The following is a 57671-nucleotide window of genomic DNA, read 5'->3' on the forward strand; positions in this document are numbered from 1 at the left end:
GGAGCAAATATCGCCGCCCCATCACCATCAAATTGCTCAATGAGAACCACGAGCCAATTTTGGTATGGAAATTGGAAAACGCATGGCCTAAAAAAATCCAGTCGACCGATTTGAAAGCTGATGCCAATGAGGTTGCCATCGAGACCATGGAAATCGCTCACGAAGGGCTCACGATCTCTGAGAAGTAAAGATTTCACGGCATCCCCGATCCATTTTCGTTACGGACTTCAATTATTGGTAAATGTCAGATACAACCAAAGTGGTACCCAGTTTCCACCAAATGGTCGGTTTCCATTTTTTGGTCACTTTTGAAAAGTTACCCAACGCTGGAAATCTTGATGTTAGCTTTCAATCAGTTAGTGGCTTGGACGTTCAGATGGACACAGAGACTTGGAAGGAAGGTGGGGAAAATCGCTTTGAGCATACCCTGCCTTCCAGAAGCAAGTTTTCTTCAACTCTAACTCTGAAGAGAGGGCTTTTGAAACCTGGGCAATCTGGACTAAGCAATTGGTGCATCAACAGTTTTGTGCACCTAAAAATCGTTCCACTCGAAACGGTAAACGTTCAACTTTTGGATGAAAATCACAACGCTTTGCTTGTCTGGAATCTTGCGCATGTCTGGCCCAAAAGCTGGAAAATTGCCGAGTTCAACGCAGAGCGGAGCGAAGTCTTGATCGAAACCCTTGAGTTGAATTTTAATCGATTTTCACTACAAAATGCTAATTCAAATGCCAATAGAAATTAGAGAACTTGTCATCAAAGCTACCGTTTCATCTTCCAATGGGAATGGGTCGACGGCCACTACCAACAACAATGGCAGTACTACTGATACAAAAGAAGCAGACGTTAACCTGATCGTCGAGAAAGTCTTGGCTATTTTAAAAGAAAAATCTGAAAGGTAACCTCATGCAAAATGGCTCCTTGGAGAAGGTTAATATTTATGCTTACACTGATAAGAAACTAAACAATAGAAGTCCTCTTAGTCCGAACCCGTTTATCCTGCCCTTAAATCCTGAAAATTATTCTAAAAACTTCAAGGTTGAAACGGATAACCGACGTGGGCATGGCAACCAAGGAACGGATCCGCGGTACATTTCAACACCTCCTGAAGAATTAAGACTTGATTTTATTTTTGACGGGACGGGTACCATCGAAAACTACAAATACCCAAACGAACAGGATAAATCTGTCAAAAAACAACTTGAGTTGTTTTTACAAACAGTTTATCAAATGAAAGGTGACATCCATCGACCAAATTTCCTCAGAGTACATTGGGGTAAATACTTGGTTTTTCCCTGTATTTTGTCCAATCTCGACATCAACTACCAGCTTTTTGAACCCAATGGAGATCCACTCCGAGTTAAACTAAGTGCTACTTTTTTGAACTACATGGCTCAAGAAGAACGTACTCGCCGCGAAGCTCAAAGCTCTCCAGACCTTACACATCTGAGACAAGCCAAAGCAGGCGACCGACTTGACTTAATGACCCACAACATTTACAACGATACAAAGTACATATTGCAAGTAGCCAAAGCAAATAAGTTAATTACGCTGAGGCGTTTAAAGTCTGGAACTGAACTGCGTTTCCCCCCAATCGATAAAACGGAAGGAGTATGAGTACCCGAACAGCGATTCCAAATTCCTCTACCCACGACGTGGTCACTTATGACCTAGTTGTAAACGGAAATGCATTGGACACGGCACTTCAGGTGCTCAGTATTTCGGTAACCAATGAAATCAACCGCATCCCAACTGCTCACATCAGCTTGCGCGATGGAGAAGCTGCGGAGCAAAGTTTTGCCATTAGCAATAGTGCCGACTTTGTTCCAGGTAATAGAATTCAAATTAAAATTGGTAGAGATAGTCAAAATGCTACAGTATTTAAAGGCATAATCATCAAGCATCACATAAAAATCAACGAAACCGGGGTAAGCGAATTGATGGTTGAATGCAAAGATGAAGCGGTAAAAATGACCGTGGGACGGCACAATCGTTACTACGAAAACAGTACAGACAGCCAAGTTATCGAAGAACTTATTGGCCGTTATTCCCAATTAAATTCGGATATTGAATCCACCAATTTGGTTCACAAAGAACTTGTTCAGCATCACTGTACCGACTGGGATTTCGTACTTTCTCGAGCCGAAGCCAATGGCAAACTAGTCATTGTTGAGGAAGGTACCATTAAAGTCAAAAGACCCAATACTTCTGTAAGCCCGACTTTACAAGTAGCATATGGTGCTAGTTTACTTGAATTTGAAGCCGAAATGGATGCCCGTACTCAATGGAAATCTGTGGAAGCCAAAGCTTGGGATTACACCAATCAAACGTTGTTTGAACACCGTTCTAGTACCGCTCCAGTTACGGAGCCTGGGAACCTTAGTGGAAGCACTTTAGCGAATGATGCCATCAACCTTGAAAAACTAGAACTCCGGCATACTGGGCAGCTACTTGAAGCGGAATTACAACAATGGACTGAAGCAGCCATGCTCAAAAGCCGCTTGGCCAAAATATGCGGAAGAGCAAAATTTTTGGGATTTTCGGGCATCATGCCAGGGCAAATGATTGATTTGCAAGGGGTAGGTAGCCGATTTAATGGCAAGGCTTTTGTCAGCGCTGTTCGTCACAACATTGGCAATGGAGCCTGGGATACCCATGTGCAATTTGGACTTACCCCAAAGTGGTTTCATCAGTCGGAAGACATTATAGACACACCTGCTGCAGGTTTATTACCTGCTGTACAAGGCTTACAAATTGGCAAAGTGGTTCAATTGCAAGATGATCCTGATGGTGAGCACCGAATTTTGGTACGACTTCCGATTGTTGACAACAACGCCAGAGGTATCTGGGCTAGAGTTGCAACGCTTGATGCCGGGAACAATCGGGGATCTTTTTTTCGTCCTGAAATTGACGATGAAGTCGTTGTCGGTTTTTTGAATGACGATCCTCGTGATTCCATCGTGCTCGGCATGCTGCACAGTAGCGCCAAACCGGCCCCAATTAATGCACAAGATGACAATCATGAAAAGGGATTCGTTACCCGCAGCGATATGCGTATCCATTTCAATGATGACACCAAAATCATTACCATTAGCACACCTGCTGGCAATAGCATAACCCTCAGTGAACAGGATACCTCAATTGTGGTTACAGATCAAAACAACAACACGGTCAAACTTGAGCCTGCCGGGATTACTTTAGATAGCCCTGCGGACATAAAAATCAATGCCGGGGGCAGAATCGAAATTTCCGCTACTGCCACATTAAGTATGAGCGCAGCTCAAATGGCTATTTCTGCCCAAAGTTCGATGGAATTGACCGGTGCGACAACAAAGCTTTCGGGTTCGGGCATAACCGAAATCACAGGGTCATTGGTAAAAATAAATTAGAATTTCTTACTTAACACGCCTTCATGCCATTCGCTGCCCGAATCACAGACATGCATACTTGCCCATTAACCCCTGTAGTACCACATGTTGGGGGGCCCATCATCAGTACCTCTGCACCAAATGTATTGATCGCGGGGTTACCGGCTGCGGTGGTAGGAGATATGTGTTTGTGTGTAGGGCCACCGGATGTTATCGTTAAAGGATCCGCTACTGTATTGATTGGAGGAAAACCCGCGGCACGCATGGGAGACATGACCGCTCACGGCGGTGTGATCATACAAGGAGCTCCAAATGTAATCATTGGAGGATAAAAGCACATTACTATGGAAAGAGAATCTTCATTTTTAGGCGTAGGCTGGGCGTTCCCACCTGCTTTTGATAAGTCTTTAGGAGCCGTAGAATTGGCATATGATGTTGATGATATTCACCAAAGTTTGCAAATTCTCCTTTCCACCAGCATCGGCGAACGAGTAATGCAACCAACCTTCGGTTGTAATTTGAGAGATTATCAATTCGAACCCTTGAGCAATACTTTCCTTGGTTTTTTAGAAGACATGGTTGAACGAGCCATCCTATTTTTTGAGCCAAGAATTGTTGTAGAAAACATCTTAATTACAGAACCGGAAGACTTTCAGTTATACGAAGGCAAAGTCCTGATTACTGTAGAATATATGATTGCAGGAACCAATACCCGCAATAACTTTGTCTACGATTTTTATCTACGCGAAGCAGATCGAACGATTTAGTGAACATAATTTAATCAGCAAGAAGACATGGCTTTGCCTACCCAATATTCACACCCCCTCTTGAGTCGACCTGGCACTAGTCAATATAAACGATTAGCAGACTTTTTTTCTGTTCAGCCCGACATGTCCCTAATTGATGGTCGTTCCTTGGCGGATATTCTAGACTACATCAACAAGTTTGCCCGGCAAGTCATCTATCATGAATATCAAGCAAATGATTTTGAAGGTGAATACATTGAGTTGGGCAACTGGTTGGCATTCTTTGAAAAAAGCCTTCCATTTCAATTGGTTCGGTACCACAAAACCAATTTCGACCAACTGGAAACAGATCTATTGAGGCTTTCCAAAAATCTTGAGCAAAACCCTACGATAGAAATTCTAAAATTACTACTCGATTTGTGCTTTTTCGAATTGATTTTACCAATCGAAAATTTGCAAAAACAGGCGAATCAATACGATTTCAGTTTTAGTTCCCATTTACAGGGACTTATTCGCAGCCAGCTTATGCCGTCAGTAGTGAGTTTTATTCAATTGAGCAATGCTGCCAATAAATATTTCTGCGTTGGAAAGCACGATTTTTCCAATTTCACCCAATCGCCCTGGATCATTGCCGAGGAGGACATCATCAAAATAGATGAACGATTTAAAAAGGTACCAGGTGGAACCCAGGGCGCAATACTTTGGCTTAAAGAAGAATTGAATAAAATCGCTTATCAAATATTGGGAAATGCCCGCCAAATTGCTCTGGAAATCCCTCCCTTTCTTGAAGCTGCTATCAATGTATTAAAGGGTAGGCACGAACCTCATCTGGGCCTGCTTTTCGCATTTATCCGTCTGTTTAAGTATTTTCAAGGTGATCTCAACGAGTTGACCCAAGTGCATCTTGAATTTTTTTATGAAAAAGTGCTAAAAATTAAACGAAAGGATTTTGCCGCAGATCATGCGCATTTGGTTCTTGAAGTATCTAAGCACCTCAAGGATCCCTATATAGTGGCCAAAAACACTGTTTTTAAAGACGGGAAAGATGCCAAGAATATAGATGTACTCTTTCAATTGGATGAAGAAATAACCATTGATAATGCAAAGGTCAAAGCCCTAAAGACCCTTCATCTTAATCAGATTGACTATTTGGAGGACAATGGGACTTCCAAATCTTACATAGAGGGTCTGTATATCGCTCCGGTAGCCAACTCTGCAGATGGAAAAGGGGAACAACCGTTCAAAGATGACCAATTAAAAAATTGGGCAACGTTGGGCAATAAGCCAAGTAAATACATTGCATTTGGGAAGAATTTGCCTGAAGATCATCCGCTGGGAAGGATTGGCTTTGTATTGGCTTCTCCGGTATTGTGGCTGAATGAAGGTCAACGCCAAATAACCATTTCCATCGATTGTCAATTTGACTCAGGCGAACCAATTCCCGAGAATTTATTCACAAAAATAGCAGCAATTGGCCAATGGTTTCACTTGCATTTTTCGGGAGAAGAAGGTTGGTTTGCTCCAAAAAAACTTTTCAAATTGGAATATCAATTTCCGGATGATCCTCCAGACCTCGGCAAACCATTTAAGCTGAAATTCAGCGGAACGTTGGATTCAGGAGAACCGAAAGTTGCCTTTTATGATAATGCAAAAATCCAGGAATCATTCAGCGTGGATCAGGCTTTGCCCATGGTAAAAATTGAGTTAGATACCACCAAGAAGATAGAACTGTCCTCAAAAAATACAAGTGGCACTGAACGTTGCAATTTGTTGTGGAAAGATGATTCAGATAAAAAATTAAATGCCGCACTCTATCATTATTTAAGGCATTTGAAAATAAACGATACGACCATCGATGTGACTGTTAGTGGCGTAAAAAATTTATTGGTGCAAAACGAAGAGAGTCTACAAGATGTGAATAGTCCAATCTTACCCTTTGGGACCAGGCCCAAAGTAGGTGCTGAATTTTATATTGGGAGTAAAGAAGTATTTTTAAAGAACTGGGAAGAAGCATACCTGAATGTTGATTGGAAAAACCGTCCGGAAAAATTAGAAGAACACTATGCTGATTATTATTCAAATGAGGTGTTTGAGGATGGAGAAGTTAGTATTAAGGATAATAGCTTTAAAGTCAGAACTGAAATCTTAGAGAATGGCGTTTGGGTTTATTATGAAAAAAAGGATAAATCTCAGCGAGCATTATTCCTGGAGCAGAAGTCCTCTATTGATAGTACGTTAAAAGTAAATGAGAATTATAGGAATACTTATGGTTTGTACCGCGAGCCGTTAGAGCAAAATAGCAATCTTGATGGTAAGCATTTAGCACCTTTAACTGTCAATTCAAGAGAAGCTTTTTTAAAGTTTACATTACAAGGGGTAAGTTTTCAACACGAACGGTATCCGCTGGTTTTGGCTAGAAAACTAATTGAATTATCCGGATTGGTTGATCCAGCAGAACCGGGTAAACTAATTGCGATTTTTGAACAATTTAAAAAATACATCACAAGTTTAAATTTTTCTGATATCACAGCCCCTCCCAAGACAGAGAAAAAAATCGGTTTGGAGGCTCTGCTAAAATTATTAAGAGAAAATATCATCACTTTGGGGGAAGGCGGTGAATCAATAGATAGCATCAGTAAATTGAATTCAAAAATTTCGGAGAATACTGGTAAAATAATAAGCAACATCAACTCGATGATGGATGATTTAGCTGGTATTACTCCAGATAAGTTGACCCAACTTCAAAAACTTCTCAAAGAAATTGCTGAAAATTCTTCAACCATAAAAAACACCATTAGCAATCGAGATGAATTTTCTATAGCTGCACGAAAACCTTTGCCAAATCAAATAAAAGAAATTGAGATTATATTAAATGATATTGAAATATTACACACGGCCATAAGGGATCAATTAGAAAAAGAAATAGGAAACCACGTGAACAAGAAATACGGACTTCCTAAGGAGCCATATACACCCACCATTAAGAACATTTGGATCGACTATAAAGCTACAGCAGGTCAGGATGACATTACCTTGATCCACCTCTACCCTTTTGCCAAAACTTCAAAAGTTGAAAAACTCCAACCGGAGCCGAACTTATTGCCTCACTTTACCGACGAAGGTTCCTTGTTCATTGGTCTGGAGAAACTACGTCCTGGATCAAATCTGCAACTGTTGTTTCAATTTGCTGAAGCAACTGCCGATTCAGAAAGCGCTCGCGCAGAACTTTCGTGGCATTATTTAAGTAAAAACACTTGGAAAGAATTGCGCAAAGGGTTTGAAATTTTGGAAGATGCTACCAAAAAAATGACCCGTTCAGGAATAGTCAAATTGGCCATTCCTGAGGATGTAACCAATCTGGGAAATACCATCATGCCACCTACCGAAGAAGGCGAACACCTATTTTGGATTAAGGTATCAACTCCTTCTTCAATAGAGACGGTGGCGGAAGTTGTTGGAATCCATACCCAAAGTGCAGTCGCAACCTACCTGCCGCAAGAAAACAGTGATACCAATAGGGTAGCTCAGCCGTTGGAACCAGAAAAAATTACTAAATCCCTTCAGCCAGATTTCAACATCAATAAGGTTCTCCAACCCTATGAGTCTTTTGGCGGTAATTTACCTGAATCAGGTGGACAGTTCTACACCCGAGTGAGCGAACACTTACGCCACAAAGGCCGTAGCATTGATGCTTTTGATGTAGAAAGACTCATCCTTGAAGCTTTCCCAATGATCTTTAAATGCAAGTGCATTAGCCATACTCTTGGTTTATCTGCCAATATTTATAAGCAAGATTTAGAAATCGCGCCAGGATTTGTTACCATAGCCGTTATCCCAGATTTGAATAAATTAAAAGCCGGAAATAGTTTTGAGCCCAAAGCTCCAGTAAGTATCCTAGAGGAAATAAAAGCATTTTTGCACCAGAGAATGTCTCCCTTTGCTCGCATTAAAGTAATGAATCCTCGCTTCGAAAAAGTAAATGTGGATTTAAAAGTACGTTTGATACCAGGTCGAGATCGAGCATTTTATCAAGCGCAATTAAAAACAGATCTTAGCCTTTTCCTAGCTCCATGGTACCTGGGGGGTTCTGACAAATTATCCTTCGGACAACCTGTCGTTTACTCGGATCTAGTCGGGTTTGTTGAAAATCTAGAATATATAGATATTATTTCAAACTTGACATTATATGATGCGCAAGGTGTTGAACAATCTCAAGAGATCAGCCCTGAAACCGCTCGTTCTATCCTTACTGGAGGAAAAATCAACATCAATTTGGACGATGATCTTTGTAAAGTGGAAACCGGCGATCTTGATGGCAACAATCCAAGTCCAGGAGACATCATCCGTAAACCATCCCAGATTCCAGCTGGGCAAGCCAGAGCATTTCATAAGAACCACCAACCCCATTGATTGATGTACAATGATAGATGCAACTGAAAATATCCTGAAAGTTATCCAGCAAGAAGATCCTTCTTTCAAAAAACGCCCACATCTGGACTTCCAGATGCTGCGTTCTGAAGGTCTTAAGCACATCGGCGAACTATCGGGCAAAATCTGGACGGATCACAACACCCATGATCCGGGTATTACTATTCTCGAAGTGTTATGCTACGCCCTGATCGATTTGGGTTACCGGACTCAACTGGATTTTGCAGATGTAATTGCAAACCCATCCTCCTCCGCAAATTTACAAGATGAATTTCTTGCGGACGATAACTTCTTTACTCCCCTTGAAATCCTCACTTGTAATCCAACTACCATTACCGATTACCGCAAATTGATTTTGGATGTAAAGGGAGTACGCAACGCCTGGTTGGAACCCGCAGAGAAGCAGGAAATCCCAATTCAACAAGGGGAAATTAATGTTAAACTCAATGGGTTGTACAGCATATTGATTGAAAAAGACCCCGATACCAATGAAGAAGTTTTGACCAATGAGCTTTGCAATGTATTATCTGCTCATCGCAATTTAGCAGAGGACTTCAAAGAGATTACCTTTTTGAAGCCATTTGAACTGGGTATTTGTGCAGATATCGAAATAGAAAAAAGTGCGGATGCCGCAACTGTTTATGGAAAAGTGCTCAATGCTATAAAATCTTACATCTCTCCAGGAATCCGTTATTACACCTTGGAAGAACTCTTGCTCAAGGGAAAACCCATTGAGGAGATTTTTGCCGGCAGGCCATTTGGACTTGAAAGCTACGGTTTTATCGATACCAAAGAGCTCGAAGAACTACCTTTTCGAACGGAACTCTTTGCCTCAAATTTGTACAAAGAGATCCTGCTCATCAATGGCGTAGTGGCCATTCGCAATTTGTCGTTCGAGTCTGATCAACCCGCAAAACTGAACTCAAACATTCAACGTTTGTGTATTCCCAAGGGGCATTTCGCACAGTTTGATTTGGATCGTTGCTCCATCGATTTCCGCAGCGGTCAAGGAATCATTCATTTCGATAAAACTTCAGTTAACAAAGGTTTGTTGCTGAGCAATAAATCAAAAATTACCCGAAACAACCTGGATCTTCCTATTCCCCAAGGTGATTTTCAACCCGAACTTGGATCTTACCTTTCCATCCAACATGAATTTCCGCTGGTGTATGGGATCGGCGAAGGGGGACTACCAGTAGATTCCTCCTTGCAAAGACAAGCACAAGCATTACAGCTAAAAGGCTATCTGTTGTTTTATGATCAACTTCTAGCCAATTATTTGGCGCAAATCTCCAACTTGCGCAACTTGTTTTCTCTCCAGCAGGAATCCAAGCGCGATAGCGCAGGACGTCGTACTTATTTCAACCAAGTACCCAAGGATGTACCAGGAATAGCACGATTGACACAAGTCTATGCCACCGAAGGGCTATCCAAAGGCTTGATTATGGCAACTCCAATTCCAGACAATGCCGCTTTAAATCAGAAATTACAGGAATTATCAGTCAAGCCTCAGTTCGAATTGCGCGTTGAGGGGCATTGTGGTCCCGAACCATGTGCTTTAGCTCATTTTTTTGATGATTCGGATGTGATGCGAGAAATCCGCATCCAACAATCGATTCGAGATGTTGCACAAGGGGATTACCTCATTGAAATTCATCAAGACAAAGCAGGTTATTTTTTCGTCATTCGATTTACTCAGTTTTCGCATCTGATTTTCCTTAGTTATGCCCGCTACCGGAATCAGGTAGAAGCTCGTGAAGCAGCCAATTTCGCCTCCTTTTTGGCAACCCAACAAGATTATTATCAAAAAAACGTAAGCGAAAACGAAAATGGCATAGCTTACCAATACGATCTCGTATTCAATCCAGAGGCATACCTACACTATCTTCAATATTTGTTGGAAGATGAACATACGTATTTTCAACGACGAGAAGCACTTTTGAACCATCTTTTAGCACGTTTCGCCAGCCAATTTACGGACTATAGCCTTTTGCGTTTTGGGACTCCTACTTTACAAAAAGTAGAACGCAAACAGGCCATTGAAGACAAATCCAGGTTTTTAAATCACTTTGATGATTCCAGTCGAAACCGCGGACGCGCATTTGATTATTTGCAACCCTCTTGGGGAACAGAAAATGTTTCTGGCTATGAAAAACGCATTGCGCTACTGACTGGTATGAATGATTGGACCAGAAGGAGTTTGTGCAAATTTGAGGTAGTACAAAGCAATCGAGTGGTTATGCCAAATCTTGAAGGCCAGCCTTGGATTAGCAGCATAGCCATATATCCTTCAGCAAAAGAGGCTGAAACTGCATCAGCCGCATTCATTGCAGCATTGCCTCATCCAGAAGAATACGATGACCTAAAGAACCAATTCTCCGGTTTTGATCCCACTACGGTTGGCCGCTTGTTTTCTGAAAAACCAACAGTTGAGAACATTGTTGAATTGGATCCACAATATGCCCTTCAGTTGAAACTAGCGCAAGGCAACACACTCCTGTTGAGCAAAAAGCAAAACTATCCCACTCCAGCGGAAGCGTGGAAGGCTTTGCCCCAGTTTTTACAGGAAATCTCCGAGACCCAAAATGGCCAAATTGAATTGGTAGAAGCATTGGAAAATACTGGACTTTACCTCAACAATAAAGAATTGCAGTATGAAGTAAAGGCGCAACACACCTATAAATGGGTTCATCACAATGCTGACGGCAGCATTCTGGCGGAGGCAGACACTTCATTCCCTGATGAAGCCTTTGCCTTAAAAGACTTTATAGAAAAAGGCGACCTTGCCCAATTAATTACGACTATTGAAACCGCTCTACAGTGGGCAGTCATTATTTCGAATGACATACCACTGGTCAGCACTACAGCCTACGCCAATGAAATCAGTGCGCAATTGGGCTGGTCTCTCTGCCGAGCTTATGGCCAAAACGAGCAAAACTACTTTTACGAAGCTGCTCCACTCGGCGCAATCAAGATAGGATTGCGCAATGAAAAAGGCATTGTAATCGCGGAGGCAAAAATCCCCGCAAATCAAAATATTGGACCCGAAACTTACATTCAAGCCTGCTGTGGCAGCTTTCGGGATGAAATCAAGGAACTAAAGTACCGCTATACGGACAAGGCATACGGGTGGAATCTGGCTAGTATTGACGGGGAATCTCTTTTGACCAGTTTTGAGTTGTATTTAGACGCAAGTCAGGCTTTTCAAAGCCTACAAGATGCCATTAATGCCGGGCAATCAAGTGAAAACTATTTACTACTAGGTGCTAAGTCGCCTGGATATAGCATTATCCTCGTCAACTCAGCAGGAAGATACTTAGCTACGCCCCCTCAACCTTACTTTTCTACCGTAAAAGAACGGAATAAAGCACTTGCAATCATTCAAAAAGGCATGAAAGAAGTGAGCATTCCTTTGAAAATCCAGGAGGTGCTTGCTTCATTCAGCTGGAAATTGAGTCTTCCCAACAGTGGAACCGCTGTATTAATATCCAACCAAAGTTTCGATTCAATAGGGAGCGCTTCTGCTGATTTTGTCAACCAGCTTCGCCTGGAGTTCGACAGAGAGCAATCTTTGGTTGCCCCACACTTGTATACCATTGACACATTGTCCCAAATGGTGGGTTTCCGCTACGTATACAACCTCACCACCCCTACCGGCGAAGCCTTGCCCTGGCTACTGAATGATCAGCAGTTTGAAAAGTTTGAAGATGCCAAAACGGCGTATACACTAATGAGGAAGGTGCTTCCACAGTTGCAATACAAGGAAGACGGAACATCTGCCTCCTTTACAGATGGACAGAACATTACGCTACGATTGGCTGAAGATTCCCCATCCAACCGTGAGAAAACCAAAAAATTACTAGAATACCTGCGCAAATGGTCGCAGACCTCCACTTACGAAACCACGAACGGAAAATGGATTTACCGTTTAGTAGACAAAGACTCCCCTATCGCCAAAACGAAAGCGATCTTCGGATCAAAGGCAGAAGCTAAAGGTAACTTAGATGTAGCCTGTCAATTTAAACCTGCGCTTTTGGATCGCAAAAAACAGGTGCTTCATGTTATGTGTCCTGACCTTGATCCAGACCGATTTCACTATGCCATTTCATTGTCAGATGATGCCGGGAATGATTATGTTTTTCTCGTTTCCTATTTAGGTTATGAGAACAAGGAGAAAGCGTTAGCTGCTGGAGAGGCCAACTGGCTTCGTCTTATTGATCTCGCCACTGTAAGGGATAATTTTGGGCCAAATAAATTCTTTTCACCAAAAGAAGAATACAGCACTGGAAACAATGATAGCTGTATTGACACCGAACCTTATTTGGCGGTGCTCCCCAGAAATTTTGTGCTGGGCATAGGGGAAGAAGAGCTCGCTATTGACAAAGCTGTTGCTTTGGCTCAACGCTATCCAATCAGAATCCGCTACAACGAAGCCGAAAGAGGCAGGCAAAATGCATCTATCCTTGGCTATACCTTTCAAGGTTACGATCTCAATGCCGGAACTTGTGTTTGGGTCAGTGCCAATACTTACCCCTCGCCTCAAGCATCCATTGAGGCTTACCACTTGTTTGTAGTGGTGCTCAACAATCCCAATAGCTGTCGAATCGTATGTTCGGAGGGCAAGTATAGGATTCACCTCGTTGAAATATTAGCAGAAAGCAAAGAGTTTACTTCCGAAAATGAAGCATGGGGCGAACGTCCAAATCCTGAAAATCAACAACGTTGTGAAAATCAGGGGGTACGTTTGTTCGCAGCTGCTGCCGGTGACGAAAATGCCTTCATCCATTTTTCTGAAGCGGACAGCTATCGTTTTATGGTTGTTGATAAGACATACCACGCTGCCAACCATAAATGTACTTATGCCAATCGCAATTCCCGTGATCAGGCGATGGATCAAATCATGGAATGGGCAAAAACATTAACCTGCGAGCCATACAGACTAGAAAAAAACGGTTCGCTGAAATTTTACATCGGGGATGGCTACTATTGGGAAGTAAATCTTAGCGGAACCAGGGCCATAGAGGCCGATATCGAGCAAATCATCATGGCATGCATGCATGCCGCCATCGATGAGCGCAACATCAAATCGACGGACGACTCCTGGGAAATCACCCATCCATTTGATCATACACAAACCTTAGCCTCAATCAAAAGAGAAAAAGCCGAAGATGCATTAGATAAAGCTGCTTTCGTATCTCTGGCGCGACAATATCCCGTGTTCAAAAGAGCGGATGCTTATTACTATCGTTTATACTTTCCAGAGAATCACTTCGTATTGGATCAGGAATTGGAATGGTGTGGTTGTGATAAAGAAAGCAATACCCCGGCGGAAATTCCAAGGTTTTGCAATCATGCTTATATTTTTGAAAGTGCGCTAAGTTACGCTACTCGGGTAGAGGCTGAAGCCGCATTCTTACATTTTTGCAACTTGTTAAAATCATCAGCATCCTATCAGCCTGATGCAGATACGGGATTAGGGCGGTATTCCTTTTCGATAATTGATCCAGCTAAAATACTGGCCCATCACCCCAACCGTCATCCGGATTTAAGCAGCGCCAAGCAAGCTGCTGATCGGGTTAGGGCTTGCATATTGGATGAGGGTTTACACTTGGTCGAACATATTCTACTTCGGCCAAAGGTTGAGGAAGAAAACAAATGCCTGTTGCCCATTTCTCCAGACCTGTCTTGTAAATTGGAATGGGAAGAAGACCTCGAGCACGACAATCCGAATACTCTAGACAAAAAAGAGAAGCTAACCTATTACCCTTGGGCTGATCCCTATTCTTTTTGGGTGACTGTGGTGCTGCCGAGCTGGTCAAAGCGATTCCAAAGCTCGGAAGTGCGGCTGTTCTTCAAAGAAATGCTCCACTGTGAAGCGCCAGCTATGGTCGGACTGAATATCCTTTGGCTAAGCCCAAAGCAAATGTGCAAATTCGAAGCGGCGTTTCACAATTGGTTGAATTGGCAGCGCAACGCTGATCTACTTTGTGAGGAAAAAGAGGATGCCTACTGCAACTTCATAACCTGCATCAAGGAATTGCAGGATGACCTACCTTGTAACTGAGCCTATGACCAATCAACACCTGATCGGTAAACAAACCTTTGATCTTCAATTTTCATCCAGAGAGGGCATTCATGAAATCCAACATGAGTTAAGCAGGCTATATTGGCAGCGCGTGACCATGGCCCTTGAGCGATTGTTTGACGAGCTGGCACCACCAACTGAAAAAATTCGCATCGACAAATTAGAAATAGATTTGGGGGTGCTGTCGCTTCAAGACTTGATCTCTGGTTCCTTCATCGAAAAGTTACTGATTGGCTTGGAGCAATCCATCTCCAATTCCTTAAGCCAAAATACGCCCACTGCCATCCGCCAGCCTCTTCATTTGGAGCAATTTGAGCTGTGGTTGTATTTTTTAGAAACGGGTGCATTCCCAACTTATGCCGCTACCCCTGCGTCACTTCCTGAATGGCACCGCCATATTTTTGACACTTTGGCTTTGGATGCAGTTGCTGTTGAACGCTTGCGCAAACTTTTGAACTCTCGTCCTCTCGCTTTTGAACGCTTGATTTTGCAATTCGATACTACTTTTCAGCAGCAAATCATCAGACTCCATACAGGACACAAGCACGACGAGTTGCCCCTACTGATCCGAACTTTGGCCGAGCGCATTGCCCTGCTCTTGCATGCCTTATTTCATGCCATCAAAAGTACCCAGCATAAAATCGGGAGCATGAATAAGGAAGAGATATTCGACCTGGTCATAAAGCGTTTGCATCGCCGCATTCCAGCCTTAAAAAGCAGGCTACAATGGGCTATCGAACTAAAGAAATGGTTGCTGCAACATTACGTAAAAATTGACGAAAAAACCCCGCAACAACTGCAACGGCAATTTGAAACCGAAGCTTGGCGCATAGCACTTTCTGAGGTGATTTTACACCAAAAAAAGGTAGACTCAATTGCCCTCATTGCTCGAATCATCGAGCATCCTGCCATGGCCCATTGGCAGCCAATCTTGTTGCGAGAGCTAAACCGGGGAAAATGGAATCCTGCCATTACCAAGGAATTGATTAAGGACATAAAAGCCAGCTTGGCCAATTCAGTCGAGCCTAGTAAGTCTAATGCCTCGGCTAAAACCGATGGTTCAACGCTTCATCCTAGCCCTGAGCTACCCTTGGATAGTGAGTTCACCACTGCCATGAATACAAGCGAAAAGCATCCCGATTCTGCCATAGGACAATCAGGAAACCAAATTCCAGGCGATGTTGCGGCAGCCACTTTTGGTGCTGCCTCAGCCCAATCACTTAACCCAAGCATTGATTATACCGCAGCCTTTGTCCCTGATTCTACCCGCATTGCGGAACATTACCTTAAGAATGCCGGGCTTGTTTTATTGCACACCTTTCTTCCTCAGTTTTTCAGAAAATCGGAACTGCTTGATGGGCAATTATTTAAAAGTACCTGGCACCAACAAAAGGCGATATATCTTTTGCATTATCTGAGCACCGGAACAGTGGAAGTTCCCGAGTTTCAACTCATCTTGCCCAAGCTGCTCTGCGGCCTACCCTTGAATATGCCCTTGGATCACCAAATTTTCCTTAGTGACGAGGAACGGAATGAAGCCGAAAACCTGCTAGAAGCGGTCATCGAGCATTGGGGTGTTTTGGGAAGTACCTCTCCGGATGGATTACGAGAGGGCTTTTTGCAACGGGATGGTCGACTAGAGAAACGCGCTTCGGGTTGGTTTTTAAAAGTGGAAAACCAAACCTTGGATATCCTCCTCGACCGTTTGCCCTGGAACCTCAGCCTCATTAAGTTGCCTTGGATGGAAGAGCTGCTCAAAGTAGAATGGAGGTAATTTTCACCAGCTTAAAATTTGTTAAACGTATGGAAATCAAATGCAAAGAAGAACTCAAAAAATTATTCCAGCAGACCCAAAATATTGGAACCGAAAAATTATTGTGCGGATTGACCATTTTGGTAAAAGACGCTGCTGATTTCATCAATGCTACTGCTTTGCAAAACGACGCTACCGAAGTGTTCCGGTACGCCTACCTCGACATGATGAATCACGACCGCTATTATTGGTCTTTATTCGGTCCAGACCTGTATAGGGAATTGTCGGATGCTCAAATGCCTTCGGGAATGGCCAGGAATGCAGCAATTTGCAAGTTTAACCTGGATGAACTGCGGGAGGCTAAAATCATCCAGGAATGGACGCGCGCCCCTGGCTGGCATTTTTTTAAGCTACATACCCAACAGATCAAAAACAACATCCTTGGAAAGCTCACCTTGGAAAAGCTCAAAGCCAGTATTTGTGAAGTAGAAGACCCCACCGAAGCCTACCTGGAGCTGGTGGAAAGGTTGGCCAATCCTGGCCAGCTCGGTTCCTGCTTTTGGTACCCCCTGATGCTTTATATCGTGATCTTGCTCAAAGAAACGGACTTTATCACCCTCCAAGAGAACAACTAATCTAGCCCTCATACCTGCTTTTCAGGCCATGAAAACCGCCGAATCCAAAACAACCGCTACCGCTCAACACCTGCAAACCAAAGGTGAAGAGCAACAACCTTTCTTCCAGCAAGAAAGAAGCAATAGCTATTTGGGTGGCGGTAGTTCGGCATTTTTTTCTCCCAACCACAATCCTCAACCCTTTTTCTCAAAACCCGTCATTCAAACCAAACTTACCATCGGACAGCCTGGGGATAAATACGAACAGGAGGCGGATCAAATGGCCGATCAGGTGGTACAGCGCCTGGCGGAAAACAATTCCCAGTCGCAAGACCCGCTAGCTGCTCAAGGGCAGACTGGGTTGAAAATTCAGCGCAAACCGATTTTCGAAAGCAACGCTGAGCCCAATCTGCAGGCTAAATTCATCTCCTCTCCTACTAAATCGATTAACCATATCCAAACCAAATGTGCAGATTGCGAGCAAGAAGAGAAATTGCAGAAGAAGGAACAACCAGGGGAAGAGGAGCAATTGCAAAAAAAGCCGATTTTTGAAAGCAATGGCGAACCAACAGAAACGCCCATCCAGCCCAAGCCGGAAAATGTACCTACCCTCCAAAAGCAATGCGCCGCATGCGCTGCCAAAGAAGAACCACCTAAAGTACAACGGCAATCTGATTCCGCGACTACTCCCAACGCTACCTCAAGCCTTGAAAGCCGTCTGAGTAGCTCCCGCGGCGGTGGCAGCCCCTTGCCTAAGAAAACCCGTACACAAATGGAAGGGTCTTTCGGCTCAGATTTTTCTGGAGTGCGGGTACATACGGATAGCTCGGCGGTGCAGATGAATAAGGAGTTGGGGGCGCAGGCCTTTACGCATGGGAGTGATGTGTATTTTAATGCGGGGAAGTATGATGCGGGGAGTAGAGAGGGGCAGAGATTGCTGGGGCATGAGTTGACGCATGTTGTGCAGCAGGAGGGGGAGGTAAAAATTCAGAAAAGAGAGTATGGCCCTGCTGAATCTACTGCAAATATGACACCAAGCGACTGGACTCATTATGATAGACTAAATAAAACCACTGTTTGGAGTTATGCTAATGAATATAACCTTGCAAGAGGGCGAAATACTGAATACATGCAAATTGATCAGCGGAGAGATTTTTACTTATGGTTCTATGAACTGATGGCGTCTCGTGGCCACGATGTTCGTTGGCCACTTGCTGCTTATATTGTTGCCAATGGTGCAAACGAACTTGCCAATCGTGATAGATTTAATTATGTGAGAAGTAATAGTTTAGAGGCTATCATGAGGCGTGGTAACCAAGTGATTTTTGATGATGTATTCCCAAAACTCAGGAATCTTTATCTTCAAAGAGACACACTCGTTGGTGTTGATGCACTCAATTGGGACATGGATGTGCTAATTCAAGAACAAAACCTAATTCAGCCTTTGTACGCAGATATGGATGATTCTGCTTTGAATGCATTAAGAGAAGTAACCCGGCAAAGTGGATTAGCTGTAAGCATTGGAAGTTATTTCTTTGGAGATGTTAGCCCGGGTAGTTATAACTCTGGCGGAAGTGTTCCTCCCTTTCCGTCTACTTATGATCTGACTAACCCAAATGATAGGTTCAGATATGGTATGCTGCTTGCTTATTACTTTGCCCCAGCAGCTTCGGTAAGCGAAATTATCAGTCGACGTTTAGGCGCAATAGACTATGCGAATGGACTACCCATACCTTATGTGCCTCAAATTTATCAAAATGGAGATATGTTGAATCAGGTTGATTCCATGCAAAGCGTTCACGTTTTTAGTTCATATCTTACTGATATGGGTATCGATATAAATTTGTTGCGAAGAATTATCCATGGTATGAATAGTAGAGAAAGGTATACAATAATGACCGATCCTTGGTATCGGGCAATGTTAATGCACTACCACCGAATGCCCAACGAACAAGCTGAAGCTTTTTTGACGAGTGAAGATATTCAAGGATGTGGACCAATATACAAAATTGTGGGACCTATTGAAGGCACAGGGTATGCGCACGTTGAGGACAATATTCTCGCTTCAGAAATCAACAGAAGAGACCATTTTGCTATGGGCGCAGGAGGAACAAGAGTTAAAGTTCGCGCTGCTAATGACAATGCCAGAAGGCTTTTTGTAAGAGTCCCCGAAAGATGGATATGGTCTGATTCCCTTCATTGTCAAGATTATAGCCCTGTTCCTCCTGACCCTATTCCCGCGCCCTTCGTTTTAAATTACGAGTTGTTTTTTGAAACAGGTAGCTCGGATATATACAATCGAAGCTATGGAATGCGGAACTCATCATCGCTGAACACGGTTCTTGATGATATTAGGTATTATACAAATCAGTTCACATCTGCTACTTTTTCTTTGAGCTTGATTGGACATGCATCTCCTAGATATAGAAGTGCTCGTAGCCTGAGTGAGTCCATTATTGAAAATGAAGAATTATCATGGCAAAGAGTTGAGGCTGTAAGAAATCAGATTATGTATTTCTATCAAGAAAATATACCCGTAGGTGCAACAGGAAGTATTCCTTTCCGAATGACACTAGCAAATACATTGCCTTTTGCTAATATTTCTACACATGGAATCGGAGCTACAGAAGGATTCGCTATGACTGCTGATCCAACTAATAATGAAGAAAGATTTAGACGTGTTGGAATTTCACTATCTTTTGTCTTCTAAAAAATCAAGTATCCAATGGCGCAGTGCAAGGCAGCGGGCAAAAATCCCTTTGGCTAAATTAGCTGGTATCATGAAAGATATGAACGCCGTTTTTGGCGAAGCTGGTAAGATGTATGATTTTTTGATCAACGCTTCGATTTTGGCGGGAGCAATGACTACAGCATCGATTGGTCGGGAGGAGGCTGGGAGCTGGGCTAAAAATGATGACCAATTTGCACTTTTTTCTTCAGACTGAAATTGCAACAACCATTTATAGCTTCTAACAGGGTTCGTTGAACAATATCTTTATAAATTATCATGCAAACCACTGAATCCAAAACCACTACTCCCTCCCTCCAACTCAAAACTGCCCAAAGTCCTTTCTTCCAGCAAGAGCGGAGTAGCCAACCCATGGAACGCAGCAGCGCCCCTTTCTTTTCCACAGGTGGAACCCAGCAGTCTTTTTTCACCAAACCAACCATTCAAACAAAATTAACAGTTGGCCAGCCTGGCGATAAATACGAGCAAGAGGCCGATCAGGTGGCCGATCAGGTGGTGCAGCGCTTGGCGGAACACAATACCACTCCTAACCCCCATATAATCCAACCTAAATGCGCCACTTGCCAGGAAGAGGAAAAACTGCAGCAAAAAGAAAAACCTGGAGAGGAGGAAAAGCTGCAAAGGAAACCGATCTTCGAAAGCAATACAGAACGGCCTGAATTGCCAGTCCAGGCTAAGTTTGAAGCGCCCTCCTTTCTACAAAAAAAATGCACCGAATGTGCCGCGGAAGATGAAACACCCAGCGTGCAACGAGCCGTGGAGTCCACGGGTACTCCAAGCGCCGCCTCTAGCCTGGAAAGCCGCCTGAGCAGCTCACGCGGTGGCGGCAGTCCTCTGCCTGTAAATACCCGCACCCAAATGGAAGGGGCTTTCGGCAGCGATTTCTCAGGGGTGCGTGTACATACAGGTATCTCTGCTATACAGATGAACCAGGAACTGAGTGCTCAGGCTTTTACGCATGGGAGTGATGTGTATTTTAATGCGGGGAAGTATGATGGAGGGAGTACGGAAGGGCAGCGGTTATTGGGGCATGAGTTGACGCATGTGGTGCAGCAGGGGGAGATGACACAACTTGTACAAAGAACCCCAAATGACGAAGGAGCAGCCAGTCAGAGATTGATCCTTTTGGATGGCTCAGTGCTCAATGAAATTATGCGTGGCAATACACAGGTCGCTACAGCCCTACGAACAGCACTAGGTAATGCACAAGTTATGATAAGCCTTCAAGCGTATAATGAACTTTTGGCCACCCCTGTTATCCAAACAAGAGTAGCTTATCAAAGACTCCTAACCGACCTAAACATTCAGGTAGCACATTCAGGCGGGAGTATAGATGAAAGGCTGGCCGTTTATACGGCAGATGCGTCCCGAGTTGTTGGCGGACAGCCCAGGCCTCTGATGTCGGAAACAGACATATTGGTCGCTGCTCAAGCAAGGGGCCTTCAAGCAGAAGTATGGGGCACAGATCGCGTTTTTAGAAGAAACTGGCGGGAAGTAGAGCAAGTATCGGGTGTCAGGGTAGCACCCGAATCATATACGATAAACCTCGTCCATGGGGCGCCATTAAATTATATCCAGGCACGGCAATTATTAGGATTGGACGAAATCGAAATTGCCGCCGATGGTACCGTGAGACCAATGCCACATGTTACAGGAATAGATAGCGTCTCAATGTCATTATTTGGTATCCCGAGGGATAATGATTCGAGTTTATCGCCTCATTCATCCGTTCCAACATTGGATGCGGCTCAAGTTGGTAGCGAGACTGAAAACGAACGACTTTTTCAATATATTCAAGCAAATCCCGAAATACTCAATGAACTGCCCAACCAAGGATTTCTGGAAAGGCCTTTGATACGCATTTCTCCTGAACAAACAAGTTATATCGTTCGGACTGGCGGGCCGCATGGGCAATACGCCTATCATATTTTTAATTCTGTGGAGGAAGCCAGAAGTTATGCAGTATGGGTAGCAGCCCATGGTGCCCATTGGATGGCCGAAACCACGGCCTTACCTAGAAGATGGCCTGGGTCAGACAGAGATAACCCTGTAATTAGCAGGTTAACAATCTATGAAATTCCTCCCAATACGATTTATCTCCAAGGGGTCATTGCAAGTCAGCCCGAAAGCCATCCGGACATCGCCCATACTTATCCTGGTGGTGGGCCTCAGATAGAATTCCCCAGACAAACCTCAGGCCTAGTACCTGTCGAGGACATTCCTGTACACGCAAATGGTAGTACGCCGCCATCTGCTTCATTAGGTGCTGGAAGCCCCCCAGTTCCCCCTGTCGTATCGCCAACATCTTCCACGTTACCGCCCGAAGCCGAAGACCCCTTCACACGAACCAGTTCCCTACGCCCAACAGGAGACTTGAGCAGCGAAGGCAGACTCTCGGTAGGTGCTCATCATAGCCAAGAAACAATTTTTAGTGGAGCAGAAGCAGGAGACAGCCCTATTTACAACGCAACACAGACAAATGGCGGAGGCCTGACGTATCAGCAGGATGAACATGGACATAATATCGGAGCAGAAGTTTCTCATCGGAGGCGTGAGCAAATTGGAGATTCACCGGCCTCCTCCAGTAGTATATCTGCCAGTGGACACCTGCACATCAACGATGAAGGTCATGTGGATGGTGGGGGCGGAAATCTCAGCATTGGAGCGAACCAAACCACTGTCACAGTTGGTGGAAGCGTTCGAATTACTGCTCAAAGACCTATTTTGGTAAACGGAGCTTATGTAGTCAGTTGGGAAAACAGTGCAAGGGGCAGCGCAGGATTAGGATATGAGCGCGGCGCTGTAGGAGGATCTTTATCCTATACACGATCTAGTGGAATCACTGGCCAGCGCGTTTTTTTAACCCAAGAAGAAGCAATGGCGTTTTATGAAAGCAGAGCTTGGGCCCAGATTTCGCTGGACGATACTACCCAGCTTGCCGAAGGCGAAACTGTGGCGCAAAGTTCAGGAAATCAACTTGATCTTGGCGGTACGATCAACCTGGAAGGAGTGACAGTTGGCGCCAATATTAGTATAGGAGGGAATCATTCAATTGAAGTGACTGGTTTGGCGCAGCATCGAATCAGTGTGCGGATAACGGATGATTTCGTTTTGGGTGGCAGCGCAAGCATTGGAGCACCCGGGGTTGGTATGAGCGGCGGTTTGCAGCGGACAACAACGACAGGCCAAATCGTCAATTTTGATTTGGGAACAGCAGAAGGAAGAGACGCATTTAATTATCTTCGTATATTTGGCAGACTACCGGCCACAGGTTTCACTTTAACCGCCAATATCTTGGGTCAATCGGATACGGAGTCGACCGGGATAACGCTAGGCGTTGCCTCTGCGACCGAGACCAATACCACTTCCGAGACAACTTTAACTGATAACGAAGGAAACCCTATTGAAGAACAGCGATCGGGAACCGAAGCAATCAACATAAGAATACCGCTAGTGGGTAATTTTTCTGAAGCCCATCAGATTGCTTCAAGAGAAGACGTCCGAACCGGTGAACGAACATATAGTGCCAGCACCACAATTTCTTCATCTAGTACAGAAAGCGTCAATCATGCCTTGGCCGAATCTACCGGGCATCATTGGGGTACCGGTAGTCAACTAGAAAATCAATCTTCCCGCAGATGGGAAGTGACTTCCACCTTTACTGAGCCTCAAATACGCTTGCTGATGCAAGCTATGCGTCAAGGAGATTTTAATTATCATTCATTAATTTACCAAGCTGGTCATGGAGAAGATTTTATGCATGCTGTAAGAAGAGCCGGTGCCAATCTGGACGAGGTAGAAAGGGCACTGAGCGAATTCATCTCGGAAACTGGTTCACGAGGTCTCTTATTGATACGGCAGACCATCCATGCACAGCCCGCTTATGATTTGAGACTTATTGGAGATGAATACATGACTGGTGCAGAGGGCCACGCCAGGCTGGCGGAAAGGATAGCCGCTTTTGGAACACGCTTCGCATCGGGTAGCAATCTTCATGCTTTGGGCAGTGAAATTAGTATTGAATTAAGTACCCAACAAAGTCGACTAACTGCTATTTTGAATCCAGAACGATATCCCGATTTGCCGCATGAGTTGCGACAAAGGGAAGTAGAGCGATCTAGGGCTGAAATAGGCGAACTTTCCGGGTTGCGTGACCGGGCACTTGCTGCCGTAAGAGGCTCATCACATGAGGCTGCTACCGAAAGCCCGCAAAGCTCGCAGACTATCACAACAAGTGCATGGAGTTCCATCATGGAGCAAGAATCACAAGTTCAAGCAAGCCGACAAGGGACTGTTGAAAGAGGCAATGAGGCTCGGAGACATCATTGGATTCAGGTAGAAGGAGCTTATGCATTTAGCAGACGAGCTATTGAAACATATGGGGCAGAAGCGGGTTGGTTCAGTGATGCTAGAGAACACCATATTGACTATATCGTCGCCCAAAGATTTTTGAATACCGCAAATCGAACTTGGGAACAGGCTGAAACAGCTTGGACAAACTACTCTCGCCAAAAAGGCCAATTAGAATTTGGAACAAATTTGCGTCCAGAAGCGATTCAAAACCTCCGCTCACGTCTTGAAAACTGTTTGCAATTTTTTAATTCTGCTCGCCAACAATTTCATGCTGCTTCTATAATTTATCAAGATATCCTTACCCGACATTTATCAGAAGGGCGTCATAACGAATTCCAGGCTTATACCCAAGAAAGACAGCTCCCTTCCGATAGAAGATTAATTTAACAGCATTTCCATTGAATGTAAACTTATTTTAGGGCAATCCTTTTACGATTAAGGTAACACATTATCGATAGCTACCGCTGGTACGGCGTCTCTGACCCGTACCATTATCCCCGCATCTTCGGACGCACAAGCTTGCACACTGGCCCAAAAAGTGCACAAATCAAATTAGCAAATAGCTTTATCCGTTTTTTGGCAAACAAATCATTTCTAGTTTTGAAGGATTAAAGCTGATTGAATAAAACAATCTACCTCTGACCAACAAATAACTAATTTTTTCTTCACCTATAAAACCTATCACAATGGCATTTAAAATCAAAGGATTGATCTTTGAAAAGGAATCGGGTTTACCAGTGGCCGGATTACGGGTACGCGCCTACGACAAAGATCTGCTCTACGATGACTTACTGGGAAATGCGATAACAGACCAAAATGGGCAGTTTGAAATCGAATATACCGAACGTGATTTCCAGGAATTACTTGAGGGGAATCCAGAGTTGTACCTCAACATCCTCACTGGCCCAAGAGACCTGATACACAAGGAAGTTGTAAGCAGCAAGATTGCCGACATGAGCGACATCAATCTACGCATTGAGTTGGATCGAAAGAAGCTTGGAGCTTTTACACCTGTAACACCAGAAGGTTTTCCACAGCTTTCTCAACAAGTAATTGAACGCAAAGAACGACCAGCTAAATCGGATCTACCTAAAGGTGTGGCGATAGAACTAGATCGAATTTGGACTGCACAGCAGGATGAAATCGAAATCAAAAAACTTGAAAACGGCCAGATAGCAATCCAGAAGCCTTTTAATTTAAAACCAATTGAGCGCCCTAGGCTTGCCATCGAACGTTTGGATCGAGGATTGATAAAACCAGGTTCTCAACTTGAAATTCCGGGTTTTTTACCCGACCATCTGGGATTGAAATTCAATCCTCAAAGGATCAAAATGTTAGACCCTTTCCTGAAAGAAGGCGAAGACCGTCCAATCAATGTTTTTGCTCCAGATACCCGCTATGTTTTTCGAGATACTTCCTTTCCCTGGTGTACTACTGGCAGAGTTGAAACGGAAGGTGGAGTATGTACAGGCACGATGATTGGACGCAGGCTTTTGCTTACCGCTTCTCATTGTATAAACTGGGGTGATGATTCGGTGGGTTGGATCAAGTTTACCCCTTCCTACTACAACGGGGACGCTCCTTTCGGCATTGCTTGGGGCTCCCGTGTGATATACTGGAATCGTGCAGAGGGAGGATTGTCGAATTTTGAGACCGCCTTTGATTATGTTGTGGTTGTTCTAGACAGATTTATGGGAGATCTAACAGGTTATGCTGGCTACCGCCCATATGCCTCCTCCTGGAACAATGGCAGTTATTGGCAGAATATTGGCTATCCTGGTGATATGACTGGCACGGAACGTCCGGTATTTTTAGACGGAGGAGCCATTACTTCTACTGAATCACACAACACTAGTGGGCAAGAAGGGCTAGTTTTGGGACATTTCATGGATAGCACGGGTGGGCATTCTGGCGGTCCGGTTTGGGGCTGGTGGGACGATGAGCCATGGCCAAGAGTAATAGGTGTTCAAAGTGCAGAAGCAAGTACTCCTTCTTCAAATACTTCTGGCGACAATGAGGCAGGCGGAGGCAATGCACTGTCGGCTTTGATTACTTTTGCCAGAGAAAATTATGCATAATATATTGGATGCTGGGGCAGAGGGGAGTCCATCCCTTACTAAAGCACGGTATCGCAATAAAAGATTTCGGCCTAATTTACGGTAAAACTTTGTCGATGAATTCGGATTAGCGTGCCCTTTAGGAATGCATTATTCCAATAATTGTGCATGGACAAACGATGCCTGGATTGCTACGACATCCCCAACACCTACGAGTGCCCCATCCTAAATGAAGCGGATTCTTTAGATAGAATCCACCAGCAAAAAGTTATTTACACCATAATTATCAATCATTTTGAGCAAGCCTACAAAACGCTTTGTTGCAATGGAGATTTATGGGAGGGATGGCAAATTTACATAGACAGCTATCTAAAAAGGAACGCATTCCGATTAATCTGGTACGATGGCGATGAAACATGGAGCAAGCATTTTCAGTCTTTCATGAAAAATAGGATTGATAGTTTAATCAAGGTCAAGACCATCAAAAATCCAATCCGGGAAGATTCTATTTATCTAGGATTGATAAAACTAGATAAGTCAAACTGAATGATTACAAATGTCTCATCTGTAAAAAACAAAGAAATAAACCAACCATAATTTATTCAAAAAACTAAAACCACTTCCATGCCATCAACCGTAACTGCCCAAAAAAATGGCCTCTTCGTTAAAGCTTATCGCGGAGACGCCATGACCCTCCTGGCCATGAATATGGCCGAGGCGGATATTCGACCCAATTTTGTTGGGTTCACTATTGGATTTTCTACCCCGGAAAGCCAAGAAATTAAATACATATTCAACCGCATCAATTTTGGAGTGGGTGATTTGCCTGATCCCGATCTACCTGAAGCTGAACAGCCATATACGTCTACCATCGATGCTCCCATTCAGTACTTTCGGTGGATCCACGTACCTGGTACTCGCTTTATTGACGAACAAGGTAATTTCCCATTCGGTACGTATACCTACTACATCACGCCAAGATTTATGGCAGCTCAAGGAGTATTGAAACCACTGGACGAAAATCTAACTTGTAAGTTTAAAATCGAAGTCGCCCCTTTTATTGATGGCCAGATCGAGGTCAGTTTCACCCGCGGCTTTGTCACTTCTCAAGCCTTTGCCAGTCGATTTGGGCTGGATGTATCCTTAAGGCCTGATGATATAGATAATTTCGACATCAACATGGTAGCAGGAAGAAAAGATGGGCGCTCATTTACCTACAGTGAAATGTATGAATGGTGTGGTTTTCAAGCAAGGGTGAAAATATTGGCCATTTTGGACGAAGTAATTGCCGATCCGACCATCCAAATCGATGTATTGGCCTATGATTTCAACGACCCTAGCATTAGAGAAAAACTGCTCGAAATTGCGCGTAGCAATCGTATGCGGATGGTGCTAGATGATTCTACCGCTAAAAATAAGAATGGAGAAATCAAAGGACACGGTATTCCGAATTCTGAGGAATCAAAATTTGCTGCAAATGCCAACCAAATTAGTCCAGGATGTGTAAAGAGAACACATTTTTGGCGCTTCGCTCATTGTAAGGTTTTTATCCTCAAAAAAAACGGACAGGCTTTTAAAGTTTTGACAGGGTCTACCAATTTTTCCATCAATGGACTTTACATCAATGCCAATCACGTAGTGGTCATAAAAGATAAAAGTGCGGCAAACTTGTACGCAGAGGCATTTGAAGAAAGTTGGAATCGTCCAAAAAAATTTAGAACAACCAGTTTAGTCAATGATTTCCTTCCTGAAGCTGTGCCCGGAGCAGACAAAATTTCTTTTGCATTCGCACCACATACCGAAACCCAGGCTGAAAAAATTATAGGGGATATAGCAGGATGGGTTCGAAGCGCTCAACACTCTGTTCTGTTTGCAGTAATGAATATGACTACATCCACCGGCGAATTGATTGATGTCCTTAAGAACGTAGAAACCGAAGTTGGTCCCCAAATATTTAAATATGGGGTAAGTGAGGGAGTAAAGGAGGTGAAATTTTACAAGCCCGGACGAAAAAATGCCATCATCCTGAGTGCACAATCCATCAATAATGATCTTCCACCAAATTTTCTCAAAGAGCGGAATCCAGCTGGCATGAAAATCCACCACAAGTTCATTGTTTTGGATTTTGACACGCCCAATGCACGCGTCATTTGTGGCTCATCAAACCTGGCCTTGGGTGGTGAAAAAGACAATGGCGACAATATGGTGATCATTCAAGATCGTGAATTGGCTACGGTTTTTGCCATTGAAGCCATTCGATTGGTGGATCATTATCATTTCCGGGCCAAAAAAACGAAAACCAATGCTAACGTACCAGCGGTGCAGCCGCGGCAACCACCACGAAGAATGGTACTCAGGCAAACCGCTCAAGAATGGACACCAAGATTTTACGATCCGAATGATTTGAAGTTCGTTGATCGAAATCTTTTTTGCCCAATGAACTAATTTAAAATGTTCTCAAACCTACCAAAAAACTAAACAACTCAATTCCATAACCACACCAAAATTTCATAAACGATGAGTACCCATTCACCCTTGGCACTCCGCTGGAATCGTCTGGCATGTGATGCCATTTATTACACCAAAACACCACCTACCATTGCAGCCCGTGCGCTGGCCATGGTACATACTGCCATGTACGATGCTTGGACGGCCTACTCTGGCGGTAGTGAAATCAGTACCACCACTGGATCCCGCCTCAAGCGCCCCGATTCCGAATGCACCAAACAAAACCGCGAGATCGCTTTCAGTTTTGCGGCTTATCGGGTGCTGGAAGCCTTATTCAGCCAGCAGTTGCCCGCCGAGCACAAAATGGTATTTTCTTCCTTAATGAAAGAGATCGGTTGTAAGCCGACCGACGAGTCGAGAGATTTGAATAAGCCTCAGGGCATTGGCAACATTTGTGCCAAAATGGTCATCGATAGCCGCCTTGGCGATGGGGCCAATCAAGAAGAAGATTATGCCGATTACACCGGTTTTAAGCCAGCCAATGATCCGCCTCCCAAAAGACCGCTGAAAGATGTAGCCAAGTGGCAACCCCAACTCAATGCCCAACGCAAGCCTCAGAAATGCTTGACTCCACAATGGGGTTGGGTAAGACCTTTTGCTTTGTGCTGGGGCGGAGAATTCCGGCCACCTGTACCCGTAGCCTGTGGCACCTCTGAATTTGACCAGCAAATCGATGACACCATCCAAATCAGTGCTTGCCTCGATGACGAACAAAAAATAATCGCAGAATACTGGGCTGGTATGCACGAGGATAAATTCGAAGATACTTCCCTTATTCCCAATTATGGTTATTGGACGGTGCCACCGGTACAGAGTTGCCGCATCGCCCACTACATCGTTGAAAAAAATGGCTTTAAGAACGCGAACGTAATTAAGTTATTTTTTGCGTTGACCAATGCCCTGCTCGATGCCTCAATCGCCGCCTGGGATGCCAAATTGTATTACAATACTACCCGTCCAGATTCGGTTATCCATGAGTTGCGTGACGAATTTTGCTTTGATGCCTGGGGCGGCCCTTGTGTAGGTACCGTAAACATGGAAGGGGAAGGCTGGTGCCCCTATTTGTTGAATACCCCACCATTCCCTGAATATGTATCTGGACACAGTACCTTCACTCGTGCAATGGCCGACATCATTACTTGCTTCTGTGATTCAAGCGAGTATGGGGAATGTGTAGTCTTCCCTGCTTGTAGTTCGGTCATTGAACCCGATTGTACCCCGGCGGAGGAAATTACTTTAAACTGGCCCACCCTATACGATGCAGCCGACCAAGCCGGATGGTCAAGACGTTACGGCGGTATCCACTTCGAAGAAGGTGACCTGAGGGGCCGCGAATTGGGCGAAAAAGTAGCCCTCTGTGTGTGGAACAAAGTTTGTAAGTACTTCGAAGGTATACCCTGTTAAGGGGCAATAAAAAAATAAGTGTTTCATTTTGCCAACTACAAAGGCCTTACCTCATGTTAAAGTGCTTGTTAAAGTTTTCAATTTAGGAGACTTAAACAAGCGCTTTAACTTCCTAATCTTTACAACATAAAAGCTAAAGGCAGCTTTTGTGCGTTCATTTTAGCCAAAAAAGCTGAATCATGAAAAGTGGATTTCTTTCTCGTCGCCACCGCAATCCGCCTCAGCAAACTGAGCAGGAAAAAGAGCAGCCTTTTTTTCCCAAATCAAATGATGCGGAGCAGCAACCCTTTTTTACCGCTGGATCAAATGCTGAAGCGAATAGCCCAGCCATCCAGGCCAAACTCAGCATTGGCCAACCCGGCGACAAATATGAGCAAGAAGCAGACGCCGTGGCCAATCAGGTAGTCAGCGGCCAAAATAACACACCGGTACTGCAACGTCAGGAAATCAGCACCCTCCAACGCACGACCTTAGCCACTCCACAAGAGGATGAAAAACTCAGCACCGCTGAAAGCCGGATGGAAAAAGACAAGCTCATTCAGGAAAAACCGGAAGTACAGCTAGAGAAAAAACCAGAAGAGGAGCCCATCCAAAAAATGACCGAACCAAAAGAAGAGGAAGAACCTGTCCAAAAAAAGGAAGAGCCAAAAGAAGAAGAACCCCTACAGAAAAAGGAAGGACCAAAAGAAGAAGAAGAGCCCTTACAGAAAAAGGATGCTCCCGAAGAAGAAAAAGAGCCCTTGCAAATGGCCAAAGAGGAGGAGGAGCCCTTGCAAAAAAAGACTGAAACTGCAAGTAACTCCACCGCGAGTACACAATTGAGCAGCCGCATCAAAGAGGCATCGGGGAAGGGCACTCCTCTGCCTGATCAAACTCGTACCGAAATGGAAGGCGCCATTGGTGCAGACTTCAGTGGAGTCAATATTCACACCGACACAGATGCAGTCCAGATGAACAGAGAATTAGGTGCACAAGCGTTTACCCATGGGCAGGATGTGTACTTTAATTCGGGGAAATACAATCCGGAGGCTAGCAGTGGGAAGCATTTGTTGGCGCATGAGTTGACACATGTGGTGCAGCAGGGAAAAAGCCAAAAAGTACAAAAAGTACAACTTCAGGCTGCTCCCACAGCCTCCTTAACTGCCGCAAGATTCCAAAATAATCCTAAACTGGAAGCAGCTTTCCAAAATAAATTGCATATCAAAAAAAATGCAAAGGGAGATCATGTTAGAATTCTTCAAAAAGCACTTTTAGACGATGGAATTGCCTTGCCAAAATTCGGCGTAGATGGAGAGTTTGGCGAAGAAACCCAGAAAGCAATTATAGCCTATCAGACAAAATACAAACTAAGCCCTGACGGAATTGTCGGTCCAGTTACCCTGGAACATTTAGACAAAAATTTTGCAACCGTTGTGCTTACAGAGAGGTATGATAAGTGGTATCAGGAACAAACTAAGTTGTTTAAAGCAGAGAAAAACTTCCCTTACCACGTTGCCGTGATGAATGTATTTTACAAGTCCCGCAATTTCCACGTTATTCAGATGTTGAATGATGTCAAATATGATGTATATACTTTTTCTGGTGCAATTGATTATTGGAAACATAAGGATGGCAAAATAGAAGAAGTTGATCTATCCGCAAGCTTGAGAGGAAATACTGAAAAAGGGGGCAAGTTCATTCGACTCAATGAAAAGTTGAAACCTTTGGAAGCTGCCATGACTCTTTATCACGAATTGAACCACGTTTTTAGTAAAGAACCCGATTACTTAAAGCAAGAAATTGAATCTCGAGTAGTCTCAGAGCAATTTGCAATTGACAACAACCTTCCTCCAACGAAAAAGGAGTACAGAACTAAAGATGGAAAAGTAGACAAAGCCTTTATTGAAAATGAAATAAGAAATTCACAACACTACAATCCAAAAGATAAAACCAGAATAGGAAGAACGTACAAAGGAGAGACAAAAATAGGTCCATGGATCGTTCCAATTTAATATTTTTAGAATTTCTTTATCTAAAAAAGAAACATGACTTACAAAACATGTCTATTTTTAACTGTTTGCATTTCTTTACTATATTGCAATAATTCGAAAACCAACAATGACATGACCAAAATAGAAGGGACTATTGGCGAATACATTGTCAATGCATCACATGATAACTTTGAAAACGGTTCGTTTGCAATTTATGATGCTGTAACAATAGTCATTGCCAAACCTTATGAACAGAAAGACAAAGAGTTAACAATTCTTTTGGCAAAAGAAGAAGGGAATTACTCTATCTGGAAACAAAAAGGAAAAATTGTATCTTTTGAAATAAATCCTATTTTCTTAGAAAAAAGAAGTACCATTTTTGAAGGAGCACTTGACGACATACAAATAAAATAAAATTTTCATTATTTCATTATGCCTAATTCAAAGATTGTCAGATTATTATCAAACATTACTGCTTATATCGAAGCTATTGTTCGTACCAGAACCGCTTCAGTCTTCAATAAAGATGAGGGAGAAATCCTGGTTCACGATTTTAAAATAAGTGATGAAAAAACTCCGTTAGACGAGTTTATTCAAGATAATAACCTTGGTCAAACAGAAATTACTCTTTTGTTTATTGCGATAATGCCCCATATTCACCCTCTTTTATTTGACCAAATTATTCAAGCAGCTCTTCCATCTGCCGGCGACTTCCCCCAACTCGGCGGCACCCGTGGCAAAAACTTCCGCGGCTTTCTGCCCACCGGGGAGACCGCCCTCTTTCTGCTTGCAGGCGACGACATGGAAAAGCGCATGGATGTAAATGAACTTTTCAGCGAAGACCATCTCTTTGCCAAAAAACATATCCTTTGCCTGGAAGAAGTACCCGAAGGAGAACCCCGCATGAGCGGTCGCATCATCCTATCTCAGGAATATGTGGATCTATTTACAACTGGGAAAGTAGCACGCCCGCGGTTCAGTATGAATTTTCCGGCACAGTTGCTGCAAACCGAATTGGAATGGGACGACCTGGTACTACACCACGACACCTTAGCGCAAATCAACGAACTCGAAATCTGGGTCAAACATGGAGATACCCTAATGAAAGAGTGGGAAATGCACCGCAAAATAAAACCTGGTTACCGTGCTTTATTTTATGGACCTCCTGGTACTGGAAAAACCCTAACTGCATCACTATTGGGCAAATATACAGGTAAAGAAGTGTACCGCATCGACCTATCAATGGTGGTTTCCAAGTTTATCGGCGAAACTGAGAAAAATCTTTCCAATCTATTTGCCAAAGCCGAAAACAAGGATTGGATACTTTTTTTTGATGAAGCAGATGCACTCTTTGGCAAGCGAACCAATGTACGCGACGCTCATGATAAATATGCCAACCAGGAAGTTTCTTATCTGCTCCAACGTGTAGAGCATTATAATGGACTGGTCATTCTTGCCACCAATTTTAAAAGCAATATCGACGACGCCTTTACCCGACGTTTCCAGTCTATCATTTATTTTCCAATGCCTGGAGTAGAAGAGCGGACTCGGCTTTGGAAAAAAGCTTTCCCTCCCAGAATCAAACTTGCTCAAGACATTCAGCTTCCTACCTTGGCGCAAAAATACGAACTCTCCGGCGCCGAAATCATCAATATTGTTCAATTTGCCTGCCTTCGCATGCTCGATCGTGGCGATGCTCACCTACAAGCCAAAGATCTTTATGAAGGAATTAAGAAGGAATTCCAGAAAGAGGGACGGATTATGCGGTGATACATTCTTACCCTGAAATGGGGATTGTTCAAAAAAGTGCATCCCTGGTTTCACGACTAATCAATTGCCTTTAATGTCCACACTAAATGGTTAAACATCGCGTTACAGTTTTAACTTTTCACTCCCATACTTTACCACATGCAAACCTACACCTACCGGAACGGCCAAAAACTCTTCCTCAACAAATCCGCAGACGAATTTGTGACCCGTGAAAACCCGGAAGCCCTCAATGCCCGCGGCCTTGAGCTCGTTGAAAAGACCTCTTCTTCCTCTTCCAAAGTTAAAACCACCGCTGAAAGCCTGGAGGCCGACATGGCCAAAAGTCGGGAAACGGCCCCTACCCACCACGCGTATTACATGGAAGGCTTAGGAACTGAATTCCTGATCACCGACCGTGTGACGGTATGTTTCAAAACTGACATTGATTCCGCTGATTTGGCCGATTTTATGGGCAAGTATAGCTTGATTCTGTTGGAAGAATATTCCCCCAAAGATTTCTTGTTTCAGCTTACCGCGCATACTGGGATGAATCCGGTGAAGCTGGTGGTAAAACTCACCGAAGAAGAACCTCTGGTGGAATCCGCCGAAAACGATACCAATTTCCGCTTCATGCGTACTGCCCTTGCCATCCCTACCGATCCGGTGTACGCGCGGCAATGGCATTTGCATACCCATTATACCAATGCGGATTTTGATCCCAGGTCTTCCGCCAATTGTGAAGAAGCCTGGAAGTTGTTGGGCAATTTTGGCAGCAAAGACGTGGTGATTGGCATTTCGGATGATGGCTGTAAGATTGACCATCCAGATTTTTCTGGGGATAAATTCAGGGCTTGGGGCTACCTCAGGGGACGCCGTTTGGTCAACAACAACGACATTGATGCCAAGGCCAGCGAAATGTACATCGATGGCTCCGATCACGGTACTGCATGTGCAGGCGTAACAGCGGGCAGTGCCAATGGGGTGTTGGTGGTAGGCGCAGCTCCCAGTTGTAAGTTGCTGCCCGTACAATGGGAAAGCGATGGGCCTTATTTGCTGATCAGCGATTCCAAATTGTTGACCGTGCTCAACTTTATGGCCGACAAAGTGGATGTGATGTCCAACTCCTGGGGGGGCACTCCGGTGAGCATGTGGCAAACCCTGGTGGTCAATCGCTTGCGGGATTTGGCCAAAACCGGAGGTCGCCGTGGTAAAGGGATTGTATTTTTATGGGCTGCGGGCAACGAAAACTGTCCCATCAACTTCGAAGTCACGGTGGACGTACCCTATACCGATGGTTGGGATTACCAAAACAACCAGTGGAAATGGATCGGCGTAGAGAAAGCCAGAAGCTTCCAAAACAACCTCGTCGGTATTCCCGGCGTGTTGCACGTTGCGGCCTTGACCAGTGTGGCCCAACGCAGCCACTACTCCAATTACGGTGCGGGCATCGACATTACCGCTTCTTCCAACAACGTTCATTCATACCAACGGATTCGTTTGCGCGGACTTGGCATCTCCACCTCTTCGGGTGAAGGCACGGGCGTAACCAATTCCTTTGGAGGCACCTCTAGCGCGACCCCACTTACTGCCGGAATTGTGGCACTGATCATTTCAGCCAATCCAAATTTGAGTGCCGCAGAAGTGATTTCGATTTTGAAAAAGTCTGCGGGAAAAAACCTCAATTTTACTGCTTATCCGCGCACTCCTGCTGCATCCTATGACCCTAATCCAAGCTGGGATGTATCGCCAGTAGCCCCTTTTGACAAGGGAGAATTCAAAGACATCAACAGTCCGGACGGTACCTGGAGCCCATGGTTTGGACACGGAAAAGCGGATGCTAAAGCTGCAGTTGCACTGGTACTGGGTGACCAACCTGCGCCTACTCCAGTAGAGGAAAAAATCAAGATCGTATCTGCTCTGGTCAATCCAGTTGGGCCAGACTGGGGGCTTGAAAAATTGACCCTGCTGAATGCCACAACAAGTACAGTAGACCTCAGCGGCTGGTTTTTGGACATCAATACCCGCAAGGAAATGCTGACCCTGAAATTAACCGCAGGGGAAGCCCAAACCTTGACTTTAAATCCTCAAAAAGTGGTGCTTTCCAATACAGGCGCAACCATAAAATTGATCAATACCCAAGCCAAAACAGTGGCGGAGGTGAAATATGTCAAGAGCCAGGTAAAAGAAGGCGTGGTGATACAGTTCTAAAAAAGGGGACGAATTGCGGTAAGTAACTGTAATTCGTCCTTTTATTCGGTATCAAAAATTGATAAATAATCAGTAAAAATTTCATCACCCCTCCCCTTCCCTCAATAAATCGGGACACTGAACTATAAAAGTTACAATTTTCAACCTACCTTTGCGCGGTTATGATGAAACTAACGTAATCGTTTAGCCCATTCAGGCAGCTAAGTGCTTACAAATTAACTCGCAAAAGTATCGCACACTTCTATGGAATCCTTAGTGTACTTACTACCAGGTTTTGGTGTTTTGGCTCTGCTATACATGGCCTTTTTATCCTCATGGGTGACCAAGCAGGATGCAGGTGGAGAAAAAATGCAAGAAATTGCTTCAGCCATCGCGGATGGAGCCATGGCTTTTTTGAAAGCGGAGTACAGTCGCTTGGCTATCTTTGCAGTGATCGCCAGTGCATTGTTGATCCTGCAATCCCAAATGGTTGAAAATTCAAGTTGGTTGATCTTTGTCGCCTTTATATTCGGGGCAAGTTTCTCAGCTTTGGCTGGCTTTTTTGGGATGCGCATTGCAACCAAAGCAAACGTTCGCACCACTCAGGCCGCAAAAACGAGCTTGGCCCAAGCCTTAAAAGTCTCTTTCGCCGGAGGTACCGTCATGGGTATGGGCGTTGCAGGTTTGGCAGTGTTGGGTTTGAGTGCCTTTTTCATTTTCTTCTACAACCTGTTCATGGGTGGTCAAATGACCAGCGTAGAGGAAATGGAGCGCGTTTTGGAAGTATTGGCAGGTTTCTCTTTGGGCGCTGAGTCAATCGCTTTGTTTGCACGCGTAGGCGGCGGTATTTACACCAAAGCTGCAGACGTAGGTGCCGACCTCGTAGGTAAAGTTGAAGCAGGTATCCCTGAAGATGATCCCCGCAACCCTGCCACCATCGCCGACAACGTGGGCGACAATGTGGGTGACGTAGCCGGGATGGGTGCCGACCTTTTTGGGTCTTATGTTGCCACCGTTTTGGCAGCGATGGTACTTGGAAACTACCTCATTAAAGACAATCCTGCGGTAGCAAGCGATGCATTCGGAGGCATTGGCCCCATTTTATTGCCGATGCTGATTGCTGGTTTGGGCATTGTGCTCTCCATGATCGGTAGCTTGTTGGTACGGGTTGGAGAAGGCAATGCAACTTCTCAAACGGTGCAAAATGCGCTCAACCGTGGCAACTGGGGTTCCATCATCCTGACTGGTGTGGTGGCTTATCCGGTGATTACCTGGATGCTTCCTGCTGAAATCAACATTAACTTTTTTGGTGAAGGAATCAGAACGATCTCCTCCATCAATGTATTTTATGCCGTGTTGGTTGGTCTGGTTGTAGGTGGATTGATCTCGATCATCACCGAATACTATACTGCCATGGGCAAAAAGCCAGTGAACGACATCATTCAGCGTTCTTCTACTGGTCCCGCTACCAACATCATCGAAGGTTTGGCACAGGGTATGCTTTCTACTGCATTGCCAGTGATTTTGTTTGCCATTGCAATCTTCGTTACCTATTCTTTGGCTGGCTTCTACGGTGTAGCCCTTGCTGCTTCCGGTATGATGGCCACTACAGCAATGCAATTGGCCATCGACGCATTTGGCCCGATTGCCGACAACGCTGGTGGTATCGCTGAAATGAGCGAACTGCCCAAAGAAGTACGCGAACGTACCGATATCCTGGATGCGGTAGGCAACACAACTGCTGCGATTGGCAAAGGTTTTGCCATTGCTTCAGCGGCTTTGACCGCGTTGGGTTTGTTTGCGGCATACGTCAACTTCACAAAAATTGATGGCATCAACATCTTCAAGGCAGATGTACTTTCTGCGTTGTTTGTAGGTGGTATGATTCCAGTGGTTTTCTCTGCGTTTGCGATGCGTGCCGTAGGCCGCGCTGCGATGGCGATGGTACAGGAAGTACGCCGCCAGTTCCGCGAAATCCCTGGCATCATGGAAGGAACGGGCAAGCCTGATTACGGACGTTGCGTAGACATCTCGACCAAAGCGGCCATCCGTGAAATGACCATTCCTGGTTTGATCACCATCGTTACCCCTATCGTAATTGGTTTCTTGTTGGGACCAGAAGCACTGGGTGGTTACATGGCTGGTGTTACCGTTTCAGGTGTAATGTGGGCCATTTTCCAATCCAATGCCGGTGGTGCATGGGACAATGCCAAGAAATCTTTCGAAAAAGGTGTTGAAATCGACGGTCAGATGTACTACAAAGGATCTGAGCCACACAAAGCCGCTGTAATCGGCGACACAGTGGGCGACCCTTTCAAAGATACGTCTGGTCCTTCTATGAACATCCTGATCAAACTGACTTGTCTGGTTGGTTTGTCAATTGCTCCAATCCTTGGTGCGCGTTTTGCCAAAACGGAAGGAATTGGTCAAAAAGACGAGAAAAAAGAAATGCTCCAGGAATCTAAACTGGAGAAAGATACCCCAGCGAAAGTGTTCTAGTCATTGAGGTTTACCTTTCGCGCAAGCACAGTTTTTAGTGCAAAAAACTCCTGTCCATGATTTGGGCAGGAGTTTTTTTGTGAAAAGTGTTGTTCAATTGACCAAACCCATGCTGCAACTTTTATCCAAATCGGGTAGTTTTACATTTCGATTGAGAATTAACTCAGCAGGTTAAAGAAGTACTATGAAAATTTTGGTTTTAAGTTTGTTTCTGATTGTAGCATCTTTTGCGGTTTTTGCTCAAACCCTTGACTTCAACCCCAATACCATCAACGAGATTGCTGAAGCAGAAGCCAAGTCTTATACTGCGGGGTTGCTCAGCCCGGAGGTTGCGCCAAGTGGGAATTACAATGTAACGTACCACCGCATGGCACTGACCATCGACCCAGCCATTCGCTACATCAAAGGCAACATCACCACATACTTCAAGACCTTGGAGGCCAATTTTGCGGCCATTTATTTCGACCTCAATCAACCCCTGCGCGTAGATTCGGTGCTGTACCACGGCAAAAAAACCACCTTTACCCACACCGATATGGTGTTGAAGATCAACCTTCCCAAAGCTTTGGGTAAGGCAGTACTGGATTCGTTGACCATCTTTTGGCAAGGCGCCCCTGCTGATAATGGCTTTGGCTCTTTTGAGCAAACCACCCACAATGGCGTTCCGGTCATCTGGACACTATCTGAACCTTATGGCGCCCGCGATTGGTGGCCTTGCAAACAAACCCTAACCGACAAAATCGATTCTCTTGATACTTATGTCACCTGCTCCAAAGCCTATGTTGCCGCTGGCAACGGGCTTTTGGTGGAAGAAAAAACCATCGGCGACAACAAAATTTTTCATTGGAAACACCGCTACCCTATCGCCAATTACCTCGTTGCATTTGCGGTAACCAACTACGATCGGTATACCGATTTTGCCGATTTACAAAAGCGCCGCATGCCCATTGAAAACTACGTCTACCCCGAAAGCAAAGCCAATGCCCAAATCGGCACCAAAAACCTGATCCCGGTTATAGAGTTGTATGATTCCCTTTTTGTAGACTACCCTTTTTACAAAGAAAAATACGGTCACGCCCAATTCGGTTGGGGCGGCGGAATGGAACACCAAACCATGACTTTTGTAGTCAGTTATGGTTATGAATTATTGGCGCACGAATTGGCGCATCAATGGTTTGGCGACCATACAACTTGTGGCTCTTGGTCTGATATTTGGCTCAACGAAGGTTTTGCCACTTATCTCTCTGGCCTGGCTTATGAATTTTTGCAACCCAGCAATTGGTACGGCTTTAAAAGTGGCCGCATCAACAGCGTGCTGAGTAGCCCGGGGGGCAGTGTTTTCGTGACCGATACCAGCAGTGTAAACAGCATTTTTAGCAGTCGCCTGTCTTACAACAAAGGAGCCATGGTGCTGCACATGCTCCGCTGGAAATTGGGCGATCAAGCCTTTTTTCAAGGCGTACGCAATTACCTGAAAGCGCCCGAACATGAATATGGTTTTGCCAAAACGCCCCAGTTCAAAGCACATTTGGAAGCGGCAGGCAAGCAGGATCTGACCGAGTTTTTTAAGGATTGGTATTATGGTCAGGGCTACCCGACTTACCAGATCAGCGCACGGCAAGATGCTGACCAAAAAGTGGTCATCAAAATCAATCAGACTACTTCCAATGCATCGGTGAATTTCTTTGAAATGCCCGTTCCCATTCAATTAACCAGCGCAGATGGCAAAACGTACCTGGCACGATTGGAGCACACGTTTTCAGGTCAAGAATTCACGGTTTACCCCGGTTTCAAAATCAATAAGGTGCAATTTGATCCACAATTGTGGCTGATCGCCAAAACCAACGGCTTAACGGTAAGTACCCAAGAGGTTGTAAAGGGTGGATTCACGCTGTATCCCAACCCTACCACCGATCAGGCCAGATTGGTGGTAGAAACGCGAGCCGGAAGCATCCGGCGCATTCAGTTGAGTAATGCCAGTGGAGCGCTCATTCAAAATGCTGACATTCAAATCCTCAACAATCGCGAAGCGACCTTGGACTTGAGTAGACTTCCGGCGGGGATGTATTTTGCTCGGGTGGAAACAGATAAAGGGGTTTGGATGCAGAATGTGGTGAAGATGTGAGGATGAAGGGAGTTGCAATAAGATTTTGTCTCGTAGAGAATGCCAAAATTCTTTTTGACCATGTCATGATTATGGTTTGGCTAACTTCTCTGCTTTATACATACTTTCGAGCAATCCACTTACTACCAAGTTAATCTGATCTCCATTTTTTGCTAACCACTGCTTCATGTCAGCACTTTTTATCTGCAATTTCACAACCAACTCCGCTGATTCCGTCAATTGACTGCCTGTTTCCAATGTTTGTTTCAATTTCTTGAAAGGAACAGGTCGCCCCCAAATCACGTCGTCAAAATCCGGGTCATACTGAATTTGGTCATCGTCATAAACAATATTGCCGTCAGGAACAACACAACCGTTTCTAGCAAGCAGCAACGCATCAATCATTCGGACCTTTGATGTAGCCAGGTCAGAAATAATAATGTGTTCCAAGTTGCCGCCAGATTTTAGCAGATCAATGGCAGAATCAACATTAATTTCCTGATTCATCGTCCAGATTTTGAAATTTGTTTGCAATGTAATCTCGCACCTCTTCTTTTCGCGCTTGTCTTGCAGAAATTATCCTGTAAATTTGTTTCCTCATGGTAAACACAACCGCAATGATAAATCTGCCAAGCGTCTTTCCAACCAACAAAATTCTGTTTTCACCGTCTTTATCGTGTCCAGGATAAGCGACAGCGTTATCGTCATCAAAAACGTCTTTGGCCTCTTCAAAAGGGATGCCATGTTTTTGCTGATTCGACCTATTTTTATTCTCGTCCCACTCGAAATTAGACATGATTCTGAATCAAATTTAAGCATTTTTGATGAAAAGTAATGATTTTTTGATATCAGCTAGGCTGTATTGTCTTGTTGGTAACGGGGGGGATGGACGCTGTGCTACCTTTTGTTGGCTTAGAGCAGCAAGCTGTTCCATGCATTGTTCTCGTTTTTTTATTCATTCATCTTCACTATTCTTTTCAAATTTACAAGAAAAAATATCAAACGCAAAATTCTAGTCCAATTTTGTTTTATTTCGAGTTGGAGTTCGTATATTTGTCGTCCTAAAAAAGTCATAAGTCTGACGCAAAAAATTACTTCCCGATTTTTTGGGAGGCTTTTGAATAGGAAGCTCACTTGAAATGAACCGTTCGACTTCCTATTCAAAAGCCAAAATCGGAAAGTTAATTTTTCTGCGTTGCTAAGCCAGAAATCGATGAGTAGCAACAAACACCTCGAATTGATCGCCCAATCTACGGGTATTGCCCTGGGTAAAATCAAAAACACCATTCAGCTTTTGGATGAGGGATCCACAATTCCGTTTATCTCCCGCTACCGCAAAGAAGCTACTGGTGAATTGGACGAGGTGCAAATTGCTGAAATTCAACGGGAACACAAGAAATACGATGAACTGGAGAAACGCAAAGAAAGCGTGCTCAGTTCCATTGCCGAGCAGGGCAAACTCACCGACGAACTGCGTCAGCGCATCCAAAGTTGCTACAACCCCACCGAACTGGAAGACATCTACTTGCCCTACAAGCGCAAGAAAAAGACCCGCGCTTCAGTAGCCCGTGAAAAAGGACTGGAGCCTCTGGCTTTGCGCCTGTTTGAACAACGCCACACCGACGATCCCGAAATTCTGGCTGGTAATTACCTCAGCGATGAAGTACCCAGCTCCGAAGAAGCGCTGGCGGGTGCCCGCGACATCATTGCCGAAATGGTCAGTGAAAGTGAAGAAGGCCGCAACTTGCTGCGCCGCGTTTTTTCCAAAACCGCCATTGTGCAATCCAAAGTAGCCCGTGGCAAAGAAAAGGAAGGCGACAAATACAAAGACTATTTTGACTTTTCAGAGTCTCTGAACAAGTGCCCTTCCCACCGCTTGTTGGCCATGCGCCGTGGGGAAGAAGAAGGCTTTCTTCGCGTATTGATCGTGCCTGAAGACGAAGAGGATGCCGTATTTCAACTGGACAAACGTTTTCTGAAAGGGAATGGCGCCAGCGCCGAGCAAGTCAAAGCCGCCATTCACGACAGTTACGAGCGCCTTTTGGTACCATCTATCGAAACCGAGTTTCGCAATATTTCCAAAGAAAAGGCCGATAAAGAAGCCATCGATGTGTTTACCCAAAACCTGCGCCAACTGCTTTTGGCTGCGCCACTGGGACAAAAACACGTGATGGGACTTGACCCCGGTTTTCGCACCGGCTGCAAATTGGTGATCCTGGACGACAATGGCAATTTGCAGGAAAACCTGGCCATTTACCCCCACCCGCCCCAATCAGACGAAGCGGGTGCCCGCAAAACCATTGGTCATTTGGTAGACAAATACGGCATCGATGCCATCGCCGTAGGCAATGGTACCGCTGGCCGCGAAACCATGGATCTTTGCCGAAGTATCCCTTTCAACCATTCCGTAGAGGTATTTATGGTCAACGAAGCGGGGGCTTCTATTTATTCGGCCTCGGATGTGGCGCGAGAAGAATTCCCGGATCATGATGTCACTGTACGGGGAGCCGTTTCGATTGGTCGCCGCTTGATGGATCCATTGGCTGAATTGGTGAAAATCGACCCCAAGTCCATCGGGGTTGGACAATACCAACACGATGTTAACCAAAACCAACTCAAAGAGAGCCTGGATCTGGTGGTAGAAAGTTGTGTGAACAGTGTTGGAGTCAACCTCAATACGGCCAGCAAACACCTGCTGACCTACGTTTCTGGACTTGGCCCGGCCATTGCCAAAAACATTGTAGAGTACCGTGCCGAAAATGGCGCGTTCAATACCCGCAGCCAGTTGAAAAAAGTGGCGCGCTTGGGCGATAAAGCATTCGAACAATGTGCAGGATTTTTGCGCATTCGGGGTGCAAAAAATCCATTGGACAATACCGCAGTACACCCGGAAAGCTACCACATCGTGGAGCAAATGGCCAAAGACCTGGCTTGTACCGTACAAGACCTGATCAGCAATGCGCAATTGCGCAAACGGGTAGAACTTAAACGCTACGTTTCTGATAAGGTAGGCTTACCTACCCTGCAAGACATCCTGAAGGAATTGGAAAAACCGGGTCTCGACCCTCGGGGTACCGCAAAGTCTTTTGATTTTGGCAACGTACGCAGCATCGAAGACCTGCGGGAAGGCATGGTTTTGCCAGGTATTGTAGAAAACATCACCAATTTTGGCGCGTTTATCGACATTGGCATTAAAGAAAAAGGCCTGGTGCACGTGTCCCAAATGGCCAATCGTTTTGTGAAAAATCCGATGGATGTGGTAACGTTGCGACAGGAAGTAAATGTTCGAATTGTGGAAGTCGACATTGCCCGGAAGCGCGTCCAATTGTCCATGAAAGACCTGTAGGTGACGGCCCTATGTGGCCGTCCAATTTTCCATTTCAGGCCCTTGCGGCCGTCCAACGACCATTTTTTTCATGTATGGCCGCCTAAATCTAAGCCCTACCTCTCAATCTTCCCCAATTGCTTGTGCACCATAATGCTCAAGCCACTGGAATAAATTTTCACATTGCCATTTCCAACCCCTTGGAAAGGTTTTTGACCAAACCAGCTGAGTTGCAGACTGAGGCCAGGGCGAATGGTATGTTCAACCCCAACTCCAAATTGAGACAAGGCAAGCCAATAGTTCTTGTCTTGGGTACTTTCCCAATCATTGACTTGACCGTGCGTATAGGACTTGTATTTAAAATCATACTGTTCCTTCAAGATCGTCCAGGAAGAAGAACCCAGTGAGACGAAGGAATTCCATTTGGGCGTTGCGATCAAATTGTAGCGAACATCGAAGCTCCATTGAAGCATGTCACAAGTGCCATCGGTATAGATAGGATATGCTTTAGCCTGCCAAAATCCTTTAGGTGCAACGTATTCCCGCTGATCGGCGATGTAGTTTTTGATCAGGTACTGCCCTGATGCCTGAAAAACCAATCTTCGGCCCAATCGAAAATCCACTGCGATGCCCCCATTGTAGCCATAAGCAGTGCTGCCATTGGCATTTACTGCGGCCAGATCTGAACCCGCCATCAGGCCTACCCCCCAACTGTTGGCTTTTACAGGCTTAATTGGGGATGGATCAGAAAAAGGGTATTCAACAATTGGCAATACCTTTTCAGCAACAAAAGAATTGGATCGAAGTGGTGTTTCTGGCCAAACTTGTGCCAAAGGATTGAATACTGGAAATTCTTCATAAATAGGAGAATCTGTTCCAGCTGAATTCATTTTAATCAATTCATTTTCAGGAGAATTCAAAAAAACAGCAAGGTTCTCGGAAGGAATAACAGTATCCTTTTTATTGAACGCATCAATAATGGATACAGTGATTGAGCTTTGCTTAGGTAGTTGTTTAGAATCCTGCTGTCGGAAACTATTCACTGATAAAGGGGTTTTAACAATATGATCTGTAGCAATAGAATGCTGCTTTTTGCTATTTTTTTTATTGTTTTCGGTAGATTTGGAGCTAACCAAGTCAATTTTTGAAGATGTTACCTTCTCTTCCACCATTTTTTCCTTGTTTGCCTGTTTCCCTTTTGGATTTTCAAAAGTAAGCGTATTGGACGGCACCTCTATTGGTGATTTCTTGGCAATCGGGGCATGATTTTCGATTAATTGGGGTTCCTGATTTCGGGAGATAATTTGAGTACCCCAAATCAGTCCAATACCCAATACGAAAAGCAACGAAAAGAGAAACCATAGGAATACCAGCCGGCGCTTGCGCTCCGCAAATGCCAATTTTTGCTCCATACGTTCCCAAGCCAACTCATTGAAAGGAATGTCTGGATCTTCTGAAGCCCGCCTGTACAAATCATCTACAAAATCCTTCATGGCAACCAGTGTAATTTATTCCTGCATCTGCTGCAAAATCATTTGACGCAAACGTTCACGTGCTTTGGACAGATTCGATTTGGAGGTACCTACTGAGATGCCCAGTTCCTGGGATATTTCCTCGTGGCTAAATCCATCCAAAACGTATAAATTGAATACGGTACGATAAGCTGTGGACAGCGACCGTACCAACGCCATCAACTCCTGAAAACCCAGCCTGGCGAGGATTTCTTCGGTATCCGGAATATTATATTCAGTGTCCATCAGTGTGCTTATTTTTAGTTTCTGTTTTTTCTTGATGTGGTTGAGCGCGGTATTAATCAGAATCCTTCGAAACCAGGGCTTAAACGGCTTATTGGGATCGTAGCGCTGAATATTGAGAAATACTTTTAGAAAAGCATCATTGGCTACTTCAATCGCTTCATCTTCAAAATCACAATACCTCAAACATACCGACATGGCATAGCCATAGAACTGCCTATACAGCTCCTTTTGGGCTGCACGATCTTTACGTCGGCATCCTTCCAGAATGTTGGCCAATTCAGGGTTATCCATATGAGCTCAAGAATGTTTTATGACCAATACAATCAATATGTAGAAAGCGTTGCTAAACTATCCATTTTTTTTTAGAAAATTCGGGGCATTTGTGCCATAAATTATTTGTTTTCACTATTTTTCCACACTGAATCATCACATCGATCATCACACGTCCCATTAACACCACAACCATGAAAAAACTCTATTCCCTGTTTATTGCCATTGACGCCTACCATCCCGATTCAAAAGTCCCACCATTGGAGGGTTGTCGCAACGATATCAACACCATTAAAGAATACATCAAAACGACTTATTCCAGAAGTTTTGATCTTTCCCCAGAAGTAACCTTGTTCAATGCCGACGCAACTTACCAAAGCATTTGCAAATACATGGGGCCAGAGCATCTGGCCAAAGCAGGCAAAGACGATGTGGTGCTGATTTATTACAGCGGTCATGGTACCCAGGAAAAAGCTGCGCCTGAATTTGATTCCCTTGATCCTTCGGGCTTGCAAGAATCAATGGTTTGTTACGACAGCGGCTTGCCTGGAAAATATTGCCTTTCTGACAAGGAATTGCGCATTTTATTGAGCAAGATCCAAATGCAGGGAGCCCACCTTACCGTCATTTTTGATTGTTGCCATTCGGGTACCATTACCCGTGGCCTGGACGACATTACCCATGGGAAAGTACGTCAGTTTTTTTTCCCAGAAGGCACTCCTGCCCGCCCATATACCTCTTATTTGGATGGGTATTTTGCCAAAACATTCCCCAAGGGACCCACCAGCGATCAATTGCCGCTGGCCAATCATATTTTGCTGACGGCTTGTGACCGTCAGGAAAAAGCGTTTGAATTAAAAAACCAACGGGGCATGTTTTCTTTCAATTTGTTGAAAGTACTAAGCAATGACCCCAATGTAAGCTATGCGGATTTGTACACCCGTTGTCAGGCATCCATGTTTCGGGGTGTTGAAAAACAACATCCTCAATTTGAAGCCATTGGTGGATTTGATCCCTGGCAAAAGTTTTTAAACAATGGCACTGGAAGTCGCAATAATCAGCAAAATTTCCTGCTCAGTGCCAACGAAAGAAACCAGTGGACTGTCAATTGTGGCGCAATTCATGGCCTTTCTTCAGAGCTGGATAAAGTAGGCGTATTTGATATCTTGGATCAACAATCGGAACAAAAACTCGGGCAAGCCAGCACCATCAGCGTCGGTTTTCAGGATTCCTTCGTAGCGCTCAACAACAACCTAGTGCTGGACATGGACCGTTCCTATACTGTTCAATTGCTCAGCATTCCTGCCGCCGCTTACGCCATTGCTTTAAAAACCACGCCGAAAGGCAAGCTCCGCTATGATGCTTACCTCAAGAGCCTGACAGCTCAAGGGCAAACCCATCTTTCTCCCCATTTTGAATGCATTGAGGGTAAAGTTGGAGGCAAATACCGCATTGACCTGGATGCGGATGTAATGGACATCTACAACCAAGAAAACAATACCCTGATCAAACGCATCGGTGGCGACGACGACGAAAAAGTATTCGACCTGGCCTTGGAAATCCTGGAACGCATCGCCCGTTGGGAAAAGAGTCTTGCTTTGACCAACCGAAATACCCTGTTCAATCGCAACGCTTTTAGCATCACTGCTAAGCATACCGATTCCGGAAAAATACTCTCTACTGGCGTGTTGGATCCTGCCAATCCCAACACCGAAGTGATCAATGTGCAGGTCAACAAAAACCTGAATGGAAAATACATTCTGCCCATTGATCTGGAACTCAAAAACGCCACCAGTGCGACCCTGTTTTATAAAGCGCTGTATTTCTCCCGCGCCTACGAAGTCATGTCGCTCAATGGAGATTACCTTACAGTAGATGAAATACCCGCTCAAGACCAGTTTTATCAGCCCAATGCCCTCGAATTTGGATTGCCCGATGGCAAAACCGAGCGGGTCGAAATCGTCAAGTTTATCGTCAGCACCACCCGAATCAATGAAGAATTTCTCCTGGAACAGGATGAACTGGAAAAACTGGGGGAAACCGTAGAATTCTGGAAAGAACGAGGAAGGGGTGTAGATCTACTGGCAAGTGGCAGAGAGTTGATCAAAAAAAACCAGGACAAAAAAGCCCCTGCCAACGATTGGTTTTGCAAAACCCTAGTCTTCAAACTTTCTCCTGCCAGCAATGAAATTGGTAAAAACGCTGTACCCATTGGTAACGGAAAAATCGTCATCAAAGGACACGATACCTTTAAGGCCAAAGTAGCCTTGTCGGCAGCGGGCAATGCGACCCGTGATTTGAACAGTGCTGCTCCCCTACCCCAAATTTTTGGTTGGGAAAATCTGCTTGCCCTGGATACCCCTTCCCGTGACTTGACAACGGCCACCCCCGATACCCTGGAAATCATCAGTCCGGAAAATGAAGCTTCCCTGCGCGACAATCCGCTCCAGATCGAGTTGGATGTACAACTCAAGGAAGGCGAATACATTTTGCCCCTTACTTTTGATGGCGAAGATTTTATCCCCATCGGCGAAGCCCGTTCTGGCAGCAACGGCAAGGTGGAGGTTTCCATCCATTCCCTGCCTGAAGAAGCAACGAAAACCCGCAGCTTGGTGCGTGCCATCAAGATGTGCTTTTTTAAAGTTGCGCTGGGCGTTGAAAACCAAAACAAACTCTGTTGGATCGAATACACTGGTGAAAAGCCTATTTACCACGATACCGGAGTGAAGGACAAAGTAGCCAAAGCCAAAAATATCTTGCTTGTCATTCACGGGATTGTGGGCAATACCTCCGAAATGTCTGCGGCCATGCAACAGGCATTGAACAACAAGTTGGTTGACCTGGTGCTGGCTTACGATTATGAAAACCTCAATTCGACCATCGAATCCAATGCGGGCAAGCTCAAAGACGCACTAACAAGTGTGGGCATCAAACCCGACAAAAAAGGCAAATTCAACAAGAAATTCAGCATCCTGGCCCATTCCATGGGCGGGCTGATGTCGCGCTATTACATCGAGCATTTGGCCGGAAACGAGGTGGTGGCCAAACTCATTTTGGCGGGTACGCCCAACGGTGGCTCCAATCTTGCCGTAGTAGCCAAATACCGCGATACTGCGTTGTTTTTGCTGCCCTTTGCCCTCAATCTGGGATTGGCCATTCCCGGTATTGCCACCATTTTAGGTATCCTGAATGGCTCCAAAAAACTGACCGTCAGCCTGGAACAAATGGATTACAACAACTCGGGGCGTTTTCTCAAAAACCTGGAGCAATCCAAAGACCCCAAAATCCCTTATTACGTTTTAGCAGGGCATTTGGATGAGTTTTTGGCCGTTCATGAAGAAGCAAAACGCCTGGTCAATAAAATATTCAAAGGCGTTGCCAATACATTTTATGCAGAAGCCAACGACATTGCGGTATCGGTAAAAAGCATCAAAAACGTACCGACCAAGCGCAAACCTGCGCCAGTCTTCTACGACATCAAAGGCCACCATTTAAATTATTTTTTATTGAAAGAAAGTGTGGATAAAATATTGGAAATCCTGAAAAAGTAATGTAAATTGAAGAATATAATTCTAAGGCAAATCATAATTCATATATGGTAACTAAAGTTATTTTAGTCATCGTATTAATAGGCATAAATTTACTCCAATAAAATCTATATTATCATGGCAAACAATTATACCGGTAAGGAAATAAACCTTATCGATCTCACAACCGCCAAAGAATTGGTGGACGCTTACCAAAAAATCAAGGTGAAAGTTGGAGATTTGGATCCAATTAATTACGCTTTCTTTAGCGTAACTGCACTGGAAGAATTGGTGACATTTTTAAAAAGCAATCCTGAGGCAAAAGGAGTCAAATTCAATTTGGCAGTTGTTACTACAGCCAGTCAGTCATCAACCAAAGCCCTCAGTTTGGTGACTTGGGCAGTAGATGAAAATGGGAATCCAATTGCCTCCGCAGAAAGGGCACTAGGCGATGGAAGCGCAACCCAATCTTCTGGATGGCCTTGTCCTGACGTTTGTATTCCTCCACTTTAAGCTAAAACAAGGGTTGTTCTATAGATCAATTTTGTCTGAAAACAACCCCTGTTTTTATCTTATACTCACACCATTGAATACTTACCAATTGAAGCGGCCCGCAATATTAATATTCCTGTTTTTATGGTTCCGATTTTTGCTCCCGGCTCAGCAATCGGTTTTGTATTATCATGAGCTCACTAGTCAAAATAAGCTATCCCAAACAGTCAATGAGTTCGTTTTCCAGGATTCTCGTGGTTTTGTCTGGATCAGTTCTGTAGATGGCCTTAATCGTTTCGATGGTCAAAATGTAGAAGTTTTCAAACCCGATAAATCACTCAATTCAATTTACGGACAAAACATTCAAAGTAATTTCTTTGAAGATAAATTTGGCAATATTTGGTTTAGTACTTATGAAGCCATCAATTGCTTCCGACCGAATTTAAATGATTTTTCCCACTTCCAAATCGAAAGGAATGGAAAAAAAGTAAACACAGATTACCATGTGTTTCATCTTGAAAAAAACAGCTCAACATTATGGGTAAAAATAGGGAAAGCAATTTTCACATTTGACACTCAAAAGCATAATTACTCCGATACTATTGTTCGGCAATCAGATGGGTTTCGTTATCTAATCGGCAATAAAAGCAAAACAGCTCAACTGGAAACAATATGGGACTGGTCATACAGTGGACAAAAATTAAGACAGACGTATCCAATAGTTAAAGATACTCCTCCCATTGCGTTTGATTTCAAGCCTTCACGCCTTCAAAAGTCTATTATTCTGAATTCAGATTCTATTTGGGTACTGAGCACAACTGGGCTTTATTGTGTAAATAGAAATATGGATGGAACCGTTTCAAAACGAGCTGTTTTTCCGCTTGGCATTCCTGCTAGCGAAGTTCCGGTAAATATGATCGCCTTAAGTCCTGCTCAATTGTTGTTTTGGATGCCTGATGGGAGATTGGTTGATTATCACATTAAAAAAAACCGTTTACTGCGAACCTGGTACTTACACACCTACAATCCTCCAATTAACTCTGAGCTGGTGGGACGCAACATGTACTTAGACCCTTATAATAACCTTTGGCTTTCTATTCCGGGCTTGGGGTTGCGTTATGCCAATTTGAATCGCAATCAATTTGAATACCTCCCTTTGACGGTATCACCAACTGGTCAAGTAAAATCAAAAATCACCACCATTGGTAAATTAAGTACGGGGAGGATTGTATTTACCGACATCCGACAAGGCCTTGTCGTTTATGATCCAGTGAATGGCTTATCCAAACCAAATCATTCCGCATTACTCAAAGGTATTGAGGTATACAGTTCTATGCTGGATAAACAGGACAATGTTTATTTATTCACTGCCACTAATATGTATACGTACAATGGCAATACCAATGACTTGATAGATCGTGGAAAAAATACCAATCAAATTGTCTTTACTTCTACGCTTCGAAACCAACAGACCTTAGCTGGATCTTTTAAAATGGCGCGATTGGTGGATTTATCTTCATCCGTACAAAAACCAAAGGCCATCAAGGGGTTGGATCATCTGTTCCCCTTTTTTAACAGCATGTACCTGGATCAAAAAGGTACTTACTTCTTGCCATTCAATGATGAATATATTCTAGCCTGCCGAATGGTGGAAGACAGTTTTATCATTAAGAAAAAAATTGAAATAAGGGGTGCCATCAATGGATACGTGGAAGATCTCAATAAAAACATAATCTGGGTGGCTAGTTCGTATGGGCTTTACGTGATCAATACGGCTAATCTGACCTGGGAGGCAGTTTATGCAAATGATCAGAGTACGCAGCAATCCATTCAAAGTATTTTAGAAGATCAATTTGGCCGCTTGTGGTTAGGCACCAACAATGGTCTGGTACGCTATGATCCCAAAACCAAAAAAAGTCGCATTTTTGGTGTGGTGGATGGTCTACCAGATGTTGCCTTTACACAAAAGGCTTGTATGGCTACCAACGACGGTAAAATGCTGTTTGCAACCAGCAATGGTTTGGTTAGTTTTGATCCACTTCATGAATCATTGATAAAGGATGCACCAAAAATTGTCTTATTGGAATTCAATGCCATCAAGCAGCATAAAGACAGTTTGCAAAAAGCAATTATTAAACGAAAAATCTACCTTCCTTTCCGCTCCAATACCATTTCCTTTCGCTTTCAAGGCATTGAATATGCCGATCCAGAACACGTTGAATTGTACTACCGCCTAGAACCCGCTGAAAAAGGTTGGATCAAAATCGACAATGCCCAAGGCAAGGTGCGTTACCCTAATCTACCTGCGGGGCACTATACCCTTAAATTACACGCCAAAAGCGCAGTCGGAATTTGGGCCAAAGAACCACTGGTTTACCGCATCTACATTGCGCCCCCGTTTCAACAAACCATCTTTTTCTGGGTTCTGATGACAGCCATTGTGGTATGGGGAGGACTTCAGGCATTCAAGTATTACTCCAACTTCAGGATCAAGGCTCAAATGGCCAAACAAGAGCTGATCGAAGCTGAACGCAACCGGATGATGGAGGATTTGCACGATGGCCTTGGATCAGACCTAACCGCCATCAAAGCCATTAGCGAAAAATCCATGCTGACTGCTCAGGATCAACCGCTTCAAGAGCAATTTAGAAAAATATTAACCCGCTCTCAAGATGCAATCCGTACCATGAGTGAAATCACCCGTGCAACTGAAGAGCAGTACCTCGCCTTGAGTGCATTTTTGGACTGGGTGCGCGAAAAAGTAGAAGCATTCATACAAGACGTTGGGATGGAAATAGTTGTTGAACTTCCAACGTTTGGAACAGACTTAGGCATAGGCGCGGAAGCACGACAAAATGTGTGGTTGGTCATCAAGGAAACACTCAACAATATGGCCAAACATTCAAAGGCTGATCGTGCAGCTTTGCGGGTCTCCCTCAAGCCAAATTTTGTGGTGTTTGAAATCCAAGACAATGGGATCGGGCTCAATATTGAGACCCTTCGCAAAGGAAGGGGCCTGCGCAACATGCCCAAGCGCATGAAAAACATCAAGGGAACATTTCAGTTGTTGCCCCAAGCCAGTGGTACCCTGGTCCAATTGAGTGTACCTACAATTTTAATTTTGCCACCCAAAATTAATTGGCAAACCCGCATCAACAACATTATTTTATCAATCAAGAAACGCCAACCATGAACACATCCGTTAAAATGACCAAAGTCATCGTAGTTGACGACGAAGAAGAAACACTGGAATTGCTGGAGACCGTTCTTAACAACGACCAAAGCATCGAATTACTAGCCAGTTACACCAATGCAGAAGACGCGGTTGAAGGCATTCTGGAACTCAACCCAGATTTGGTCGTAATGGACATCAGCCTCCCGGGAATCAGTGGTATTGCAGGCATGATCCAAGTTAAACTCAAATTGCCAAACACCCATTTTTTAATGTACACCGCTTTTGAAGACCGAAGACTTGCGGATTCCATAATTGCTGGTGCAGATGGCTATTTGCTGAAACACGATCCAACCGAAAAGCTTATTCCTGCGATCAAAAACATCATCGAGGAAAGCCTCGAAATGAAGCAGGAAATCACCAAAAATGCAGTGGACTATTTTTCGCAAAAAAGCAAATCGACCGAAGACCCCTACAATGAAGAGGAAATCAAACTGATGAAAAAAATTTCCGAAGGATGGGGAAACAAAGAGATCGCTTTTCAAGAAAACACCACCGAAGGTGCCATCAAGCAACGCTTGTTCAAATTGTTTAAAAAAGCCCAAGTCAGAAATCGGGCGGAGATGGTGAAAATATATTTAGAGAACATTGAATGAGTAATTTTTTAATCAATAATTTATTCTACAATCATTTCATTATTAATTAATTAATTATAAAACAACCAACCCTAGCAAAATACTTTTTCATAAGTCAACTAACTAAAGTTAGCGCGCTATTTTATTTCCTTTGTATACATTTGTTCTATGCCATACATCTGGCTAGCTCAAGTGTTGACCTACCAATTTTTTTGGTTCCCTCGTCCAATACTGAGTGTTGGCTCTAAGTAGAGTTACCCCAGTGTTTTTCCCCCTGGGTAATACAAGGCCTGAAATATTGCACTGTAATACAACACGTTTTATTAAATTTTAGTAAAGCACTCCATTGAAGCGTCACTTCATTTTTTGAAGTGACGCTTTTTTCGTTGGGTAGACAAAATCAATCAACCTTTAATGGCCAATTGCTTCAAATCAGGGTGCTTGGAATTGGTTTTTGATGCCTTGGTCAAGTGTTCCATTGCTTTGGTAGGATTGCCCATGTCTTTGTAAATAAGTGCCAACTTGCGGTTAACATCAATGTTGTCAGGGCGAATTTCGTATTCTTTCAAAGCATATTTCAGCGCCTTATTCAGATCACCAACCAGTTTGGCGTAGATTTCGGCGTATTCGAGGTTCATATTGTGGCCATGCTCTTCATCGTCGGCCAGCATAGGCCAAATTTCTTGTACCGTATTTTTACAAGCCTCTTCCTTGCCTTCCAGTTTGTACAACTTGGCAAGGTTTTCATAAAAACTCACTTCAGGGATGATGCTCGCAGCTTCTTTCAATAAGCCTTCAGCCTCAGTGTACTTTTTGCGGGCGATGGCGATATCCGCCAATGCAGCAATAGCAAAGGGGTATTTAGGACGCTCTTGCAAAATGGTACGGTATTGGCCTTCGGCCTCGTCCAATTGGCCATATTGTTTGTACAAATTGCCGAGGGTCAAGCGAGCCCAGCAAGTTTGTTCTTGCCCAGGAAAACCTGCATCTACGGCAAGGTGCATGGCTTCAATGGCGCCAATTACATCCCCGTGAATTTCACGCAGGTATGACACCCGAGCATAAGAGCGCAAATCCGGACGAATCGATACCATTTTATCCGCCATTTTTACTGCCTCATCATAATGGCCTAATTCTACGTTGGCATCCACCAACACCCCATAATTCTGAGCATTGTAGGGGTTGAGTTTCATCGCTTCAGTACCCGTATTCAACGCATTCTTAAAGTCGTGTAGTGAAAGTTGTACTCCTGCTTTGGCCGCAAGGGTACGAAATTTCAGGTCTTTTGCCTGGCTAGCTTCTTCAAGGATAAAGTCGCACATCTTCAGTGCAGCAGGGTAATAATGGCCGTGTTCGCCAGTTATGCGGGCCTCATTGACGAAGACGTAAACCAGCTTTAAGGCAGATTCCAAATCTTTTGGATTGGCCAGTAATGCCTGCCGAGAAAGCCCATAAACACTTTGAACGTCTGACCATTCTTTGCCATTTTGAATGGCTTCATTGCGATCCAGCAACAAAGGGATGTCCTTGATGGTCAAATTTCCTTGATCAGCTTGCTTCTTGGCACAAGCAAATGGAAGGATCAGGAGAAGCAGGAGATAATAGATGCGGTACATGGTTGTTTGGTTGAAAAGTTGAAGCGTTGAAGCGTTGAAAAGACGAGCAGTGTTATTATCCTTGCCGTGCGCTTTTCAATGCTTCAACCCTCCAGCTATTGATATTTAATTGACTTTAATCAATTTTACATTTTGCAATACATTCCCGTTTTTATCAATTACGCGGGCAAAGTAAGTGCCATTGGCCAGGCCAAGCGGAAGCTTGCCTTGAACCGTATTTTCACCATCGTAAAGCGTACTAGAAGCAATGGATGCAATCTTACGGCCATTCAAATCGTACAAGTCGATTTGAATTTGGTTTGCACCTTGAGACTTGACATTGAACGTTACCTCCTCTTTAACCGGGTTTGGGAAAACCGCAGCAATCACTTGAGGCGTTTTGATCAACACGCTTTCGGTAGTGGATGCCTCAGCCAAAGTAGCATTTGAAACGACTTCGGTTCCTCCGCATTTGCCGTCGCCAGCCCAAGGCAGCGCAACGTAAGGGAAAGAGGTTTTGAAGGAGATGTCGTTTTTCTCTACTCCTGTGGAATAAGACAACACATCGATCAGGTCTTGGCTAACCGGGTTTTTGCCGTCAAAATCATCGTACCACAAACCAATCGCGGCCAATACGACGCCAGACACTGCTTGCAATTCGATGCGGGTAACGTCATCCTCCAGGCGGCGACCATTGGGGAAGCCGTCCATGTTTGGGATAAACTGCAAACTACGGGTACCTTTGTAACTTGGATGGGTCAAACCCAACACCGCTGCCTGAATCAATCCCATTGAACTGAAACGAGGATCTGAACGACGGGTTGGCGGTACTGCCATGTTCAAGCGCAACATGTCGCCACCATTGGGCAAAAAGTTGTTGATGAAAGGCTTACCTGGCGCCAGGGGATTTCCGCCTTTGCCCGTTGCCAATTGGTATGGGGGGAGGTTCGGAGCACCCGTGTGGAAGATCGGCCAAAGATCGACGGAGCGGGCTTTTCCTGGGCCAGGCAGCAACAATGTACCAAACACCTTATCATCCAACGCTGTTCCATTCAACGCAGGATTACCTTTCAAGCCATAAAGGCCGTCTTTGCCGTAGCCAAAGTCAAAAGCACCGAGTGACTTGCGTTGGATGCGCAATTGCTTCAAAGCAGGTACAGCTGTACCAAACAAAGCATCGTCCATGTACAATGCCAACTCTGGGTTGTAAAATGAATTGTCCAAAACAGTATCCGCAAGTTCCTGGTAAGGAGTAAGTGCATTCCAATAATCTTTGTAACCAATTGGAATCACCGCTTCGTTGGTCAGTGGCATACCCAGGCGGGATACTTGCACCCAATCGCCAGAATGGGTTTCTTTGCCTTTGGACAGGGTACGCAATTTGGGACGGCTGGCCGAAGCCCAAACGCCAATTACATAATCAGGATCCAGGATGTTTTTGGGCAAAAAGAAAGCCCCTTTTTTGAGCAGCGTACTAATTGGTATTTGAATGGCAATGGTGCTTACGTTGAAGCATTTTACGCCATCACGGGCCTTAGCACCTTGACGTGGCGCATCGCCGAGGTCAAAAATTCCACCCAAATCCACGAAGAAAGGATCGTCGGCTGGGCCGCAGAATATCTTCTCACCTGTAGAAGTCTTGGTAATGGCATTATCAACCAGGTCGGAATAACGGGCATTCAAGCCTACCGCACTGCTGATGGAACGAGATCCAACGTTGTTGGGTGGTACAATGCCGTTTTTCACCAGTATCTGGAAGCTTTTGCCACCATCGATGCTGCGCTCCAAAGTGTAAGTCGCTTTCAAGTTTTGCTTGCCCAGGCGGATGTTGAAGAACGTAGTCGGATCTTCATTTACCAACTTGAAGGTGAAGCGGTAAGTGATTTCGTCGCCAGGAATGGCCGCATTGTTGTCAATGTGGATTTCATAGCGTACGTTTTCACCAAAGTTGTAGTAGTTGGGGCCACCCTGAGGCAATTGCAGTGGCACATAGTTTGCAATGATTGTGATCATGTTGGGATCATCCGGGCTGCGGAAGGCGTACAAATCGGTGTTGTCCGCCAAAGGATCGTCCGCAATCAGCGGGGCTTCCCGGTGGCTGGAGGCAAACAGCGAGACGCTGATGGCCAGCAGGGATAGACAGAATATGGATTTAAAAAAGTTTTTCATGGTTGTTTTTTATCGCACGAAATGGATTCGTGGGGTGATGATTTCACGAATAAATTCGTGAGGTGATGATGTTGGCCTCTCCCACGAATGAATTCGTGGGGTGGTGATCCATGTGCCTCCCACGTCTAAAGTCGTGGGTTGGGGCGGTGTTAATT

At 44.5% G+C, this 57671-nt stretch carries 36 protein-coding genes (2 of these 36 cut by a window edge); 29 read left to right on the forward strand and 7 right to left on the reverse strand.

The features are described from left to right. The 24 genes from ABW391_RS03030 to ABW391_RS03145 form a co-directional block, all read left to right on the forward strand. Positions 1–188 carry the 3' portion of a phage tail protein gene (locus ABW391_RS03030; protein ID WP_353480346.1) on the forward strand. The gene continues 277 nt to the left of window position 1, outside the view, so 188 of the gene's 465 nt are visible here — the last part of the coding sequence; the start codon falls outside the window, past its left edge; the stop codon is at positions 186–188. 53 nt (positions 189–241) lie between these two features. Next, on the forward strand, positions 242–745 hold the full coding sequence (locus tag ABW391_RS03035; protein ID WP_353480347.1) for a phage tail protein: 504 nt from the start codon (positions 242–244) through the stop codon (positions 743–745). Continuing rightward, positions 729–902, forward strand: a complete 174-nt coding sequence (locus ABW391_RS03040) for a DUF5908 family protein (RefSeq protein ID WP_353480348.1) — start codon at positions 729–731, stop codon at positions 900–902. The genes ABW391_RS03035 and ABW391_RS03040 overlap by 17 nt, the downstream gene beginning before the upstream one ends. Before the next feature lie 19 nt (positions 903–921). After that, complete coding sequence (locus tag ABW391_RS03045) at positions 922–1617, forward strand: CIS tube protein (RefSeq protein WP_353480349.1); 696 nt, start codon at positions 922–924, stop codon at positions 1615–1617. After that, complete coding sequence (vgrG, locus tag ABW391_RS03050; protein ID WP_353480350.1) at positions 1614–3389, forward strand: type VI secretion system tip protein VgrG; 1776 nt, start codon at positions 1614–1616, stop codon at positions 3387–3389. The genes ABW391_RS03045 and vgrG overlap by 4 nt, the downstream gene beginning before the upstream one ends. A gap of 23 nt (positions 3390–3412) precedes the next feature. Then, on the forward strand, positions 3413–3700 hold the full coding sequence (locus ABW391_RS03055; protein WP_353480351.1) for a PAAR domain-containing protein: 288 nt from the start codon (positions 3413–3415) through the stop codon (positions 3698–3700). A gap of 12 nt (positions 3701–3712) precedes the next feature. Beyond that, positions 3713–4135, forward strand: a complete 423-nt coding sequence (locus ABW391_RS03060) for a GPW/gp25 family protein (RefSeq protein WP_353480352.1) — start codon at positions 3713–3715, stop codon at positions 4133–4135. 27 nt (positions 4136–4162) lie between these two features. Further along, on the forward strand, positions 4163–8524 hold the full coding sequence (locus tag ABW391_RS03065; RefSeq protein ID WP_353480353.1) for a baseplate J/gp47 family protein: 4362 nt from the start codon (positions 4163–4165) through the stop codon (positions 8522–8524). Between the two features lie 10 nt (positions 8525–8534). Further along, positions 8535–14606: a hypothetical protein gene (locus ABW391_RS03070; protein WP_353480354.1), complete on the forward strand. Its 6072-nt coding sequence runs from the start codon at positions 8535–8537 to the stop codon at positions 14604–14606. Then, positions 14587–16401, forward strand: coding sequence for a contractile injection system tape measure protein (locus ABW391_RS03075; protein ID WP_353480355.1), 1815 nt, complete (start codon positions 14587–14589; stop codon positions 16399–16401). Before ABW391_RS03070 ends, ABW391_RS03075 begins: the two co-directional genes overlap by 20 nt. A 29-nt stretch (positions 16402–16430) precedes the next feature. Further along, positions 16431–17015 (forward strand): hypothetical protein, encoded by a 585-nt coding sequence (locus ABW391_RS03080; RefSeq protein ID WP_353480356.1) that lies wholly within the window; start codon positions 16431–16433, stop codon positions 17013–17015. 28 nt (positions 17016–17043) lie between these two features. Continuing rightward, the gene (locus tag ABW391_RS03085; RefSeq protein WP_353480357.1) at positions 17044–19704 is read left to right on the forward strand and encodes an eCIS core domain-containing protein; all 2661 of its coding nucleotides are present in this window, start codon (positions 17044–17046) and stop codon (positions 19702–19704) included. Beyond that, entirely contained in the window at positions 19655–19939 is a 285-nt protein-coding gene (locus ABW391_RS03090) for a hypothetical protein (protein ID WP_353480358.1), read from the forward strand. Before ABW391_RS03085 ends, ABW391_RS03090 begins: the two co-directional genes overlap by 50 nt. A 62-nt stretch (positions 19940–20001) precedes the next feature. Further along, positions 20002–24483, forward strand: a complete 4482-nt coding sequence (locus ABW391_RS03095; RefSeq protein ID WP_353480359.1) for an eCIS core domain-containing protein — start codon at positions 20002–20004, stop codon at positions 24481–24483. A 299-nt stretch (positions 24484–24782) separates the two neighbouring features. Then, complete coding sequence (locus tag ABW391_RS03100; protein ID WP_353480360.1) at positions 24783–26174, forward strand: trypsin-like serine peptidase; 1392 nt, start codon at positions 24783–24785, stop codon at positions 26172–26174. 147 nt (positions 26175–26321) lie between these two features. Beyond that, complete coding sequence (locus ABW391_RS03105) at positions 26322–26699, forward strand: hypothetical protein (protein ID WP_353480361.1); 378 nt, start codon at positions 26322–26324, stop codon at positions 26697–26699. A gap of 78 nt (positions 26700–26777) precedes the next feature. Next, on the forward strand, positions 26778–28598 hold the full coding sequence (locus tag ABW391_RS03110) for a phospholipase D-like domain-containing protein (RefSeq protein ID WP_353480362.1): 1821 nt from the start codon (positions 26778–26780) through the stop codon (positions 28596–28598). A 72-nt stretch (positions 28599–28670) separates the two neighbouring features. Further along, positions 28671–30065 carry a vanadium-dependent haloperoxidase gene (locus ABW391_RS03115; RefSeq protein ID WP_353480363.1) on the forward strand — a complete coding sequence of 465 codons (1395 nt, stop codon included), beginning with the start codon at positions 28671–28673 and terminating at the stop codon, positions 30063–30065. Positions 30066–30454: 389 nt separating this feature from the next. Beyond that, positions 30455–32056 carry an eCIS core domain-containing protein gene (locus ABW391_RS03120; protein WP_353480364.1) on the forward strand — a complete coding sequence of 534 codons (1602 nt, stop codon included), beginning with the start codon at positions 30455–30457 and terminating at the stop codon, positions 32054–32056. 111 nt (positions 32057–32167) lie between these two features. After that, the gene (locus tag ABW391_RS03125) at positions 32168–32449 is read left to right on the forward strand and encodes a hypothetical protein (protein ID WP_353480365.1); all 282 of its coding nucleotides are present in this window, start codon (positions 32168–32170) and stop codon (positions 32447–32449) included. 18 nt (positions 32450–32467) lie between these two features. Then, the gene (locus tag ABW391_RS03130) at positions 32468–33805 is read left to right on the forward strand and encodes an ATP-binding protein (protein WP_353480366.1); all 1338 of its coding nucleotides are present in this window, start codon (positions 32468–32470) and stop codon (positions 33803–33805) included. Positions 33806–33943: 138 nt separating this feature from the next. Further along, positions 33944–35992 (forward strand): S8 family serine peptidase, encoded by a 2049-nt coding sequence (locus ABW391_RS03135; RefSeq protein WP_353480367.1) that lies wholly within the window; start codon positions 33944–33946, stop codon positions 35990–35992. Between the two features lie 243 nt (positions 35993–36235). Further along, the gene (locus tag ABW391_RS03140; protein ID WP_353480368.1) at positions 36236–38470 is read left to right on the forward strand and encodes a sodium-translocating pyrophosphatase; all 2235 of its coding nucleotides are present in this window, start codon (positions 36236–36238) and stop codon (positions 38468–38470) included. Positions 38471–38654: 184 nt separating this feature from the next. Continuing rightward, entirely contained in the window at positions 38655–40595 is a 1941-nt protein-coding gene (locus ABW391_RS03145) for a M1 family metallopeptidase (protein WP_353480369.1), read from the forward strand. Between the two features lie 69 nt (positions 40596–40664). Here the strand turns inward: ABW391_RS03145 and ABW391_RS03150 are convergent, their stop codons facing one another. Then, positions 40665–41081, reverse strand: a complete 417-nt coding sequence (locus ABW391_RS03150) for a hypothetical protein (RefSeq protein WP_353480370.1) — start codon at positions 41079–41081, stop codon at positions 40665–40667. Continuing rightward, positions 41065–41370: a BrnT family toxin gene (locus ABW391_RS03155; protein ID WP_353480371.1), complete on the reverse strand. Its 306-nt coding sequence runs from the start codon at positions 41368–41370 to the stop codon at positions 41065–41067. The genes ABW391_RS03150 and ABW391_RS03155 overlap by 17 nt, the downstream gene beginning before the upstream one ends. Before the next feature lie 417 nt (positions 41371–41787). Here ABW391_RS03155 and ABW391_RS03160 point away from each other — a divergent pair, with 417 nt between their 5' ends. After that, a complete protein-coding gene (locus ABW391_RS03160; protein WP_353480372.1) occupies positions 41788–43920 on the forward strand; it encodes a Tex family protein in 2133 nt (710 codons plus the stop codon). Positions 43921–44015: 95 nt separating this feature from the next. Here the strand turns inward: ABW391_RS03160 and ABW391_RS03165 are convergent, their stop codons facing one another. Together ABW391_RS03165 and ABW391_RS03170 are read right to left on the reverse strand one after the other, a co-directional pair. Beyond that, positions 44016–45392, reverse strand: a complete 1377-nt coding sequence (locus ABW391_RS03165; protein ID WP_353480373.1) for a hypothetical protein — start codon at positions 45390–45392, stop codon at positions 44016–44018. Positions 45393–45407: 15 nt separating this feature from the next. After that, on the reverse strand, positions 45408–45947 hold the full coding sequence (locus ABW391_RS03170) for an RNA polymerase sigma factor (protein WP_353480374.1): 540 nt from the start codon (positions 45945–45947) through the stop codon (positions 45408–45410). A gap of 173 nt (positions 45948–46120) precedes the next feature. Here ABW391_RS03170 and ABW391_RS03175 point away from each other — a divergent pair, with 173 nt between their 5' ends. From ABW391_RS03175 to ABW391_RS03190, 4 genes are all read left to right on the forward strand, one after another. Further along, on the forward strand, positions 46121–49477 hold the full coding sequence (locus ABW391_RS03175; protein ID WP_353480375.1) for a DUF7379 domain-containing protein: 3357 nt from the start codon (positions 46121–46123) through the stop codon (positions 49475–49477). Between the two features lie 114 nt (positions 49478–49591). After that, the gene (locus ABW391_RS03180) at positions 49592–49966 is read left to right on the forward strand and encodes a hypothetical protein (protein ID WP_353480376.1); all 375 of its coding nucleotides are present in this window, start codon (positions 49592–49594) and stop codon (positions 49964–49966) included. 823 nt (positions 49967–50789) lie between these two features. Then, entirely contained in the window at positions 50790–53138 is a 2349-nt protein-coding gene (locus tag ABW391_RS03185) for a sensor histidine kinase (RefSeq protein ID WP_353480377.1), read from the forward strand. Further along, entirely contained in the window at positions 53135–53773 is a 639-nt protein-coding gene (locus tag ABW391_RS03190) for a response regulator (protein WP_353480378.1), read from the forward strand. Before ABW391_RS03185 ends, ABW391_RS03190 begins: the two co-directional genes overlap by 4 nt. A gap of 383 nt (positions 53774–54156) precedes the next feature. Here ABW391_RS03190 and ABW391_RS03195 read toward each other — a convergent pair whose 3' ends face one another. The 3 genes from ABW391_RS03195 to ABW391_RS03205 form a co-directional block, all read right to left on the reverse strand. Continuing rightward, positions 54157–55368 carry a tetratricopeptide repeat protein gene (locus tag ABW391_RS03195; RefSeq protein WP_353480379.1) on the reverse strand — a complete coding sequence of 404 codons (1212 nt, stop codon included), beginning with the start codon at positions 55366–55368 and terminating at the stop codon, positions 54157–54159. Between the two features lie 105 nt (positions 55369–55473). Continuing rightward, a complete protein-coding gene (locus ABW391_RS03200; protein ID WP_353480380.1) occupies positions 55474–57516 on the reverse strand; it encodes a T9SS type A sorting domain-containing protein in 2043 nt (680 codons plus the stop codon). A gap of 149 nt (positions 57517–57665) precedes the next feature. Next, on the reverse strand, positions 57666–57671 hold the final stretch of the coding sequence (locus ABW391_RS03205; protein ID WP_353480381.1) for a DUF4331 domain-containing protein. It continues 1704 nt past the right edge of the window; 6 of the gene's 1710 nt are visible here — the last part of the coding sequence; its start codon lies beyond the right edge, outside the window; the stop codon is at positions 57666–57668.

The organism is Haliscomenobacter sp. (assembly GCF_040403615.1).
GTDB lineage: Bacteria > Bacteroidota > Bacteroidia > Chitinophagales > Saprospiraceae > Haliscomenobacter.

Excerpts from the sequence above, each read along its gene's own strand:
- ABW391_RS03090 (WP_353480358.1), top strand. The coding sequence starts at position 19,655 with ATGAAGAAAGATTTAGACGTGTTGGAATTTCACTATCTTTTGTCTTCT.
- ABW391_RS03070 (WP_353480354.1), top strand. The coding sequence starts at position 8,535 with ATGATAGATGCAACTGAAAATATCCTGAAAGTTATCCAGCAAGAAGAT.
- ABW391_RS03040 (WP_353480348.1), top strand. The coding sequence starts at position 729 with ATGCCAATAGAAATTAGAGAACTTGTCATCAAAGCTACCGTTTCATCT.
- ABW391_RS03195 (WP_353480379.1), bottom strand. The coding sequence starts at position 55,368 with ATGTACCGCATCTATTATCTCCTGCTTCTCCTGATCCTTCCATTTGCT.
- ABW391_RS03110 (WP_353480362.1), top strand. The coding sequence starts at position 26,778 with ATGCCATCAACCGTAACTGCCCAAAAAAATGGCCTCTTCGTTAAAGCT.
- ABW391_RS03145 (WP_353480369.1), top strand. The coding sequence starts at position 38,655 with ATGAAAATTTTGGTTTTAAGTTTGTTTCTGATTGTAGCATCTTTTGCG.
- ABW391_RS03100 (WP_353480360.1), top strand. The coding sequence starts at position 24,783 with ATGGCATTTAAAATCAAAGGATTGATCTTTGAAAAGGAATCGGGTTTA.
- ABW391_RS03095 (WP_353480359.1), top strand. The coding sequence starts at position 20,002 with ATGCAAACCACTGAATCCAAAACCACTACTCCCTCCCTCCAACTCAAA.
- ABW391_RS03080 (WP_353480356.1), top strand. The coding sequence starts at position 16,431 with ATGGAAATCAAATGCAAAGAAGAACTCAAAAAATTATTCCAGCAGACC.
- ABW391_RS03150 (WP_353480370.1), bottom strand. The coding sequence starts at position 41,081 with ATGAATCAGGAAATTAATGTTGATTCTGCCATTGATCTGCTAAAATCT.
- ABW391_RS03160 (WP_353480372.1), top strand. The coding sequence starts at position 41,788 with ATGAGTAGCAACAAACACCTCGAATTGATCGCCCAATCTACGGGTATT.
- ABW391_RS03035 (WP_353480347.1), top strand. The coding sequence starts at position 242 with ATGTCAGATACAACCAAAGTGGTACCCAGTTTCCACCAAATGGTCGGT.
- ABW391_RS03185 (WP_353480377.1), top strand. The coding sequence starts at position 50,790 with ATGGATGGAACCGTTTCAAAACGAGCTGTTTTTCCGCTTGGCATTCCT.
- ABW391_RS03060 (WP_353480352.1), top strand. The coding sequence starts at position 3,713 with ATGGAAAGAGAATCTTCATTTTTAGGCGTAGGCTGGGCGTTCCCACCT.
- ABW391_RS03200 (WP_353480380.1), bottom strand. The coding sequence starts at position 57,516 with ATGAAAAACTTTTTTAAATCCATATTCTGTCTATCCCTGCTGGCCATC.
- ABW391_RS03125 (WP_353480365.1), top strand. The coding sequence starts at position 32,168 with ATGACCAAAATAGAAGGGACTATTGGCGAATACATTGTCAATGCATCA.
- ABW391_RS03175 (WP_353480375.1), top strand. The coding sequence starts at position 46,121 with ATGAAAAAACTCTATTCCCTGTTTATTGCCATTGACGCCTACCATCCC.
- ABW391_RS03140 (WP_353480368.1), top strand. The coding sequence starts at position 36,236 with ATGGAATCCTTAGTGTACTTACTACCAGGTTTTGGTGTTTTGGCTCTG.
- ABW391_RS03170 (WP_353480374.1), bottom strand. The coding sequence starts at position 45,947 with ATGGATAACCCTGAATTGGCCAACATTCTGGAAGGATGCCGACGTAAA.
- ABW391_RS03190 (WP_353480378.1), top strand. The coding sequence starts at position 53,135 with ATGAACACATCCGTTAAAATGACCAAAGTCATCGTAGTTGACGACGAA.
- vgrG (WP_353480350.1), top strand. The coding sequence starts at position 1,614 with ATGAGTACCCGAACAGCGATTCCAAATTCCTCTACCCACGACGTGGTC.
- ABW391_RS03115 (WP_353480363.1), top strand. The coding sequence starts at position 28,671 with ATGAGTACCCATTCACCCTTGGCACTCCGCTGGAATCGTCTGGCATGT.
- ABW391_RS03180 (WP_353480376.1), top strand. The coding sequence starts at position 49,592 with ATGGCAAACAATTATACCGGTAAGGAAATAAACCTTATCGATCTCACA.
- ABW391_RS03135 (WP_353480367.1), top strand. The coding sequence starts at position 33,944 with ATGCAAACCTACACCTACCGGAACGGCCAAAAACTCTTCCTCAACAAA.
- ABW391_RS03055 (WP_353480351.1), top strand. The coding sequence starts at position 3,413 with ATGCCATTCGCTGCCCGAATCACAGACATGCATACTTGCCCATTAACC.
- ABW391_RS03105 (WP_353480361.1), top strand. The coding sequence starts at position 26,322 with ATGGACAAACGATGCCTGGATTGCTACGACATCCCCAACACCTACGAG.
- ABW391_RS03085 (WP_353480357.1), top strand. The coding sequence starts at position 17,044 with ATGAAAACCGCCGAATCCAAAACAACCGCTACCGCTCAACACCTGCAA.
- ABW391_RS03075 (WP_353480355.1), top strand. The coding sequence starts at position 14,587 with ATGACCTACCTTGTAACTGAGCCTATGACCAATCAACACCTGATCGGT.
- ABW391_RS03130 (WP_353480366.1), top strand. The coding sequence starts at position 32,468 with ATGCCTAATTCAAAGATTGTCAGATTATTATCAAACATTACTGCTTAT.
- ABW391_RS03065 (WP_353480353.1), top strand. The coding sequence starts at position 4,163 with ATGGCTTTGCCTACCCAATATTCACACCCCCTCTTGAGTCGACCTGGC.
- ABW391_RS03155 (WP_353480371.1), bottom strand. The coding sequence starts at position 41,370 with ATGTCTAATTTCGAGTGGGACGAGAATAAAAATAGGTCGAATCAGCAA.
- ABW391_RS03165 (WP_353480373.1), bottom strand. The coding sequence starts at position 45,392 with ATGAAGGATTTTGTAGATGATTTGTACAGGCGGGCTTCAGAAGATCCA.